Source organism: Actinoplanes sp. NPDC051470, assembly GCF_040682035.1.
Taxonomy (GTDB): domain Bacteria; phylum Actinomycetota; class Actinomycetes; order Mycobacteriales; family Micromonosporaceae; genus Actinoplanes.
This window is the reverse complement of the sequence record NZ_JBFBAA010000016.1, coordinates 171,083-220,682: the sequence shown is the minus strand read 5'-3', so window position 1 is coordinate 220,682 and position 49,600 is coordinate 171,083. Positions and strand designations below refer to the sequence as shown.

46 protein-coding genes and 2 tRNA genes (1 of these 48 only partly in view) are annotated in these 49,600 nt (G+C 69.8%); 26 read left to right on the top strand and 22 right to left on the bottom strand.

Annotation, left to right across the window (positions count from 1 at the left end):
- Positions 1-1,370: 1,370 nt before the first annotated feature.
- Both AB0M54_RS27460 and AB0M54_RS27455 read right to left on the bottom strand, forming a co-directional pair.
- Positions 1,371-2,402: a ParB/RepB/Spo0J family partition protein gene (locus tag AB0M54_RS27460; RefSeq protein WP_364474424.1), complete on the bottom strand. Its 1,032-nt coding sequence runs from the start codon at positions 2,400-2,402 to the stop codon at positions 1,371-1,373.
- A complete protein-coding gene (locus AB0M54_RS27455; RefSeq protein ID WP_364316920.1) occupies positions 2,399-3,403 on the bottom strand; it encodes a ParA family protein in 1,005 nt (334 codons plus the stop codon). The genes AB0M54_RS27460 and AB0M54_RS27455 overlap by 4 nt, the downstream gene beginning before the upstream one ends.
- A 916-nt stretch (positions 3,404-4,319) precedes the next feature.
- On the opposite strand from AB0M54_RS27455, the gene AB0M54_RS27450 reads away from it, so the two are divergent.
- Entirely contained in the window at positions 4,320-5,051 is a 732-nt protein-coding gene (locus tag AB0M54_RS27450) for a hypothetical protein (RefSeq protein WP_364474423.1), read from the top strand.
- Positions 5,052-5,392: 341 nt separating this feature from the next.
- Here AB0M54_RS27450 and rsmG read toward each other — a convergent pair whose 3' ends face one another.
- From rsmG to rpmH, 6 genes are all read right to left on the bottom strand, one after another.
- Positions 5,393-6,121 carry a 16S rRNA (guanine(527)-N(7))-methyltransferase RsmG gene (rsmG, locus tag AB0M54_RS27445; RefSeq protein WP_364474422.1) on the bottom strand — a complete coding sequence of 243 codons (729 nt, stop codon included), beginning with the start codon at positions 6,119-6,121 and terminating at the stop codon, positions 5,393-5,395.
- Positions 6,121-6,687: a R3H domain-containing nucleic acid-binding protein gene (locus AB0M54_RS27440; RefSeq protein ID WP_364312271.1), complete on the bottom strand. Its 567-nt coding sequence runs from the start codon at positions 6,685-6,687 to the stop codon at positions 6,121-6,123. Before AB0M54_RS27440 ends, rsmG begins: the two co-directional genes overlap by 1 nt.
- A gap of 88 nt (positions 6,688-6,775) precedes the next feature.
- A complete protein-coding gene (gene yidC, locus AB0M54_RS27435; protein WP_364474421.1) occupies positions 6,776-7,819 on the bottom strand; it encodes a membrane protein insertase YidC in 1,044 nt (347 codons plus the stop codon).
- Position 7,820: 1 nt separating this feature from the next.
- A complete protein-coding gene (gene yidD / locus AB0M54_RS27430) occupies positions 7,821-8,078 on the bottom strand; it encodes a membrane protein insertion efficiency factor YidD (protein WP_364312265.1) in 258 nt (85 codons plus the stop codon).
- Complete coding sequence (gene rnpA, locus AB0M54_RS27425) at positions 8,075-8,431, bottom strand: ribonuclease P protein component (protein ID WP_364312262.1); 357 nt, start codon at positions 8,429-8,431, stop codon at positions 8,075-8,077. The genes yidD and rnpA overlap by 4 nt, the downstream gene beginning before the upstream one ends.
- Before the next feature lie 36 nt (positions 8,432-8,467).
- Positions 8,468-8,605, bottom strand: coding sequence for a 50S ribosomal protein L34 (rpmH, locus tag AB0M54_RS27420; protein WP_364312259.1), 138 nt, complete (start codon positions 8,603-8,605; stop codon positions 8,468-8,470).
- A 533-nt stretch (positions 8,606-9,138) separates the two neighbouring features.
- On the opposite strand from rpmH, the gene dnaA reads away from it, so the two are divergent.
- The 5 genes from dnaA (at position 9,139) to AB0M54_RS27395 (ending at position 15,836) form a co-directional block, all read left to right on the top strand.
- Positions 9,139-10,839, top strand: a complete 1,701-nt coding sequence (gene dnaA / locus AB0M54_RS27415; protein ID WP_364312256.1) for a chromosomal replication initiator protein DnaA — start codon at positions 9,139-9,141, stop codon at positions 10,837-10,839.
- A 1,289-nt stretch (positions 10,840-12,128) separates the two neighbouring features.
- Complete coding sequence (gene dnaN / locus AB0M54_RS27410) at positions 12,129-13,262, top strand: DNA polymerase III subunit beta (RefSeq protein WP_364312253.1); 1,134 nt, start codon at positions 12,129-12,131, stop codon at positions 13,260-13,262.
- Positions 13,263-13,300: 38 nt separating this feature from the next.
- Positions 13,301-14,173 (top strand): phosphogluconate dehydrogenase (NAD(+)-dependent, decarboxylating), encoded by an 873-nt coding sequence (gene gnd, locus AB0M54_RS27405; RefSeq protein ID WP_364312250.1) that lies wholly within the window; start codon positions 13,301-13,303, stop codon positions 14,171-14,173.
- A gap of 15 nt (positions 14,174-14,188) precedes the next feature.
- Positions 14,189-15,316: a DNA replication/repair protein RecF gene (recF, locus tag AB0M54_RS27400; protein ID WP_364312247.1), complete on the top strand. Its 1,128-nt coding sequence runs from the start codon at positions 14,189-14,191 to the stop codon at positions 15,314-15,316.
- The gene (locus AB0M54_RS27395; protein ID WP_364312244.1) at positions 15,309-15,836 is read left to right on the top strand and encodes a DciA family protein; all 528 of its coding nucleotides are present in this window, start codon (positions 15,309-15,311) and stop codon (positions 15,834-15,836) included. The genes recF and AB0M54_RS27395 overlap by 8 nt, the downstream gene beginning before the upstream one ends.
- Positions 15,837-15,870: 34 nt before the next feature.
- Here AB0M54_RS27395 and AB0M54_RS27390 read toward each other — a convergent pair whose 3' ends face one another.
- Positions 15,871-16,437 carry a hypothetical protein gene (locus AB0M54_RS27390; protein WP_364312242.1) on the bottom strand — a complete coding sequence of 189 codons (567 nt, stop codon included), beginning with the start codon at positions 16,435-16,437 and terminating at the stop codon, positions 15,871-15,873.
- 507 nt (positions 16,438-16,944) lie between these two features.
- On the opposite strand from AB0M54_RS27390, the gene gyrB reads away from it, so the two are divergent.
- The 6 genes from gyrB (at position 16,945) to AB0M54_RS27360 (ending at position 22,885) form a co-directional block, all read left to right on the top strand.
- Positions 16,945-18,897: a DNA topoisomerase (ATP-hydrolyzing) subunit B gene (gene gyrB, locus AB0M54_RS27385; protein WP_364312239.1), complete on the top strand. Its 1,953-nt coding sequence runs from the start codon at positions 16,945-16,947 to the stop codon at positions 18,895-18,897.
- A gap of 203 nt (positions 18,898-19,100) precedes the next feature.
- A complete protein-coding gene (gene gyrA, locus AB0M54_RS27380; protein ID WP_364316918.1) occupies positions 19,101-21,566 on the top strand; it encodes a DNA gyrase subunit A in 2,466 nt (821 codons plus the stop codon).
- Positions 21,566-22,435 carry a DUF3566 domain-containing protein gene (locus AB0M54_RS27375; RefSeq protein WP_364312236.1) on the top strand — a complete coding sequence of 290 codons (870 nt, stop codon included), beginning with the start codon at positions 21,566-21,568 and terminating at the stop codon, positions 22,433-22,435. The genes gyrA and AB0M54_RS27375 overlap by 1 nt, the downstream gene beginning before the upstream one ends.
- Positions 22,436-22,518: 83 nt before the next feature.
- Positions 22,519-22,592 (top strand) — tRNA-Ile (locus AB0M54_RS27370).
- A gap of 45 nt (positions 22,593-22,637) precedes the next feature.
- Positions 22,638-22,766, top strand: coding sequence for a DLW-39 family protein (locus tag AB0M54_RS27365; protein ID WP_364312233.1), 129 nt, complete (start codon positions 22,638-22,640; stop codon positions 22,764-22,766).
- Between the two features lie 46 nt (positions 22,767-22,812).
- Positions 22,813-22,885, top strand: a tRNA-Ala gene (locus AB0M54_RS27360).
- A gap of 715 nt (positions 22,886-23,600) precedes the next feature.
- Here the strand turns inward: AB0M54_RS27360 and AB0M54_RS27355 are convergent.
- Genes AB0M54_RS27355 through AB0M54_RS27345 form a run of 3 tightly spaced genes read right to left on the bottom strand, consistent with a single transcriptional unit; the run spans position 23,601 to position 26,652 of the window.
- Entirely contained in the window at positions 23,601-24,845 is a 1,245-nt protein-coding gene (locus AB0M54_RS27355; protein WP_364312230.1) for a BREX system ATP-binding domain-containing protein, read from the bottom strand.
- The gene (locus tag AB0M54_RS27350) at positions 24,842-25,822 is read right to left on the bottom strand and encodes a BREX system ATP-binding domain-containing protein (RefSeq protein WP_364312227.1); all 981 of its coding nucleotides are present in this window, start codon (positions 25,820-25,822) and stop codon (positions 24,842-24,844) included. Before AB0M54_RS27350 ends, AB0M54_RS27355 begins: the two co-directional genes overlap by 4 nt.
- Positions 25,819-26,652: a hypothetical protein gene (locus AB0M54_RS27345; RefSeq protein ID WP_364312224.1), complete on the bottom strand. Its 834-nt coding sequence runs from the start codon at positions 26,650-26,652 to the stop codon at positions 25,819-25,821. Before AB0M54_RS27345 ends, AB0M54_RS27350 begins: the two co-directional genes overlap by 4 nt.
- An 85-nt stretch (positions 26,653-26,737) precedes the next feature.
- On the opposite strand from AB0M54_RS27345, the gene AB0M54_RS27340 reads away from it, so the two are divergent.
- From AB0M54_RS27340 to AB0M54_RS27325, 4 genes are all read left to right on the top strand, one after another.
- Positions 26,738-28,963 carry a TerB N-terminal domain-containing protein gene (locus AB0M54_RS27340; RefSeq protein ID WP_364474420.1) on the top strand — a complete coding sequence of 742 codons (2,226 nt, stop codon included), beginning with the start codon at positions 26,738-26,740 and terminating at the stop codon, positions 28,961-28,963.
- Positions 28,960-30,282, top strand: a complete 1,323-nt coding sequence (locus AB0M54_RS27335; protein WP_364312219.1) for an ATP-binding protein — start codon at positions 28,960-28,962, stop codon at positions 30,280-30,282. The genes AB0M54_RS27340 and AB0M54_RS27335 overlap by 4 nt, the downstream gene beginning before the upstream one ends.
- A complete protein-coding gene (locus tag AB0M54_RS27330) occupies positions 30,254-32,512 on the top strand; it encodes a DEAD/DEAH box helicase (RefSeq protein WP_364474419.1) in 2,259 nt (752 codons plus the stop codon). Before AB0M54_RS27335 ends, AB0M54_RS27330 begins: the two co-directional genes overlap by 29 nt.
- A 385-nt stretch (positions 32,513-32,897) precedes the next feature.
- The gene (locus tag AB0M54_RS27325) at positions 32,898-33,878 is read left to right on the top strand and encodes a hypothetical protein (protein WP_364474417.1); all 981 of its coding nucleotides are present in this window, start codon (positions 32,898-32,900) and stop codon (positions 33,876-33,878) included.
- Here the strand turns inward: AB0M54_RS27325 and AB0M54_RS27320 are convergent.
- Together AB0M54_RS27320 and AB0M54_RS27315 are read right to left on the bottom strand one after the other, a co-directional pair.
- A complete protein-coding gene (locus AB0M54_RS27320; protein ID WP_364474415.1) occupies positions 33,837-34,436 on the bottom strand; it encodes a hypothetical protein in 600 nt (199 codons plus the stop codon). The genes AB0M54_RS27325 and AB0M54_RS27320 overlap by 42 nt on opposite strands.
- A gap of 33 nt (positions 34,437-34,469) precedes the next feature.
- Positions 34,470-34,916, bottom strand: a complete 447-nt coding sequence (locus AB0M54_RS27315; protein ID WP_364474413.1) for a nuclear transport factor 2 family protein — start codon at positions 34,914-34,916, stop codon at positions 34,470-34,472.
- A gap of 136 nt (positions 34,917-35,052) precedes the next feature.
- On the opposite strand from AB0M54_RS27315, the gene AB0M54_RS27310 reads away from it, so the two are divergent.
- Positions 35,053-35,907 (top strand): aminoglycoside phosphotransferase family protein, encoded by an 855-nt coding sequence (locus AB0M54_RS27310; RefSeq protein ID WP_364312206.1) that lies wholly within the window; start codon positions 35,053-35,055, stop codon positions 35,905-35,907.
- Here the strand turns inward: AB0M54_RS27310 and AB0M54_RS27305 are convergent.
- On the bottom strand, positions 35,904-36,875 hold the full coding sequence (locus tag AB0M54_RS27305; RefSeq protein ID WP_364312204.1) for a YafY family protein: 972 nt from the start codon (positions 36,873-36,875) through the stop codon (positions 35,904-35,906). The two genes, AB0M54_RS27310 and AB0M54_RS27305, sit on opposite strands and share 4 nt — an antisense overlap.
- 42 nt (positions 36,876-36,917) lie before the next feature.
- On the opposite strand from AB0M54_RS27305, the gene AB0M54_RS27300 reads away from it, so the two are divergent.
- The 3 genes from AB0M54_RS27300 to AB0M54_RS27290 are packed head-to-tail and all read left to right on the top strand — an operon-like array spanning position 36,918 to position 38,425.
- Positions 36,918-37,340, top strand: coding sequence for a VOC family protein (locus AB0M54_RS27300; RefSeq protein ID WP_364474411.1), 423 nt, complete (start codon positions 36,918-36,920; stop codon positions 37,338-37,340).
- Between the two features lie 9 nt (positions 37,341-37,349).
- Entirely contained in the window at positions 37,350-37,787 is a 438-nt protein-coding gene (locus AB0M54_RS27295; protein ID WP_364312198.1) for a SufE family protein, read from the top strand.
- 2 nt (positions 37,788-37,789) lie between these two features.
- Positions 37,790-38,425: a DsbA family oxidoreductase gene (locus AB0M54_RS27290; RefSeq protein ID WP_364474409.1), complete on the top strand. Its 636-nt coding sequence runs from the start codon at positions 37,790-37,792 to the stop codon at positions 38,423-38,425.
- A 10-nt stretch (positions 38,426-38,435) separates the two neighbouring features.
- Here the strand turns inward: AB0M54_RS27290 and AB0M54_RS27285 are convergent, their stop codons facing one another.
- The gene (locus tag AB0M54_RS27285; RefSeq protein ID WP_364474430.1) at positions 38,436-38,984 is read right to left on the bottom strand and encodes a YbaK/EbsC family protein; all 549 of its coding nucleotides are present in this window, start codon (positions 38,982-38,984) and stop codon (positions 38,436-38,438) included.
- A gap of 8 nt (positions 38,985-38,992) precedes the next feature.
- Entirely contained in the window at positions 38,993-39,757 is a 765-nt protein-coding gene (locus AB0M54_RS27280) for an NAD(P)H-binding protein (RefSeq protein ID WP_364474408.1), read from the bottom strand.
- Between the two features lie 74 nt (positions 39,758-39,831).
- Between AB0M54_RS27280 and AB0M54_RS27275 the strand changes: the two genes are divergently transcribed.
- Together AB0M54_RS27275 and AB0M54_RS27270 are read left to right on the top strand one after the other, a co-directional pair.
- Positions 39,832-40,248 (top strand): hypothetical protein, encoded by a 417-nt coding sequence (locus AB0M54_RS27275; protein ID WP_364312189.1) that lies wholly within the window; start codon positions 39,832-39,834, stop codon positions 40,246-40,248.
- Positions 40,249-40,258: 10 nt separating this feature from the next.
- Positions 40,259-41,131: a sulfotransferase domain-containing protein gene (locus AB0M54_RS27270; protein ID WP_364474406.1), complete on the top strand. Its 873-nt coding sequence runs from the start codon at positions 40,259-40,261 to the stop codon at positions 41,129-41,131.
- Positions 41,132-41,188: 57 nt separating this feature from the next.
- Here the strand turns inward: AB0M54_RS27270 and AB0M54_RS27265 are convergent, their stop codons facing one another.
- The 3 genes from AB0M54_RS27265 to AB0M54_RS27255 form a co-directional block, all read right to left on the bottom strand.
- Positions 41,189-41,719: a helix-turn-helix domain-containing protein gene (locus AB0M54_RS27265; RefSeq protein WP_364474404.1), complete on the bottom strand. Its 531-nt coding sequence runs from the start codon at positions 41,717-41,719 to the stop codon at positions 41,189-41,191.
- Positions 41,720-41,893: 174 nt separating this feature from the next.
- Positions 41,894-42,574, bottom strand: coding sequence for a glyoxalase superfamily protein (locus AB0M54_RS27260; protein ID WP_364474402.1), 681 nt, complete (start codon positions 42,572-42,574; stop codon positions 41,894-41,896).
- A gap of 80 nt (positions 42,575-42,654) precedes the next feature.
- A complete protein-coding gene (locus AB0M54_RS27255; protein ID WP_364474400.1) occupies positions 42,655-43,560 on the bottom strand; it encodes an EamA family transporter in 906 nt (301 codons plus the stop codon).
- 69 nt (positions 43,561-43,629) lie between these two features.
- On the opposite strand from AB0M54_RS27255, the gene AB0M54_RS27250 reads away from it, so the two are divergent.
- Complete coding sequence (locus tag AB0M54_RS27250; RefSeq protein WP_364474398.1) at positions 43,630-44,481, top strand: LysR family transcriptional regulator; 852 nt, start codon at positions 43,630-43,632, stop codon at positions 44,479-44,481.
- On the opposite strand, the gene AB0M54_RS27245 is transcribed toward AB0M54_RS27250, so the two are convergent.
- The gene (locus AB0M54_RS27245; protein WP_364312178.1) at positions 44,478-44,864 is read right to left on the bottom strand and encodes a CBS domain-containing protein; all 387 of its coding nucleotides are present in this window, start codon (positions 44,862-44,864) and stop codon (positions 44,478-44,480) included. The genes AB0M54_RS27250 and AB0M54_RS27245 overlap by 4 nt on opposite strands.
- A gap of 33 nt (positions 44,865-44,897) precedes the next feature.
- On the bottom strand, positions 44,898-46,625 hold the full coding sequence (locus AB0M54_RS27240; RefSeq protein ID WP_364474396.1) for a proline--tRNA ligase: 1,728 nt from the start codon (positions 46,623-46,625) through the stop codon (positions 44,898-44,900).
- A gap of 102 nt (positions 46,626-46,727) precedes the next feature.
- Between AB0M54_RS27240 and AB0M54_RS27235 the strand changes: the two genes are divergently transcribed.
- The 3 genes in view from AB0M54_RS27235 to AB0M54_RS27225 are tightly spaced (at most 42 nt apart) and all read left to right on the top strand, a layout consistent with a single transcriptional unit that may run on beyond the window.
- Positions 46,728-47,495: an SGNH/GDSL hydrolase family protein gene (locus AB0M54_RS27235; protein WP_364474394.1), complete on the top strand. Its 768-nt coding sequence runs from the start codon at positions 46,728-46,730 to the stop codon at positions 47,493-47,495.
- A gap of 16 nt (positions 47,496-47,511) precedes the next feature.
- Entirely contained in the window at positions 47,512-48,399 is an 888-nt protein-coding gene (locus AB0M54_RS27230; protein WP_364312170.1) for a sulfurtransferase, read from the top strand.
- Between the two features lie 42 nt (positions 48,400-48,441).
- Positions 48,442-49,600 carry the 5' portion of an HSP90 family protein gene (locus AB0M54_RS27225; protein WP_364312167.1) on the top strand. It continues 560 nt past the right edge of the window, so the window shows 1,159 of its 1,719 coding nt (coding positions 1-1,159); it begins with the start codon at positions 48,442-48,444; its stop codon lies beyond the right edge, outside the window.

The following is a 49,600-nucleotide window of genomic DNA, read 5'->3' as shown; positions in this document are numbered from 1 at the left end:
CCGCATAAGTCACCGCTTCAACCAAGACCCATCCCACGCCGCTTCGCGCCGCGGGATGCTGCCGCGTATCTGGTCACGGTCGATTTTCGAGTTAGAGGTTTCGGACAGCGATCGAGACTGCGGCGATCCCGAGGCCACTCCTGTGGGCCGACGCTGGAGCACCAGGCAAGCGATCGCCCCCAACGCGACCGTGCGCCGGACCACGTGACTGGGACGGAGTCTCCCGGACAGCGGCATCGCGCTCTGTCGTGTTCTCAGTGCTGTGGCCTCGATGGGAGGCTCCCCGCGTCACGTTTCACGTGAAACGAGCGGCGTGCCTTCCAAAGCCAACGATCGGCGAACCTCTGAGGCTACAAGTTGGCCGCCGCAACTCAGCAAGAGTCGCGGCGGCCTTGGGTGGCAGGTCCAGCACACTCTGCCGGTTCGACGCGAGGGAATACCAGACCGACTTCAGGGCCGAGGATCGCTAACTCGCCGCCAGACCTCCCAACGAGATGACACGCCCTTTTACGAGCCCTCGTGAAGACTTGACTGCGGCGCGGATACGCGATTCGTCGGGAAAGGGGATCGCTGGCACAAACCACTGGGCGAAGACGCGGCCGGTGCCACGGCAGGCCTCGCGCGGCTCTTGCCCGAACCGTCGCCCCTCCGTCGCCCAGGGCCGGGAGCTGCTCGCCGCGGAGATTGGCGTGAACTCGCGCGGACCTGCTCTGGCTCGGCTTTGGCGTCGATATGGGTCACGCCGCCTCTATGCCGAAGGTGCACTACTACCGCTCGTAAGGCGACCGCCTTCGCCTCGGTCGGTCGCTGCGTTAACCGGCAACCTCGGCCCGCTCGCCGGTCAATCCGAGCTGCCAGTTTGGCGACAACGAGGCCGCCCGATTCGGCGTCGACCGGGAGCAGGCGGGCCAGGCGGATTAGGTCTCACCATGCCACGCCATTTGAGGTCACACCCCGCGAGGTCACCACCAGTCAACGGCCGCTTCTCCAGCGGCCGCCCCTGATCTGTCCGAGCCTGACCTAAGCAATGAGTCGAAGTCACGAAGGAAGCCAAGTCGTGGCGGACGAAATCAGATCTGACCGCCCCTACAACCCAACGGAAAACGAGGTAAATCCGGGTTGAGGTCGATCCAGCCCGGCCGCGGGGCGAAAGCGAAGTGATCTTGGGTTTGAATCACACGGGAGTAGTTCGGCGTCCGACTAGAAATCTCAGGAGAATCAGCCTGGGAGAATTTGTTGAATCTTATAGTTTTAGCCTCGCTCCGCCCCTGGTCAGAGGGTAGGCGGTCGCGCGAGTCGAGACATGAAGAAGGCACGTAATCCACAAGATCACGTGCCTTGCGTTCCCCTCGAGACCGCGGAGGAGAGGTTCAGCTCTCCGGGTTGTCGGAGCCCTCTTCCTCGACGCCGATCATGCCGACGATGCGCTCTAGATCGTCCACCGTCGCGAACTCGATAGTGATCTTGCCCTTGTTCCGTCCTATGTCGACCTTGACCCGCGTGTCGAAGCGGTCGGAGAGGCGTTCGGCCAAGTCGTTCAGGGCGGGGGCGTGAACCTTGGGGCGGCGGGACGGTGCTGCCTTCTTGGCCGGGCTGCCGTCGGCCAGGGCCAGGGACACCAGTTCCTCGGTCGACCGGACGGACAGACCTTCCTCAACGATGCGAAGCGCCAGGGCGTCCTGGGCGTCGCTGTCGTCCAAGCTCAGGAGCGCCCGGGCGTGGCCGGCCGACAGGACGCCGGCTGCGACGCGGCGCTGGACCTTCGCCGGGAGGTTCAGGAGGCGGATGGTGTTCGAGATCTGGGGGCGGCTGCGCCCTATGCGCTTCGCCAGTTCCTCGTGCGTGGCGCCGAACTCCTCCAGCAGCTGCTGGTAGGCGGCCGCCTCTTCCAGAGGGTTGAGGTTGGCGCGGTGGATGTTCTCGAGCAGTGCGTCGCGGAGCATGGCGTCGTCGCGGGTGTCGCGGACGATCGCCGGGATGGTCTCCTTGCCGACCGCTTGGGCGGCACGCCAGCGGCGCTCGCCCATGACCAGTTCGTAGGTGTCGTTGCCGAGGTCGCGGACGACGATCGGCTGCAGGAAGCCGACCTCCTGGATGGAGACCTTCAGTTCCTCGAGTGCGTCCTCGTCGAAGACGTGCCGGGGCTGCTTCGCGTTCGGCTGGATCGACGTGACCGGCAACTCGGCGAACCGGGCGCCCGGCACCGGGGCCAGCTCGCTGGACGGGTCACTCGCCGGCGGCTCGGGTACGGGCTCGGGCTCGGCCGGTGCGGCGAACTGGGTAGGCGCGGGACTCGGCGCCGGGGGAGGACTGGGCTCCTCGGTCGCGACGGCCGCGGCCGGTGCGGTCGGAATCAGAGCGCCCAGGCCCCGGCCGAGGCCTCCCCGTGGACGGTTCTTCATGCGGTGCCTCCGTTACTGACCCCACGCATCGCGATCTCCAGAGCGGCCTCGAAGTAACTGGTGGCACCACGCGAGCCCGGGTCGTACGTCATGACGGACTGGCCGTAGCTCGGCGCCTCCGACACCCGGACGTTGCGCGGGATCACCGCGTGCAGAACCTTGTCGCCGAAGTGGTTCCGTACATCCTGCTCGACCGCGTCCGCCAAACGAGTGCGGCGGTCGTACATCGTCAGCAGGATCGTCGAGACGTCCAGCGTCGGGTTCAGGTGTTGGCGCACCAGGTTGATGTTATTGATCAACTGGTTGAGGCCCTCAAGCGCGTAGTACTCGCACTGAATCGGGATCAGCACTTCCTGAGCGGCGCAGAGTGCGTTCACCGTCAGCAGGCCCAGCGACGGCGGGCAGTCGATGAAGACGTAGTCGAACTTCTCGGGGTGCGCGGAGATGGCCCGGGCGAGGCGGGACTCGCGCGCCACGACGGAGACCAGCTCAATCTCGGCGCCGGCCAGGTCGATGGTGGCGGGCACGCAGAACAGGTTCGGAATGCCCTCGACGGCCTGCGCCACCTCGCTGAGCGGCACGTTGTCGATCAGACAGTCATAGACGTCGGGTACGCCGGCGTGGTGCGGAACGTTGAGTCCGGTGGACGCGTTGCCCTGCGGATCCAGGTCGACCACGAGCACACGGTTGCCATGTAGCGCGAGCGCCACTGCCAGGTTCACCGTCGTCGTGGTCTTGCCGACGCCGCCCTTCTGGTTCGCGACGCAGAGAACCCTCGGATGATCGGGCCGCGGCATCGTGATTTCACCGCTGGGATTGAGGATCTGCACAGCACGCAACGCTTCCATGGCCAGAGGCGGATCGTCCTCATCCCCGCCCGGCGTTTCACGTGAAACATGCTCGTCCGGACGACGGTCACTCTGCTCCATCGGCGGCGCGGTGGTTGCCGCATCGGCCGTTGGCGTAGAGCCAGACACTGGCGCCGACGTTGGTGCCGTCAGCCCACTCCGCGGCTCGGGGGCTGGCGCGTGCGGTTCGTGGCCGTACCCATGGTCGCCGGATTGACCACCACCTTGCCCGCCGGCCTCGTTCCCCGGCGGCGATGACTGCGGTCCGACCGGAGTGCCGTAGACCTGACCGCTGGACCCTTGAGCGCTGGCGTGGCCGGTACCGGTTCGCGGCTGAGACATGCTCGACCCACCGTCGGCATTCCCCTTCAGCGAGAAGCCGATGGTGGCCGATGTCGACCTACCCCAAGATTCCCCGGCGTACGGAGAAGCGGACGCTGAGTTATCTACACCAGCGAACGAGGTGGTTTCACGTGAAACACCGTGTCCGTTCGGTGAAAAACCGTCGAGGCCACTGCCGTACTCATGCACCGTCTTGTCCCTGCCTGCTTGGAATGGGTCGGCACCGCGAGTGCCCACCTCGGCACCGTCGGGCGACGCAAGAGGTGGGGCAAGAGGCGGTGCACCGGGTGCGCCCGCCAACCGGTCCACACTATCGACGCGCGGCCAGCCTACGGCTGCCGGGCGGTGCGTGCCACGCCTGTCCGCCTGATAGGGCGACGTGCCACGAGCCACATTCGTCACTGAAGCGCTGTGAGTGTGACCGGCCGAGTAAGTGTCGTCGGATCGCGTTGACACATCGACCGAGTGATGCATGGGAAGAGTCTGAGCCGGCGCCGCTGACGCCGAGGTTGACCAGGCTAGATCCGAACCATCGTCGCCAGCAAGACCCAAATCCGGACCTGTGGAAAACTGACGGATCCCTTGCAGGACGGGGAATACGCCGGCCTCGGCGGCCCCGCCGGCCAGGTGCGGCGGCCGCGGTGTGTTGTCGGTCTCAAAAACCATGCAGCCGGGTACGAGCGCCAGCCGCGCACCGAAAACCGGCCCAGGTCGAGCGGGCCATCCCGTGTCCGAAAAGGCCCGCCGCGCCCGCCGAGGCCGCGGCGACAACCGCGAACGCCGCGACGCAGCCAGCGAGGCAGGCGACACGTCAGCCGATCCAGGCGCCGCCGCCGGAGTAGGCGACTCGGGCAAGCCAGGCGACGCGTCGGACGGCCTGGTCGACGCCGGCGACGAGATACGCGACCCCGGCAAGCCAGGCGAGGACACCGACTCTGAGACCGGTGAGGACACCGACTCTGGGGAGAAGACCGACGCCGTGGGCGAGGCCGATGCCGATGCCGCGAGCGGAAGTCCAACAGAGGGGGCGAGCGACGGGGACGGCTCTGGTGGTAAGGCCGCCGTCGATGCAGACGACCCAGCCGGCAACGCGGTCCGCGAAGGCAACGCGGCCAACATGGCCGACGCAACTGACAACGCAGGCAACGCCGACTCTAAAGAATCGACAGTGGCAGGGCGCCGCTCACCGGGCGCGACCCCACTCACCCGCCAAGGCGAAGAGCGCAGCCCAGGCGTCGGCGAGAAAGCAGCAGAGGGATTGGCATTCGGCGAGGACGCCAAGGGGCGAGGACGCCGCGGCGACGGCCGAGGCGAGTTCAACGGTCGCGGCAGGTTCGATGTCCGCGGCGAGCTCGATAGACGCGGCGAGTTCGACCGGGCCGCCGGCCCGCGTACCGCCCAAAGGTCGACCCCCACGGCCGGATCAGCGCTAACGGCACCAAGCCAATGCTCTGGCTGAGGAACCCAGAAAGACGAGCCCACCTCAAGAGGAGGCGAAGGCGAACCCGAGGACGAGGGCGAAGGCGAAGGCAAAGACGAGATCGGCGACGAACCCGGCGGAGACGACCGATGCGAGGCAAGGCCATCACCCACGGAGGCTCCAGAATCCGAGATGGCCGAACCCGCCGAGGAAGCCGGCGGCAGAAAGGCTGAGGAAGGCGGCAGGGGAGGGGCCGACGACGAAAACCCAGGCGAGGCCCCCGAAGGTGACGGATCGGAAGAAGGCGACGGGCGTGCGGCCGACCCCGGCAATCGCCCCACTCGCCTGCGTGCGTCGCGCCTGCCGCCACCCATCCGTACCTATCCCTTTCGCGATCTCCTTCGCCCCGACCCCGACGACCGTGACGACCGGGAGGGCCCCACAGCCCGCTCCCGAACTACCTCCACCACAGTCGTAGGCGGCTCGATCACCCCGACCCCGCACCGCAGAACCACCGGCGCCGACCCGCCGAGCCGAGCGACCTCCGCCGCGTGCGAGGTGGCCTCCTCAGCCGCCGTCGACCCCTTCAACGCCAGCACCCGGCCACCAACGGCGGCCAACGGCAGGCACCACCGAACCAGCCGGTCCAGTGGCGCCACCGCCCGCGCGGTGACCACGTCGGCGGGGTCCAGCCGGACCTCTTCCGCCCGGCCCCGGACGACCGTGACGGTCGAGGTGAGGCCGAGGTGGGTCACCGCCTCGGACAGGAAGGCGGTTCGTCGTGCCAGTGGTTCGACCAGGGTGATGCGCAGATCGGGCCGAACCACTGCGAGCACGATACCGGGCAAACCGGCACCAGAGCCCACGTCAACCACCGAAGCGCCGATACCTATCTTTTCGGACATCACGGCGCAGTTGTCGAGGTGGCGCTCCCAGATGCGCGGAGCCTCGCGTGGGCCGATCAGTCCCCGTGTCACGCCTTCCGTCACCAGCAAGGAGGCGTACTCAACGGCCAGCGGGAGCCGCGAGCCGAAGATCGAGGAAGACGAAGGCCCGGGCGAAACGACGCCCGGGCCAAGGTCATCCCCGCTGAGAAGCGGGTCACTCATCAGTCCACCGCACTCACGACAATCCGCCGGTTGGGCTCGACGCCCTCCGACTCGCTCTCCACGCCCGGGATCGCGTTGACGACGTCGTGGACGCACTTGCGCTCGAACGCCGACATCGGCTCCAGGCGCACGGCGTCACCGTGCTCCTTCACCTTCTCGACGGCGTTGCGGGCGACGGCGGCCAGCTCCTTGCGCCGGTTGGCGCGGTAGCCGCCGATGTCGAGCAACAGCCGGCTCGGCGTGCCGGTCGCCCGGAAGATCGCCAGGCGGGTCAGCTCCTGCATCGCTTCCAGCGTGGCGCCGCGCTGGCCGACCAGGGCCTGCAAGCGACCGCCCACGACCTCGACCATCGGACGGCCGGCCGACACCAGCTCGTCGATGTCGCCGTCGTAGTCCAGGATGTCCAGCAGTCCTTCGACGTAGTCGGCAGCGATCTCGCTCTGCCGGAACAGCTCGCTGTCGGAAGCCACGCTCTCCGACTTCTTGGTCTCCTCGGGTGCGGCCTCCGGGGAGTCGGTCTCCGCCGCTTCGGAGACCGATGAATCGGGAGTGCTGGTGTCGGTCACGGTGTCATCTCCGTACTAATCGGTCCGGACCTGGTTCGGTCCGCTGTTCCCACGCCGTAGGAGCCGGGCATGGGGAGGTTTGCGTGGGTCAGCTCCGCGGCTTGTTCGCCGGTCGGGCGCCCTTCTTGGGAACTGTCGGCTTGGCCCCTGGCTTAGGCGCGCGCGATTTCGCGTCGACAACCGGGCTCTGCGGCTCGGGCTCGGTGGGCTTGTTGCGACCGAAGAGACCTCCGCCGGTACGCGCCGGCTGCACCGGACCGCTCGCCTTGTTGCCGTTCTTCTTGGCCGGCGGGCCAGTCTTGGCCGGGCCGGCCTTGCTGCCCGAGTCCGACTTGTTCATCTGTGGCGGCGGGAACTTCCGCAGCACCCACTGCTGCTGACCCAGCGTGAAGAGGTTGTTCGTCACCCAGTAGATGACCACACCGATGGGGAACAGCGAGCCGGAAACCAGAAGCGACAGCGGGATGCCGTACAGCATCAGGCGCTGGATCATCTTCTGCTGCGGGTCTTCGGCCCAGCCGGTCTTGAGGATCATCTGACGGCTGGTGAGGTACGTCGTGGCCATCATGATCAGGACCAGGATGGCGGCGACGACCTTCACGGTCGTGGTGTTGTTGGTGCCGAGGGCGTTCAACTCGGCCGGGGTCGACCCGAACTTGGCGGGCAGCGGCACCGTGAACAGGGCCGCGTGCGTCGCGCTCTCGAACTGCTCGACGGTCCATCCGTACAGCGTCTTGCCCTGGTTCTCGGGCGACAGCCGCCGCAGCACGTGGAAGAGGCCCAGGAAGACCGGCACCTGCAAGAACATTGGAAGGCAACCCATCAGCGGATTGGCCTTCTCCGTCTTGTAGAGCTCCATCATTTCTTTCTGGAGCGTCTCCCGGTCGCCCTTGTGCTTCGCCTGAAGCTCCTTGACCTTGGGCTGGAGAGCCTGCATCGCCCGCTGGGACTTGATCTGCTTCACGAAGACCGGGAACAGCACGACGCGGAGCGTGACCACGAGGAAAATGATCGAGAGGATCCACGCCCAGTTGGTACCCAGGACAGGACCGTCGGGCACGATGAATGACCACAGAGCGTGCCATTTCAGGAGGATCCACGAGATGGCGTAGTAGATCCAGTCGAGACTCAATTCATGCTCCAGTCACATCGGCCGGTCGGTGACGGATGGGTTCGGGCACCGGGTCGTACCCGCCGGGGTGGAACGGATGACAGCGCAGGATCCGCCAGACCGCCAGCGCCGTGCCCCTCAGAACGCCGTGCCGCTCCAGTGCTTCGAGGGCATAAGCGCTGCACGAGGGGTAGAACCGACAGCGGGCCGGCAGAGCCGGGCTCAGGTATCGACGGTACGCGACGATCGGCCAGGCGAGCAGTCGGGCAGGCCCGGTCATCGCCGCCGCCGCGCGGTCCGGGCCGCGGTGAGCGCGGCGTCGAGGTCGGTGCCGAGCGTCTCGGCGGTCGCGGTCGCCGCCGCGGGCAGGGCGCGCACCACGAGCGTCGCGCCGGCCGGGAGGTCGGCCAGCCTCGGGCGTACGAGATGACGCAGCCGCCGCCGCACCCGGTTCCGCACCACCGCGTTCCCGACCGCCTTGGACACGACAAAGCCGGCGCGTGCCGCGGGGGCGAGCGCCGGCTCATCGATCTGAAGGTGGACGACCAGGGTGCCGCGGCCGACTCGGCGGCCACCACGAAACGCTGCGGTGAAGTCGCTGCTCTTCCGCAGTCGCTGCGCTGCGGCCAGCACGGCTACCTGGGCATTCCCGGGCGGGCGAGCTGTCGGCTAGGCCGACAGCTTGCCGCGGCCCTTGGAACGGCGGTTGGCGAGGATCGCGCGGCCGGCCCGGGTGCGCATGCGCAGCCGGAAGCCGTGGGTCTTCGCACGACGGCGGTTGTTCGGCTGGAAGGTGCGCTTGCTCACGTCAGGACTCCGAATCCGTGCACTACAAAGACAAGGGGCATCGCTGCCAGACGACCACTCTAGCAGGGGTGCGGCAAGGCAACCGCCCGACCCTACGCAGGCTGCGGGTGGTGGTCAACGATACCGGCCGTGGCACGCCGCGGATGATCTCCAGGTCGATCTTAGGACGGCACAGATGCACGTCTTTCTGCGCCGGAAGTGAATCTCCGCCTGCCCGGACGCACAGCAGGGTGGGACGCCGGTTGAAGCGGCGGTGGCAGCGCTGTTAGCGTGCCCGTTTGCTGGTCTCCGGCGTCGGGAGCCGAGCGGCTCGGTCCGGGGGCGGAACCGGGCGGTGCGGTGAATCGTTCGGCACGGTGAGCCTGTCAACCCGCGCCAGCGCAGGCTCCAGGGGTGAGCGACTGCCGACGCGCCCACAGCTTGTGGATAACCTGTGGATAGCCGGTGGACGAGAGTTGGGGGATTCGGTCGAGGCAGGGACGGACGGCCGGACAATGCCGCCGGGGGTCGGTGGTGATGGGGGTGGCGCGGCGGTGGCCGATTCAGGCGACCTGAGCGGGGTGTGGGACGCGGCGGTGGCCGAGCTCGCTGACGAGATCGTGTCGGCGCAGCAGCGGGCGTACCTTCGCCTCACTCGCCTGCGGGCGATAGTGGAAGACACCGCTCTACTCTCTGTGCCCGACGCGTTCACCCGTGACGTGATCGAGTCCCGGCTGCGGCCGGCCATCACCGACGCGCTGTCGCGCCGGCTGGGCCGTGCGATACAGGTCGCTGTCACGGTCCGCCCGCCCGAGGACGGCACCGGTATGCCCGGCACCGTCTACGGAACGCCGCCGCCGGTCCAGCCGCCGCCACCGCCGGCTCATTACGCCGAGCCGACCGGTTCGGCCCAGCATTCGTCGCATTCCCAGCCGTACTCGAGGTCTGTTCCGACCGCCCGCGAAGCGCAAGAACCACTCTTCCGGACCGACCCGCCGGTGCCGGTCCTGGCGCCGCAGCCGCCCGCCGCCCTGCCGGCCGCGGCCGTCGAGAAGAAGCTGCCCAACGACACGAGCCGGCGGATGGCGACCGAGCAGGCACAGCTGCGCGACAACCTCGGCTACGTGGACGACCGCCGCGACGACACCTTGCGCATGACGCAGGGCGGCGACTCCGGCCCGATGCGCAACACGTCCGGCGCCGACCGCCGCCCCGGTGGCAACGACGGCAACCGGCTCAACCCGAAGTACATGTTCGAGACGTTCGTCATCGGTTCGTCGAACCGTTTCGCCCACGCCGCCTCCGTCGCGGTCGCCGAGTCGCCCGCGAAGGCGTACAACCCGCTGTTCATCTACGGCAGCTCCGGGCTGGGTAAGACCCACCTGCTGCACGCGATCGGCCACTACGCGACGACGCTGGGTCACGCGCGCTCGGTCCGCTACGTGTCCACAGAGGAATTCACCAACGACTTCATCAACAGCCTGCGCGACGACAAGACGCAGGCCTTCCAGCGGCGCTACCGCGACGTTGACATCCTGCTGATCGACGACATCCAGTTCCTGGAGAACCGCGAGCGCACCCAGGAAGAGTTCTTCCACACGTTCAACACGCTGCACAACGCGAACAAGCAGATCGTGATCAGCTCGGACCGCTCCCCGCGCCAGCTGGCCACCCTCGAGGACCGCATGCGCACCCGCTTCGAGTGGGGCCTGCTCGCCGACATCCAGCCGCCCGACCTCGAGACCCGCATCGCGATCTTGCAGAAGAAGGCCGCGCAGGAGCGCATGTTCGCTCCCGACGACGTGCTCGAGTTCATCGCGTCACGCGTCTCGAACTCCATCCGCGAACTCGAGGGCGCCCTCATCCGGGTGACCGCGTTCGCCAGCCTGACCCGCAGCTCGGTGCAGCTCAGCCTGGCCGAGGAGGTCCTGCGCGACTTCATGCCGGACGGCGCCGGCCCCGAGATCACCGCCGACCAGATCATGGTCTCCACCGCCGACTACTTCGGCGTCAGCCTCGAGGACCTGCGCGGCCACTCCCGCAGCCGCGTCCTGGTCAACGCCCGCCAGGTCGCCATGTACCTCTGCCGCGAACTGACCGACCTCTCCCTCCCCCGAATCGGCCAGGCCTTCGGCGGCCGCGACCACACCACGGTCATGCACGCCGACCGCAAGATCCGCCAACACATGGCCGAGCGCCGCTCGCTCTACAACCAGATCGCCGAGCTGACCAACAGGATCAAACAAAACACCTGATGGGTACGCCCGACTGAGAAGTCCCGCCCTCTCGGCGGCCTCACTGCAACTCCAGACCGTCCCCCGCCATCCGGCCCGGCGGTTGCGACGTCGGTTGCGGCAGTCGGCCCGGTCCGGGCTAATTCAGGAGCACCATGCCGGCGGGGCTGCCACTCACCCTGGTTGCCGCAGGTCGCGCGAATCCCCTCGATGCAGCATGCGGGACTACCGCTCTGCCCTACCACCATCAAGCCGGGTGGTAGGCCAAGACGGCATCGGAAGCCCGAATTGCGCGCCCAGCTACCACCCCACGAAGCGTGGTAGCGCAAGCCAGCTCAACCTCGACCCGGCGGCAACCAGGGTGAGTGGGCAGCCCCGGCGGCATGGTGCTCCTGAAGTAACCGCAACCACGCAACGCGCCGCGCCCGGCGGCAACCAGGGTGAGCGGGCAGCCCGCCGGCATGGTGCTCTCCGAAGTAACCCGGACCCAGCACCCCAGCGCACCCGCGGCATCCACAGCGCCCCAAGCGTCGGCCGCGGCCAACCCCTCACCGCCCGGACGCCGGGAAACGGCCCCGCACCCAGGCCGCCGAGAGGTCAGAACGGCGCCCGTACCAAGAAGGCCGGAAGCAAAACAGCCGTGGCCCCGCCAGGCCACGACCGTGAACCGACTTTGCCCTGGTGAACGTGCCATTGTTATCCACCGTTCGTCCCCAGGGGTTTGTCCCCAGCGGTGGATAACTCCCGCACGAGTTACCCACAGATGTGGACAACTCCTGGGGAAATCGATGTGGACAAGCACTCAGCGTCACATCTTTGTCCACCGCCTGTGGACGGCTGTGGATTTCCTGTTGAAGGTTCTGGGGACGACGAGCCGGTAGCGTCCCGGCGTTATCCCCAGGCCTGGGCACAAACCCGGTGGATATCCGGTGGATAGCCGGTGGACAACGGTGGACAACCGCCGCCGCGGCGGGGACTGTGGACGCGGACCCGGGTTTATACCCCGGTTACCCACAGGCAACACACCGGTGGATAACCTTCTGACCAGCGCAAACGGGAGTTCTCCACAGTGTGCACAGGACCGATGGTTATGACGAGTTATCTCTTCTAAGAAAACAAAAACCAATCACCGGCGTTGGGCTGGGTGTGGACAAGCCGCTTTGCGAGGAGAAGGGCTTCCCAGCACCGAGGCCGGTCGAGCGGTGCCATAGAGTTCTGGTTCCATCCCGAAGTAGCAGGCCCCCAAGTAGCAGCCCCTAGTAGCAGCCAGACAGCAGACGTACGCGTACGAGGAAGTCGCGGAGGACAGCATGAAGTTCCGGGTGGAGCGAGACGCACTCGCCGACGCTGTGGCGTGGACGGCCAAGAGCCTGCCCAGCCGCCCGTCGGTGCCGGTCCTCGCCGGCGTCATGCTGCGAGCCGAAGAGGGCCGGCTGCACGTCTCCGGCTTCGACTACGAGGTCTCCAGCCAGGTCAGCGTCGAGGTGCAGGCCGACGCCGAGGGCGCCGCACTGGTCTCCGGCCGGCTGCTCGCCGAGATCACCAAGGCCCTGCCGGCCAAGCCGGTCGACATCGCCGCGGTCGGCGCCCACCTGGAGCTGGTCTGCGGGAGCGCCCGGTTCACGTTGCCGACGATGCCCGTCGAGGACTACCCGACGCTGCCCGACATGCCGTCCAGCGCGGGCACGGTCGACGCGTCGTCCTTCGCCGCCGCGGTCCAGCAGGTGGCGATCGCCGCGGGGCGTGACGAGACCCTGCCGATGATGACCGGTGTCCGGGTGGAGCTGAACGGCCGCAATCTGGCGATGCTGGCCACCGACCGTTACCGGCTGGCCATGCGCGAGATGGAGTGGAACCCGGACGACCCCGAGATCAGCCTGAACGCCCTGGTCCCGGCGAAGACGCTGAACGACACGGCCAAGACGCTGGGCACCGTGGGCGGCGACGTGACGATCGCCCTGGCCCAGGGCAGCGCCGGCGAGGGCATGATCGGCTTCGCGGGCGGCACCCGGCGCACCACCAGCCGGCTGCTTGACGGCGCCAACTACCCGCCGGTGCGCTCGCTCTTCCCGGCCAGCCACAATGCCGAGGCCCGGGTCTCCGTGGCCTCGCTGATCGAGGTGGTCCGCCGGGTGGCCCTGGTGGCCGAGCGGACCACCCCGGTGCTGCTGAGCTTCGGTGAGGACGGCCTGGTTGTCGAGGCCGGTGGTACGGAAGAGGCGCGGGCCAGCGAGGCGATGGACGCCACCTTCACCGGCGAGCCGCTGACCATCGGGTTCAACCCGCAATACCTCATCGACGGCCTGCAGAACCTGGGTTCGCCGACGGCCCAGCTCGCGTTTGTCGACGCGTTCAAGCCGGCTGTGCTCTCGCCGGCCTCCGACGACGGGGAAATCGTGCCGGGTTACCGCTATCTGATCATGCCGATCCGGGTAACCCGCTGATACTTGGGCTGAGAGAACCACACATCTAGGGGGACACCATGCAGCTCGGCCTTGTCGGTCTCGGCCGAATGGGTGGCAACATGCGGGAGCGGATTCGGGAGGCGGGGCACGAGGTCGTCGGGTACGACCGCAACCCCGACATCGCCGACGTCGCCAGTCTCGCCGAACTGGTCGAGAAGCTTCAGGCGCCGCGGGTGGTCTGGACCATGGTCCCGGCCGGGGCGATCACCGAGGGCACCATCGACCAGCTCGCCGACCTGCTGTCGCCGGGTGACCTGATCATCGACGGCGGCAACTCCAAGTTCACCGACGACAAGCCCCGGGCCGAGCGGCTGGCGCCGAAGGGCATCCACTACATGGACGCCGGCGTCTCCGGCGGCGTCTGGGGACACAAGAACGGCTACGCCCTGATGGTCGGGGGCGAGGCGTCGAGCGTCGAGATGGCGATGCCGATCTTCGAGGCGCTCAAGCCGGCCGGCCCGTACGGTTTTGTGCACGCCGGCCCGACCGGGGCCGGTCACTACGCCAAGATGGTCCACAACGGCATCGAGTACGGCATGATGCAGGCCTTCGCCGAGGGCTACGAGCTGCTGGCGGCGTCGGAGTACGTCGACGACGTCCCCGGCATCATCAAGAGCTGGCGCGAGGGCAGCGTGGTCAAGTCCTGGCTGCTCGACCTGTTCGACCTGGCGCTCGACGGTGACCCCAAGCTGGCCCAGCTCAAGGGCTATGCCGAAGACACCGGCGAGGGCCGCTGGACGGTCGACGAGGCGGTCCGCCTGGCCGTCCCGCTGCATGTCATCGCGTCGTCGTTGTTCGCCCGCTTCGAGTCCCGTCAGCCCGATTCGCCCGCGATGAAGGCCGTCGCCGCGCTGCGCCAGCAGTTCGGTGGTCACGCGGTCGTCAGCTGACGGCGCGTCACAGGTATGCACGTTCGCCGGGTCGAGCTCACCGATTTCCGCAGCTACGAGCGGGTGGCGCTTGAGCTCGAACCCGGCGTGACCGTGCTGGTCGGCCCGAACGGGGTCGGCAAGACCAACCTGGTCGAGGCCCTGGGTTACGTGGCCACCCTGGACAGTCACCGGGTCGCCACCGATGCTCCGCTGGTCCGGGCGGGCGCCGCCGCGGCCGTGATCCGGTGCGCGATCGTCCATGACGGACGCGAGCTGCTGGTCGAGCTGGAAATCGTGCCAGGCAAGGCAAATCGGGCAAGACTCAACCGTTCTCCGGTACGCCGGGCGCGTGAGGTTCTGGGCGCGCTGCGGATGGTGCTGTTCGCCCCGGAAGACCTGGAACTGATCCGCGGCGACCCGTCCGAGCGCCGCCGCTACCTCGACGACCTGCTGGTGGCCCGCCAGCCGCGCTACGCCGGCGTCCGGGCCGACTACGACCGGGTGATCAAACAGCGCAACGCCCTGCTCCGGACGGCCTACCTGACCCGCAAGGTGGGCGGCTCGAAGGGCCAGGATCTGTCCACCCTCGCGGTCTGGGACCACCACCTGGCCCAGCACGGCGCCGAGTTGCTGGCCGGCCGGATCGAGCTGGTCACGGCGTTGTCGCCGCATGTCACGAAGGCGTACGACGCGGTCGCCGCGGGCCGGGCGGCGGCCTCCATCGCGTACGCGTCGAAGCTGGGTGAGGGGTTGTCGCCGGACCGCGCGGCGCTCGAGGAGGCGCTGCTGGCCTCGCTCGCCGAGCGGCGGACGGCCGAGATCGAACGCGGGACCACGCTGGTCGGCCCGCACCGCGACGATCTCACGCTGGCGCTGGGCGAGCTGCCGGCCAAGGGGTACGCCAGCCACGGCGAGTCGTGGTCGTTCGCGCTGGCCCTCCGGCTGGCCGCCTACGACCTGCTGCGGGCCGACGGCATCGAGCCGGTGCTGGTCCTCGACGACGTCTTCGCCGAGTTGGACGGTGGCCGGCGTGATCGGCTGGCCGCCCTGGTGTCGGATGCGGCACAGTTGATCGTCACGTGCGCGGTGCCGGAAGACGTACCGACCGCTCTGTCCGGCGCCCGCTTCGAGATCGCACCCGGGACGGTGACGCATGTCTGACCAGCCCCAGGAGCCGGAGGAGCCGAAGAAGGGCCCCGAGCTGGCCCGTGCCGTCATCGAGGCGGCGTTCGCCAAGCGGCGGGCCGCGCCGAAGAAGCAACGCCGGTACGGCGCGGCCGACCCGGAGCGGCGGCTGCGCGGCTACTCCGGTCCCGGGCCCGACCCGCGCGATCCCCAGCCCTTCGGCGCCATGCTCGACCGGCTGATGCGCCAGCGCGGGTGGGAGAAGCCGAAGGCCGAGGCGACCGTCTTCGGCGCCTGGGAGAAGGTCGTCGGCGAGGACATCGCCAAGCACTGCCGGCCGATCAAGCTGGACGACGGCGTGCTGACCGTGGAGGCCGAGTCGACGGCCTGGGCCACCCAGTTGCGGATGCTGGCCGGGAAGCTGCTCAAGAGCATCGCCGCCGAGGTCGGCCACAACATCGTGACCAGGATGAACATCCACGGTCCGACCGCGCCGTCGTGGTCCAAGGGCCCGCGGCGGGTGCAGGGCCGGGGCCCCCGCGACACCTACGGCTAGGCCGCCCGGAGCCGGGGCGGGAGGACAGCCGGGCTCAGTAGTCGGCGAAGACCGCGAAGCCCCGCTCGGCGCAGCGACGGTAGAAGCCGGCCAGAACGACCAGTTCGGTGCGGGCGAACGTCCAGTGCGGCGCGTTGCCCGACTCGTCGCGCATCGCCTCGAGCCGCGAGTCGAGCCAGCGCATCTGCTGCTCGGCCAGCCGTCCGGCCGAGATCGCCGCCCGCATCACCGCGGCCACGCTGTCGAACGTGACCAGGTCGCCGTAGTCGTGGTGACCCTCCACGAACCGTTCCAGCCCGCCGGCGATCCAGGCGCAGCCGTCCGGGTCGATCACCGGGTCTTCATCCTCGGCGGCGGCCTCAGTGGCGTACAACACACCTTGCAGTCCGAGCAGAAGATCCACCAGTTCGGTGTACGCCGTGGCGCGCACCGTGCCGGTCTTGGCGATGTGCAGCGCCAGGGCGCCGGTGGGCGCCGCGATCTCGGGCCGGTCGGCGATCTCGCCGAAGTCGACGAAGTCGGCGGGCGCGACCGGGTCGTAGTACTGGTTCGTACGCGGCCAGTGGACCGCGACGTTGTCCAGGCCCTTGTCCAGCGCCATCAGGCCCACCTCTCCAACCGTGGCCGTGGTTCCATCGCGGCGAAGATTAAAGCACCGCCGTGTGGCGTCGTGAGGCAGTGTCGCAGCGCGTGGCCGCCGGGCCCGGCAGGCGCGCGCGGGGGATCCCGTCCGTATCATTCGCCGTCGCGATGTGGTCGCGGCCCGTGTGGGGGGACGCGTGGGAGGCAGGGTCGACGGCGCTACGGCAATCTGAGGCACCCGGACGGGGTGCCGAACCCTCTATATCTCGCCTCGGCGGAGTAGAATTCCAGGAGACCGGGATACCGCCCCGCGAGTCGTCGCTGAGAGTTGTCTGACGTCACGCTACGCGGTTTTCCAGCCGATCACGATCCGCGGGTGAACCGCGGCGACCGGCGCGTTCGGTTCCACCGGTGGTCCGCCTCATCCTCGCGGGTTGTCGTCGGTGGCGCCTGCGCGTGGTTCGCCGGGGCCCCGCCAACCACGTGTCGGGGCCGTCGAGGCCGCGGCGCGAGAAAGTGGCCGAGGGTGGCAGAGAACAAGCAGGAGTACGGCGCGGATTCGATCACCGTGCTCGAGGGGCTCGAGGCGGTCCGTAAGCGTCCCGGCATGTACATCGGATCCACCGGCGAGCGCGGCCTTCACCACCTCGTCCAGGAGGTTGTGGACAACGCCGTGGACGAGGCCATGGCCGGGTTCTGCGACACGATCGACGTGGTGCTGATGGCCGACGGCGGTGTCTCGGTCACCGACAACGGCCGTGGCTTCCCGGTCGACCTCCACCCGAAGCTGAAGAAGCCCGGCGTCGAGGTCGCCCTGACCGTCCTGCACGCCGGCGGCAAGTTCGAGGGCATGGCCTACAAGGTCTCCGGCGGTCTGCACGGCGTCGGCGTCTCGGTCGTGAACGCGCTGTCCACCAGGATGTTCGTCGAGATCCACAAGTCCGGCAACGTCTACCGGCAGCACTACAACGCGTCGAAGCCCGGCCCGCTGGAGAAGGGCGAGGAGACCTCGAAGACCGGCTCCACCGTCCAGTTCTGGCCCGACCCGACGATCTTCGAGACCGTCGAGTTCGACTTCCAGACCATCTACCGGCGCCTGCAGGAGATGGCCTTCCTCAACCGGGGCCTGGCCATCAACCTGATCGACAAGCGGCCCGACCAGGTCGACGACGACGGCAAGCCGCGTCAGGTCAACTTCAAGTACGACGACGGCATCGCCGACTTCGTCCGGCACCTGAACGCCACCAAGAGCGCCATCCACAAGACGGTGATCGAGTTCATCTCGGAGGACGAGGCCGCCGGCATGGCGGTCGAGGTCGCCATGCAGTGGAACGAGTCGTACGGCGAGTCGGTCTACACCTTCGCCAACACGATCAACACGCACGAGGGCGGGACACACGAGGAGGGCTTCCGGGCCGCGCTGACCAGCCTGATCAACCGCTACGGGGCCGAGAAGAAGTTCCTCAAGGGCGACGAGAAGCTCTCCGGCGAAGACGTGCGTGAGGGTCTGGCCGCGATCATCTCGGTCAAGCTGACCAACCCGCAGTTCGAGGGTCAGACCAAGACGAAGCTCGGCAACACCGACATGAAGGGCTTCGTCCAGAAGGTCGTCAACGACCAGCTGGCCGACTGGCTGGAGCGCAACCCGGCCGACGCCAAGACGATCATCACCAAGGCGTCCCAGGCGTCCCGCGCCCGGATCGCCGCCCAGCAGGCCCGCAAGCTGGCCCGGCGCAAGTCGCTGCTGGAGTCCGGCTCGATGCCCGGCAAGCTGGCCGACTGCCAGTCGACCGACCCGACGGTGTCCGAGCTGTTCATCGTCGAGGGCGACTCGGCCGGCGGCTCGGCCAAGCAGGGCCGCAACAGCCAGATCCAGGCGATCCTGCCGATCCGCGGCAAGATCCTCAACGTGGAGAAGGCCCGGATCGACCGGGTGCTGAAGAACAACGAGGTCCAGGCGCTGATCACCGCCCTGGGCACCGGCATCCACGAAGAGTTCGACATCGCCAAGCTGCGCTACCACAAAGTGGTGCTGATGGCCGACGCGGATGTCGACGGCCAGCACATCCAGACGCTGCTGCTGACCCTGCTGTTCCGCTTCATGCGGCCGCTGGTCGAGGTCGGCCACGTCTACCTGGCGGCGCCGCCGCTGTACAAGATCAAGTGGAACGCCAAGGGCGACGACGCGCAGTACGCGTACTCGGACCGGGAGCGGGACGGCCTGATCGCGCTGCGCCAGCAGAAGAAGGCCAACGCCAAGCCGAACGACATCCAGCGGTTCAAGGGTCTGGGCGAGATGAACTTCCACGAGCTGTGGGACACCACGATGGACCCGTCGACCCGGACGCTACGCCAGGTGACGCTGGACGACGCGGCGACCGCCGACGAGCTGTTCAGCGTCCTGATGGGCGAAGACGTCGAGGCCCGGCGTTCGTTCATCCAGCGCAACGCCAAAGACGTGCGATTCCTGGACATCTGACATGCGTGAGCGGTGCCGAAACCGGTACCGCTCACCCAGGGTTATGCACAGCTTTGGCGCCAATCCACAGTGTTATCCACAGCGATATGCGTAGTCCAGACCTTAATGTCTGGTTTTACCTTCAGTAAGGGTTAACAGTGACAGACACTCCCGAGACCCCGGACGCCGCCGCCGAACAGCCCCAGGCCGAAACCGGCGCCAACCTGGCGCAGCGGGTCGAGCCGGTCGGGCTCGAGGTCGAGATGCAGCGGTCGTACCTCGACTACGCGATGAGCGTCATCGTGGGTCGCGCGCTGCCCGACGTCCGCGACGGTCTCAAGCCCGTGCACCGCAAGATCCTGTACGCGATGTACGACGCCGGCTTCCGGCCGGACCGCGGGTACGTGAAGTGTGCGCGCGTGGTCGGCGACGTGATGGGCAACTACCACCCGCACGGCGACTCGTCGATCTACGACGCCCTGGTCCGGATGGGCCAGCCGTGGTCGCTGCGCTACCCGCTGATCGACGGCAACGGCAACTTCGGCTCGGCCGGTAACGACCCGCCGGCCGCCATGCGGTACACCGAGTCGAAGCTCGCTCCGCTCGCCATGGAGATGCTGCGGGACATCGACGAGGACACCGTCGACATGCAGGACAACTACGACGGGCGCACCAAGGAACCGACGATCCTGCCCGCCCGGTTCCCGAACCTGCTGGTCAACGGCTCCGAGGGCATCGCGGTCGGGATGGCCACCAAGATCCCGCCGCACAACCTGCGCGAGGTCGCGGCGGCCGTGCAGTGGTACCTGGAGAACCCGGAGGCCGACGAGGCCACGACGCTCGAAGCGGCGCTGGAGTTCGTCAAGGGTCCCGACTTCCCCACCCGGGGTCTGATCGTCGGGCAGCAGGCGATCCAGGACGCCTACCGCACCGGTCGCGGCTCGATCCGGATGCGCGCGGTGGTCGAGGTCGAGGAAGACGCGCGCGGGCGTCCGGCGCTGATCGTGACCGAGCTGCCGTACCAGGTGAATCCGGACAATCTCGCCGAGCGGGTGGCGGAACTCGTCAAGGAGGGCAAGCTCACCGGGATCGCCGACATCCGGGACGAGAGCTCCGGGCGTACCGGCATGAGGTTGATCCTGGTCCTGAAGCGCGACGCGGTTGCCAAGGTCGTGCTGAACAACCTGTACAAGCACACCCAGCTGCAGGAGACCTTCGGCGCGAACATGCTCGCGCTGGTCGACGGCGTGCCGCGGACGCTGAACCTGGCCCAGTTCATCCGTTACTACGTCGACCACCAGATCGAGGTCATCCGCCGGCGCACCGCGTACCGCCTGCGTAAGGCCGAGGAGCGCGCGCACATCCTGCGCGGCCTGGTCAAGGCGCTGGACGCGCTCGACGAGGTGATCGCCCTGATCCGGCGCTCGCCCACCGTCGACGAGGCCCGCGGCGGCCTGATCGCGCTGCTCGACATCGACGAGATCCAGGCCACCGCGATCCTGGACATGCAGCTGCGCCGGCTGGCCGCCCTCGAGCGCCAGAAGATCATCGACGAGCTGGCCAAGATCGAGATCGAGATCGCCGACCTCAAGGACATCCTGGCCAAGCCGGAGCGGCAGCGGGCCATCGTCCGGGAGGAATTGGGGGAGATCGTCGCGAAGTACGGAGATGACCGGAAGACGCAGATCATCCCGTTCGATGGCGAGGTCTCCATGGAGGACCTCATCGCTCGCGAGGACGTTGTGGTGACGATCACACGTACCGGTTACGCGAAGCGCACCAAGGTCGACATGTATCGGTCACAGCACCGTGGTGGCAAGGGTGTGAGCGGCGCCTCGCTGCGGCAGGACGACATCGTCAGCCACTTCTTCGTGATCAGCACACATGCGTGGATTCTGTTCTTCACGAACAAGGGCCGGGTGTACCGGGCGAAGGCCTACGAGCTCCCCGAGGCGAACCGGGTGGCCAAGGGTCAGCACGTCGCCAACCTTCTGGCGTTCCTGCCCGACGAGCACATCGCCCAGGTCATCCAAATCCCGAATTACCAGGTAGAGCCCTACCTTGTGCTCGCCACCAAGAATGGTCTGGTGAAGAAGACCCGGTTGGAGGAATTTGACTCCAACCGCAGCGGTGGCATCATCGCCATCAACCTGCGGGAGGATGACGAGTTGGTGGGCGCCGCGCTGGCCGCGCCGGGGAACGATCTGCTACTGGTGTCGAAGAAGGCACAGGCCATTCGGTTCAACGCCACGGACGAGGCGCTGCGGCCGATGGGGCGGGCGACCTCCGGTGTGATCGGCATGCGCTTCGGTGACAACGACGAACTCCTCGCGATGGAGGTGGTTCGTGATGGCATGGACGTTTTGGTCGCCACCAACGGCGGGTATGCCAAGCGAACGCCGATCGAGGAGTACCCAGTTCAGGGACGGGGTGGCAAGGGTGTGCTGACGGCCAAGATCACGGAGCGCCGTGGCGGCCTGGTCGGTGCGCTCGTGATCGACCCGGAAGATGAGCTGTTTGCCATCACCAGCAATGGTGGTGTCATCCGGACTCCCGTGAAGCCTGTACGGCGTACGCGGGATCGGAACACAATGGGGGTCAAACTGATGGACCTCCCAGAAGGTGTAACCATCGTGGCGCTTGCTCGTAATGCCGACGAGGCGGACGAGCCTGACGAACAGGACAGTTGATGACGGAGACAACGGCGAAGTCGGGGAGCTCGGGGACCTCGACGTCACCGGCTGACCAGGCGTCCGGCAACAAGGGCGCTGATCAGGCCGGACGCGAGGCCGCCGGGCGGGATTCCGCCGGCCGCGCGTCGGTGCCCGCCGACAGCTCGTCGTCCGCCCCGAAGTTCACCCGGGCTCCCGGCATGGCCCCGCCGCCCAGCGACCCGGGCTCCGGCGCCAAGGACGAGGGGATGCGTCCGGGTGGCCCCGGCGCGGCGAAGGGATCCGCGACTGTGCCGATCGTCACTAAGAGTGGTGCGTCCGGTGGGGGAGGCGGCGGCCAGCCCGCCGCACCGACCGGACGGTCCAGCGTCGTGCCCCAGTCGGCGCCGCCGCGTCCCGGCAGCGCCCCGACCTCCGGCAAGCCGGCCGCGCCTCAGGGCGCGGCCGCGGTCGGCGCGGCCCGGGTCTCCGAGACCGTCCGGGCGGCCCGTCAGACGGTCGCCTCCGCGGCCGCCCGCGGCCCGCGCCGGGCCCGGCTGAACCTCAAGCGCATCGACCCCTGGTCGGTCATGAAGTTCTCGTTCGCCGTGTCCGTCGTGCTGTTCATCGTGGTCGTCGTGGCCACCTCGGTGCTCTACCTCGCCCTCGACGCGATGGGCGTGTGGACCACGGTCAACTCCAGCCTCGGCGACCTGGTCAACGCCAGCGGCGGTGCCGCCAACGGCGGCTTCCGGGTCACCGCCTGGGGCGTCATCGGCACCTCGATGCTGGTCGGCGCGGTCAACGTGGTGCTCTTCACCGCGCTGGCCACCCTCGGCGCGTTCATCTACAACGTCTGCGCCGACCTCGTCGGCGGCGTCGAGCTCACCCTCGCCGAGCGCGACTGACGCACCCGACCTCGGGGGCAGCCGAAGTGCTGCCCCCGATTTTGGGTGGCGCGGCGCGATACGCTAACCTTCGGTGTCGTTGCGGGGCTATAGCTCAGTCGGTTAGAGCGCAGAGCTGATAACTCTGAGGTCGATGGTTCGATTCCATCTAGCCCCACCGTCAACTCCCTCTCAGGCAGTCGCAGATCGCAAGGAGACAGCCATGCTGAAGAAGCTCCTGATCGTCGCCGGCGTCGTCGGCGTCGCGGCTCTGGTCTTCAAGCGGGTCAAGGCGTCCAACGACGAGCGTGCCCTGTGGCACGAGGCCACCACGACGCCCGACCTGCGCTGAGGTCAATTCGGACGGTCTTGGCTCGTCGCTGAGGCCGGCCGGCCCGGGGGCCATAGCTCAACTGGCAGAGCACTGCCTTTGCAAGGCAGGGGTTCGGGGTTCGAGTCCCCGTGGCTCCACCCGAAACGGATATCCAAACGGAGGGGTCGCGAACGGGTGGCCCCGCTCCGGGGTTCGGATATCCGCAGGTCAAGGATGCCGTTGCCTGATCGGTGTCCCGGTCGACCGGTTCGTTGCGGCCGGTCGCGTCGATATCCCGATCCCGGATGGTGATCTCTGTGCCTGGCGCAGTGGTCATCGACGGTCGGGTGGGACAGTCCCGGGGTCTGCGCGCCGGTTGGCTGCGGGACTGGATCGGGACGACAGCGCCCAGCGGCAGCTCATCGGTCCCGCCACGGAGCAAGATGTCGCGCGAGGCTGGACTTGCCGGCGACGGCGCAGGCGCAGGCGTTCAGCCCGGGAGTCGCGGTCGGTGCGGGATCACACCCGTGACGCCAGTGGTGCATTCGGTGTGGTGCACTGGGGTGTGCCGAAGAGTCGTGGTCGCCCGGCCGGCGGGGAGGGCGAAGCGCCCGCAGCGTCCCGTGCGTGAGCTGAAAGAACGTGCGCCTACGCAACCGTGAGGCGGGCAGCCGACTCGGCCGCCGTCGCGAATCGCCGGACCACCCGATCCAGGTCGCGGTTCGCGCGGTGTCGCCGGCCGGCTACCGAAACGCGGCGTGGACCGCATCGGCGATGCGTCGGCGGCCGGCCTCAGGGTTCCCGACGAGCCCGGCGGCCGGTACCGTCCGGATACGAGGAACGGGGTCGGCTTTGCTTAGACCGGCTGGCGGGCTAATCAGCGGTTGTGCGTTCCAGGTCCGGGTCTTCGCGGTAGTCGCTCGGCAGGTCGACCATCTCGGTCTCCGGCTGGTACTCGGGGTCGAGCCGCACCAGGTCCCACTCGTTGATCCAGGCTCGCACGTACTGGCGCATCCGGGTGGCGCCGAGGCGCTCGAGGCCGGCCACGTCCGGCGGTTGCCAGTCGAAGGCGGCGCCGTGCAGTTCGCGTACGCGGCCGTACGCATGTTTGAGCTCGAGATCGTCCGGCGGGGTGAGCAGATGCGTCTCCCGGTCGATAATCCGCATGCCGGCCTGTGCCGCAGCGGCCAACGCGGTCGCCTCCGGGGTGTCCTTCGCCCTCAGTTTCGCCGGTATCAGCTCGCGGTCGTTGCGGCCCGTGATGACGGCGGCCTCGAAATCGTCGGTCATCGCGAACACCGCAGCGATGGGAGCCGCGCCGCCGTGCTCGCCGCGCATCCAGCGGGCCAACTCCGCGTAGGACTTCGCCCGCTGCTGCAGCGAGTACCGTCCGATGAGCTCGACCTCGTCGAAGAGAATCACCCAGGCGGGCGAACCGGCGGCGCTGAGCAACCGGGACGCGAACCGCAGGCGTTGCCGGCCCAGCTCGGCCGCTGCTACCGGTGGCAGGGTCGGCCGTTGTTCGCCCAGGTCACGCAGGCGTCGACGCAGTTCGGGTACGGGTATCGGGTCGCCGGACCAGAACCGAAGGATCATGTCGGCGAACACGGCATCCCGGTCGCGGACGTGCGCGAACAACGCGAGGGTGGCCGGAAACCGTTCGTTGAGCTCGGCACCGCTCGACGAGGCCCACCGTAGCAATTCGGCGTACGCCCGGCCGTCGGGGTCCACCGCGGCGGCCGCCTCGATGATCGCCGGGCGTGCCTGGCCGGTCCGCTCCGCGGAGTCGGCGGCGGCGCGGAACACCTTGGCCGGGTCGTGCAGCGGGGTCTCCTTGCTGATGACGACCCGGCTGACCGTGCAGCCGGCGTCGAGCGCGAGCCGGGCCAGGTGCTCGAGCAGGTGACTCTTGCCGGACCCGAATCCGCCGCCGAGCAGGAGGCCACCCGCCGTGCCGCCCGCGGCGGCCTCGCGAAGCGCGACGACTCGGTCCTCGATCGCCGACTGTCCGCTCCCCAGTGCGGCGACGGCGTCGCGGCTGGGAACTCCGGCCCGCAGCGCTTCGATAGCCCGGCGCCGCGACACCCGCGTGGCCAGGTCGTGATCCGTGTCAGTCATGCGGTGCCCTCCTCCGGTCGGCCACCGATCCGGACCAACGTGGCGTACGGGTTGGCCCGCCGCCGGTCGCGAACCTCGTCAATGACCCGCAACTGCAGTGCGGTGTACGCCGGCAGCCCGCGGACATCGTCCTGGATCAGCGTGGTCGGCAGCGTGGCCGCCACGAAGAGCCCGTCGAACTCGTCCGTCGCGTCGATCAACTGACGCACCATCTCGTACGCGTCCAGCGTCGCCGCCTTCGAGTAGTAGTGCCCGTCGCGCAGGCCGGGCGGCGGTCGCCGGACCACGGCGAGCCGATCGAGATCGAGGTGCAGGACCAGGCCACGGCGCCCGGCGAGCCGCAACCACCGGGTCAGCGACACCAGCAGCGGCCGGGCATTGTGCCGGGCCACCTTGGCCTGCAACGACACCCTGCGCAGCGCGGCCGCGGGCAGGCGTTCGCCGCACAGCCAGCCGACAACGGTCTCGCGCTCGTCGAGACTGACGTCGCCGCGGCCGAGACGCTCCTGGCACAGCCGCAGCATGGCGACCCGGAACTCGTGACTGAGCTCGGTGTCCCGTAGCACGATCTGCTCCAGCGCCCGGCGCACGCTGCGATACAACTCCGCGGCGTCCACGTCGTGGTGCCGAGCGATCGCGCCCAGGTCGATGTCGGCGTCGTCGTCGGGCGCCGGGAAGGCGGCACGCTCCAACGCGGACCGCACCACCGCAGCGGCCAGCACCACCCAGTCCAGTTGGCGGGCGATCGCCGTGAAGAGCTGGTCGACCAGGTGGATGCGGGTGTCCGCGGCATCCACGGTGACGACCGCGAACCCCCCGCCGAACTCGTTGAGTCCGCTGGTCAGCTGCGCGCGGGCAGCGTCGTCACCGATGGCCAGCAGTTTGACGGCCGCGCCACCGCCGTCGATGTAACCGGTGAGGTACTCGCGGTTGAGGAAGTCGACGTACTCGCCGGCGCCGATGGCGGTCTCCGTCATGGTTGCTCCGCCTCGGCGACCGTGAACGACACTCCCCAGTACCGTTGCTGCTGGCCACTGGGCGCGACGGTGACCAGGGTGCCCGCTCCCTTGGTGCCGGTGCTCGCCGACCACCGCAGGCTTCGCGGGCTCCTGGGCGTGCTGGTGACCCCGCTGCGATCGAGCAGATACAGGTCTCGGGCGAACTCCTGTTTGCTGTACTGCGCTCGCTGGCCGGGCAACATGGTGAGGACCGCCCAGATGTCGAGCAGCCGCACCACGCCGTCCGGCCGCTTGCCCTCGCCGGCGGCGAGCAGCTCGTACGCGGACCGCAGGCTGTCGAGGAAGGCCTCCGCCTTGAAGCGCACGTCCCGCTCCTGAGCCCGCGCCAGCGCCGCGACCAGGACGGAAGGGCGCAACCGGCGCTCACGTACCTTGTCGATCTCGATGGCGGCATCCGTCGGCAGCACCTTCAACAACGATGGATAGCACAGCAGGAGGCTGTCCTCCTCCACGATGGTCACGCCTTGCGCCTCGGCCGCGGCGAGCAGTTCCTTGACGTACGCGCCGGAGGCCAGGTATTCCTGCTCGTCGAGGTCGAGGCCGCCGCCCAGCGCCTCGGTGTCGGCGGCGAGCGCGGCGGCCGTCGTTCCGGCCGCGGCCAGCGCCTTGCGAAGATCGCGGATCTGTCCGGTACGGGCAGCGGCGAGGGCCTTCTTCAGCTCACGGACGGTCCCGTTCGCCCCACGGAGGGCCGCATCAATGTCCCGCTCGGCCGTACTCAGCATCGCCTCGAACGACGACGCCCCGGGCGACCCCTCGACGTCCGGGGCGGATGTTCCTGTGGTCATCTCATCGATGGATGTTTCAGTCACCGCGTCGTGAACCCCATTCCGATGAAGGCGCCGATGCCGGTCGACGGATACAGTGTGGCCCGTGGTGCAGCCGTCTCACCCCACCTCGACCGAGGGACGTTGGGTGCCGTACGGCCAATGTGTGGACGTCGCCGGACATGCTATCCCCGGCGGCCTTGTCTACGTCGGCGGCCACCTCGACGGCGTGACCGGGCGGACCGAGCCGGCGTTGCTCGATCCTGAGCTGCCGGTCGTGTCGGACGCGCGCGTTCCGACCGTGGATGATCTTGGGTCGCCGCCGGCGTACCACCTGTTAACGCCGTCCGCCCGGGGCGCCTACCTCGGCTGGCATGCGGGCGGTCGCCGCGCCCCCGTGCCGGCCGGCTTCGTGCTGTTGTTCTGTTTCGGACTGGAACGCCGGGTACTGCACGATGCCGGACACCATCCGATCGCGCGCGACGAGTTCCGGATGATCACCGCCGAGGTACTCCGTTTGGGTGACCGGTACGGGCCGGACAACCCCGACCTGGCGAGCCGCCTCGAGAGCCTGCTGGAGCTGCTGGACGTGCTGGCCGCGCCGCGCGGGGCGCCCACCGGCGGGCCCGATCCGACCGGGCCCGCGGCGTTGCGCGTGGCGTTGGCCGGATTCTCCGCCGCCGGCACGCCGGTACCGGCAGAGTGGGCGGAAATGTGGGTGCGGCACCACCCGCTGCTGGTACCACGCAGCGTGCCGGCCCAGTGCCCGGACGAGTTCGGCCGACTGTTCGCGCTGCGCTACCGCCACACGTTCGGGCCGGGGCTGGTACCACCCGACGACCGGCCCGGCCTACGAATCCGATACCAGCCGGCCAACCCTGAGCTGAGCACCACCCTGGTGTGCCGCGAGGACCTGCCCGACGTGCTGGCCGACCCGCGGAGCGGACGGGCGCTCGGTGCGTTGATCGACGAGGTCGCCGGCGCGCTTGATCCGTACCGCCGGATGGTGACGCGGTTTCCGCAGAGCCGGGGTTCGCTCGCCGCGACGGCGTTGCTGCCCGCGGATCTGCTCGATGCGGACCGCGGGCGCTTCGGTGCCCTGCGGGTGTGGACGGAGGCCCGCTTCGACGGGCGCGACCTGGCTGTCGTCGAGGGGGCGGAGTTCGCGGCGTTCTGGTCGACGGCCTCACCTGGTCGGATGGCCCGCGACGAGGCTGCGGCCTTCATCGAGGTGCTCGCGCTGCTCGGGGTGGGAGTCGAGCCGGATGTCCGGTTCGGCGCTCCCGCGCTCGGTCCCGGACCGGTGGTGCTGTTCCGCTCCGGCGCACCGGTGTGGCGACGGCCGGCCGGATCGGCCGGCCGATCCGGTGGTACGCAGGCCGATCGGCCAGGCCCGGGGTTCGCCGCCGCGGCCGCCATCGCCCGGTGCGCGACGGCCGTCGTGGCCGCCGCCGGGCCGATCGCGCCGCACGGCACGGCCTGGGTACGGACGTTGGACACCGTCGCCGTGCTGGCCGCGGCGTGCCGGGTCCCAGCCGTGCAACGGTCGCGCCTCGCGGCCCGGCTGGGCTGGCTGATCGCCACTGGGGTGGAGGTCGACCGGCTGCCCCGACAGGTCACCCGGCTGACCACCGCGGAACGGGAGGTCGCCGGCCGCTGGTTGATCTCGGTGGCCGCGGCGGTCGCACCGGGGTTTCCACCGGCCGCCGTCTCGGCGCTGAGCCGCGTCTACCGGATCCTCGGCCTGGAGCCCGACCTGCTGTTCCGCCGGCTGCACGAGGTCGGTGTGACGAGCTCGCTGCCGTCCGTTGACGGCTACGACGAACCGGTGGTGGTCCGGACGGCCGAGCCGCACAGCGGCGGTTTCGCGCTGCCGTGGTCGGCGGGCGCCGCAACCCCAGGCGCCTCAACCCCGGGCGCGGAGCAGCCCGGCAGCGAGGTGCGGCTGGACCCGGCGGCCATCAGCCGGAAGACCGCCGAAAGCGCGGCGGTGGCCACATTGCTCGCCACGATCTTCGACGCCGACGCCGACGCCGACGCCGACGCCGACGTCGATTCGGCTGCCCTGACCACGCCGGTGAACACGGTCGAGGAGGTGGCGACGATCGTCGGCCTCGACCCGGCACACAGCGGGCTGCTGCGCGCGCTCGCCGAGCGGCCGTCCTGGACGCGGGCGGAGTTCGTGGTGCTCGCCGGCGCCCATGGCGTGCTCCCGGACGGGGCACTGGACGTACTCAACGAGGTGGCGATCGACACCGCCGGGGAACCGGTCGTCTGCGACGGCGCTACCCTCGCGGTAGACGACGACGTACTGCAGGAGTTGCTCCGTTGACGCATTCCACCACGCCGGCGCGGGCCGGCCGGATCCGCCCGCGCGAGCGGGACGCCGTCGTGGCGTCGTTGCGGGCCGGGGTCGTGCCCCGCAGCGGCCAGCACCACATCCAGGTCGGCCGGGCCGCCGAGATCGAGGCCGTGCTACACGACGTGGAACGGGTCGCCGACGGTGGCGCCGCCTGCCGGTTCGTCATCGGCGAGTACGGCTCGGGCAAGACCTTCTTCCTGCATCTGATCCGGTCGATCGCGCTGGAGAAGCGGCTCGTGACCGTCCACGCCGATCTGTCGCCCGACCGACGGCTGCACGCGGCATCCGGGCAGGCCCGCGGGCTGTACGCAGAGCTGATGCACAACGTGGCCACCCGTGCCCGGCCGGACGGCGGTGCGCTGGCCAGCGTGGTCGAACGGTTCGTCACCATGGCGCTGAACGAAGCCAACGCCAACGGTGACCGGCCGGCCGACGTCATCGCCGCGCGGTTGGCGAGTCTGTCCGAGTCGACCGGCGGCTACGACTTCGCCGCCGTGATCGGCGCGTACTGGCGGGGCTACGACGGCGGCGACGAGCGGCTGCGCAACGACGCCGTACGGTGGCTTCGGGGTGAATTCACCAGCCGCGTCGACGCGCGGGCCGCCCTCGGCGTCCGCACGATCGTCGACGACGCGAGCTTCTACGATCATCTCAAGTTGATGGGCCGGTTCGTCCGGTTGGCCGGGTTCAGCGGGCTGCTGGTCGGCATCGACGAGATGGTCAACCTGTACAAGCTGCCCAGCTCCGCGGCCCGCAACGCCAACTACGAGCAGGTGTTGCGCATTCTCAACGACAGCCTGCAGGGCGACGCCCAAGGCCTCGGGTTCCTGTTCGGCGGCACGCCGGAGTTCCTGATGGACACCCGGCGCGGCCTGTTCTCGTACCCCGCGCTGGCCTCCCGGTTGGCTGCGAACAGCTTCACCGCGGACGACCGGATCGACCGGTCCGGCCCGGTGCTGCGGCTGGGCAACCTCACGCCGGAAGACATGTTCGTATTGTTGACCAAGCTGCGGCACGTGTACGCGGGTGGCGACCCCGCTGCCTACCTCGTGCCGGACGAGGCGCTCACCGCGTACATGAAGCATTGCGCGGATCGGATCGGGGACGCTTATTTCCGTACGCCGCGCGAGACCATTCGTGGCTTCCTCGACCTGCTCGCCATGCTTGACCAGCACCCGGACCTGACCTGGACGACGCTGGTCGGGGCAGTCGATCTCACGGTACGGCCCGACCAGGCCGACCTGCCCACGCCGGCCGACGATGACGAACTCACCTCCTTCCGGCTCTGACCCGCCGGCCGGGACGCCGTCACGGGCCTTCGCCCGGTATCACCCCCAGGTTCAGCGCTGGGTCTACGACCAGGGCTGGGCTCGGCTGCGCGACGTCCAGGAGCGCGCCGCGGACGTGGTCATCGACGGCGCCCGCGATGTGATCATCTCGTCGGCCACGGCGAGCGGGAAGACCGAGGCGGCGTTGCTGCCCATCTGCTCGGCGCTCGCAGGGGAGCCCGAGGCCGTCACCGGCCTCGGGGCGCTCTACATCAGCCCGTTGAAAGCCCTGATCAACGACCAGTATGACCGGATTCTGGACCTCTGTGGATGCCTGGACCTCCCCGTGCACCGCTGGCACGGCGACGCCCTCGCGTCGGGAAAAGCTCGTGTCCTGCGTTCCCCCGCCGGGCTCCTGCTGATCACCCCGGAATCATTGGAGGCCCTGTTCGTCCGGCGCGGTGATCGGGTACGGCGGATCTTCGGCGGCCTGCGCTACTTGATCGTTGACGAATTGCACAGCTTCATCGGCACCGAACGGGGTGCGCAACTGCAGTCCCTGCTGCACCGCGTCGATTTGGCATCCGGTCGGCGGGTTCCGCGAATCGCGCTGTCTGCCACCCTCGGCGACCTCGACACGGCGGCGGAATTCCTGCGACCGGGATACGGCACCGAGGTGGCGATGGTGACGTCGGCGGAGCCCGGCGGCGAGATCAGGCTGCAGATCCGCGGTTACCTCGCCCCGATCACCGAACCGCCCGCCAACGCCGAGCCGGCCGATCGGGCGGCGATCGCGGACCACTTGTTCCAGACGATGCGCGCCACCGACAATCTCGTCTTCGCGAACTCCCGTGCCGCGGTGGAAACCTACGCCGACATGATCAGCCGTCGAGCCGCGTACGCCGGCACGCGCGCCGAGTTCCTCGCTCACCACGGCAGCCTGTCCAAGGAGATCCGCGAGCACGTCGAGGAGCGACTCAAGGACCCGGCCATACCGGTGACCGCGATCTGCACGTCGACCTTGGAGCTGGGCATCGATGTCGGTTCGGTGGACTCCGTCGCCCAGGTCGGCGCCCCGCCGACGGTGAACGCCCTGCGCCAGCGTCTCGGCCGCTCAGGCCGCAGGCCCGGTCGGCCGGCGATCCTGCGGATCTATGTCGCGGAGCGCGAGCGAGGCCAGGGCAGCAACCCGACGGACGCGCTACGCGCCGAGCTCTTCCAGAGCGTGGCGATGGTCGAGCTGCTGCTCGCCGGCTGGTACGAGTCCCCGGACGACACGGGTCTGCACATGTCGACGCTCATTCAGCAGGTCCTGTCGATCGCCGCGCAGCATGGCGGCGCGACGGCCGGGCAGCTCTTCGACGTGCTCTGCGCACGCGGGCCCTTCGTCTGGGCGAACCGAGCCGCCTTCGCGACCCTGCTGCGCGACATGGGCCGGCACGATCTGCTCCAGCAGCAGGACGACGGTCGGCTGCTGCCGGGCGGTGCGGGCGACCGCCTGGTCAACCACTACAGCTTCTACGCGTCGTTTCGCACCTCGGAGCACTACCGGCTCGTCGCGGACGGCTACACGCTCGGCTCGCTGCCGGTCGACCGTCCCATCCTGCCCGGTACCATGCTCATCTTCAGCGGAGCGCGGTGGCGGGTGCTGAGCGTCGATGTCGCGTTGCGGGTCATCGAATTGACAGCCGCGGAAGCTGGCCGCCCTCCCGTCTTTCCCGGCACCGGAGGCGAGATCGCCGACGAGGTACGGCGCACCATGCGCCGGCTGTACCGTTCGACCGAGACGCCCCGCTATCTCGACGCGGCCGCCCGGACCATGCTGGCCGAGGGCCGTACGGCGTTCCACGAGACCGGACACGCCACCTCGGGCATCTTCGCGTCCGGGTCGGACGCTGTGCTCTTCCCGTGGCGCGGTGACCGGATCATGAACACGATCGCGGTCGTGCTCGCCGGTCTGGGCCGCCGGGTCGGGCAGGACGGGCTCGCCATCACGGTCGGCGACTGCACACCAGCGGAACTGCGCGACCTGGTCCGTGCGCTCGTCGCCGCGCCCCCGCCCGATCCGGTGTGGTTGGCCGCAACCGTACGGGCCAAGGCCCACGAGAAGTACGACCGGTACCTCAGCGCGGAATTGCTCGACATCGCGTACGCCGCCCGCGCGCTCGATGTGCCAGGTGCCTGGGCCTGCCTTGCCGAGATCTGCGCTCCCCGCCGGCCAACGGTCGAGGTCTCACCCGCCAGGACGTGATGCGGGCCAGTGCAGCCTCGACGTACACACCCAGCTCCGACTTGACCTGATCGCGTGGCACGTGACCACTGAGACCATTATCCTTTCCCGCTGCCTGGGCAGATCCTACGGCTACGACGCGGAGCGGCACCGGCAGCAGCGTCCAGATCCGGTTCCAGGCCCCGGTCATGGCTGACGGTTAATCAAGTCCTGGCCGGCGACGCGGCGATACATTCAGTCCTCCATTCACCGGCTTGCCTGCGCAGCGCAGCGGCAACGGGTCGCCCGCGATTGTCGCCGGTTGGTTCGCATGGTGTTGCCTCCGGCCCACCAATACCGGCCCTCCGCGGTGACCGCCTTCCCGCCGATCGTGACGATGACGCCGGAGCGCTCGTAATCTCGGGCGATGGACGTGATCGCGTGGCTGCTCGACTCCGATCCGGCGGTGCGCTGGCAGGTCCTGCGAGATCTGGTCGCGGCGCCGGCCGATGAGGTGGCTCGGGAGCGTGCCCGGGTTGCCCGCGAGGGGTGGGGCGCGCGACTGCTGCGGTCGCAGGAGCCGGACGGCAGCTGGGGTGGCGGCGCGTACTTCCCGGTGCCGAACCCGGACGAGGGTCACGAGGACCGGCAGCCGTGGACGGCCACCGCGTTCGTTCTGCAGCAGCTCTGCCAGTTCGGGGTGGATCCGGCTGACCCGCGGGTGCACGCGGCCGTGACCCAGGTGGCCCGGAACGTGCGCTGGGAGGCGGACGGGCGGCCGTTCTTCGACGGCGAGGTGGAGCCCTGCATCAACGGGATGACCGTGGTGCTCGGGGTCTGGTTCGGGCATGTCGCGGAGGCCGGCGGAGTGGTCGGGCGGCTGCTCGCCGACCGGCTCGGTGACGGCGGCTGGAACTGCTGGACCTGGACCGGGGCGACGGTGTCGTCGTTCGCCAGCACCCTCGGCGTGCTCGAAGGGCTGCTCGCCTACGAACGGGCGACCGGTGGCTCGGCCGAGATCACGGCGGCCCGGCGCGAGGCCGAGGAGTTCCTGCTCGACCGGCGGTTGTTCCGGCGTCGCAGCACCGGCGAACCGGCGGCGCCGGCCTTCACCCAGTTCTCCTTCCCGGCCCGCTGGCACTACGACGTGCTGCGGGCCCTGGACTACTTCCGGCTCGCCGACCGGTACGACCCGCGGATGGACGAGGCGCTCGACCTGGTCGCGGCCAAGCGGCAGCCGGACGGCACCTGGCTGCTGGAGAACACGCACCCGGGCGCGGTGCCCTTCGTGCTGGAGGACGGCGACGGGCGGCCCAGCCGATGGAACACCCTGCGGGCGCTCCGGGTCCTCGACTGGGCCGGGCGGTCAAGTGCCCAGGCTCACGTGAACCGGGGTGGCCAGATCTGACTCGCCATACTTGACCGCCCCGCGGTGGGTGACCTCGACGCCGTAGAAACCCTTGCCGGTGGGGACGTCGCTGACCACGAACGAGAAGACGCACTCGTCGTAGCCGGACGTCTCGGAGCCGGTCAGGTGGCCCAGGCCGACGATCGCGCCGGCCGCGTCGGTGACGGTCACCGAGGCGCCGTCGGAGATGTCGCTGTAGCCGCCGTCGCCCGCGCAGCCTCCCTCGTACACGAGGAGGTCGTCGTCCTTCAAGGTCATCGTGCCGGTGACGATCATGGTGGTGGGTGCGGCCGACTGGGCCGTGTTGACCGTCGTGCCGGTGACCGTGCCGCTGGGCTCGGGGCGTTTCGCCGTGGCGACCAGGGTTGCCACCACGGCCGTGCCGGCGATCGCCACCGCGCCGATCGCGGCCAGGGCGATGGTGAGGCCCCGGCGGTGCGTCGGCGGCTGGGGCGGCGGGGGAATCGGCGGATACCCGGACTGCGACGGGAAGGCCGGGCCAGGGAACGGCTGCGAGTAGGGGTCGGTCTGGTAACCGCCGCCAGGGGTGTAGGTCACGGCCTCCCACGGTCGGCAGACCGGCGTCGGACCTTACGGGTTGGTTTGGCCGGGGAGACTCGAAAGCGGGTTGGTCTGGCCGGCGGGCGGGTCGATCTGGCCGGGGAGGCCGAAGAGCCGGAACAGCGCGGGGTCGACGAAGGCCACGCAGCGCCGGATCAGGCCGCCGCGCACGTCGAAGACCTGAAGCGAATGCGCCCGGAGTACGCCCGTAGCCGGCTCGGCGGCGTACGCCGCCAGCGCGGGACTGCCGTTGGCGTGCACCAGCCGGAGGCGCCAGCCGGTGCCCCGCATGGCGAAGACGCGCTCGATGAACTCCCGGTAGTGATCGCGACCGGCCAGCCACAGGTCGACCGGCGGCATCTCCAGGGCCACGTCGTCGGCCAGCAGCCGGGTGAGCGCGGGCACGTCGGCCGCCTCGAAGGCCGCCAGGTAGCGCTCGACCACCGCCCGCTCCTCGGGGCCCGCCGGTTCGCGCATGTCCTCGAGCACGGGACCGGCCGTCCGCAGGGCGGCCCGGGCCCGCTGAAGGCTGCTGTTGACCGAGGCCCGGCCGTCCTGACCATCCTGCGCCGGGACCGGCCGGGGCGGTGATGACCTGATCTAGCGTGACGGCATGATCGATGCCCCGCTTCCGGTCAACCTGCGCTGGATGGCCACGGCCGGCGATTCCGAGCGGGCCTGGATCGCCGGCCTGCCCGCGCGGGTCGCCGGGCTGGCCGAACGCTGGTCGCTGCGGCTCGGCCCGGCCTATCAGCCGGGCGGTTCGTCGGCCTGGGTCGCGCCGGTGACCCGCGACGACGGCTCGCGCGCGGTGCTCAAGGTCGGCCTGCGGCACGACGAGGCCCGCGACGAGGCGGCCGGCCTACGGTTCTGGTCCGGGCGCGGGGTGGTCCGGGTTCTGCGGAGCCTGGTGTACGAGGAGACGACGGCTCTGTTGCTCGAGGAATGTCGGCCGGGCACGATGCTGTCGGCGGCGCTGCCTCCGGTGGAACGCGACGACGTGGTGGCCGGGCTCCTCAAGCGCCTGTGGATCACCCCGCCGCCGGGGCATCCGTTCCGCACCCTGGCCGGCATGTGTGAGATGTGGGCGGCCGGGTTCGCTCCGTCCGTACCCCATGATCAGGGTTTGGCGCGAGCCGGCCTCGACCTGTGGCGAACCCTGCCGGCGTCGGCCACCACCAGCGTGCTGCTCTGCACCGACCTGCACCCGGACAACGTGCTGGCCGCCGAACGGGAGCCGTGGCTGGTCGTCGACCCGAAGCCGTACGTGGGCGATCCGGCCTACGACCCGATCCAGCACATGCTGAACTTTCCCGACCGGCTGGCCCGCGACCCGGCCGGCTTCGCCAACCGCATGGCCTCGCTGTGCGACCTGGACGCGTTGCGGGTGCGCCGATACCTGTTCGCGCGCAGCGTCATCGAATCCCAGTGGGACGTCGCATCAATGCTCGCGCCCACTGTGGACTAACCCGCGGCGGCGGAGTAACGGGCGGCCAGGTCGCGGAGGATCGTGCGCAGTTCGGGTGGGTCGTCGACCGTGAAGTCGACGTTCAGGCTGGTCAGGAACTTGACCAGGTCGTGCAGGGAGTTGGTGCCGGTTTCGAACAGGCAGGTGCCGGCGTCGATCTCGGTCAGGAGGCCGGCCGCCGGCGGGAGGGTCTCGGCCATGGTGGCCATGGGTGCGTGCAGACGGACGCGGGCCTGGTGGGGCCAGGCCAGCGAACCGGTGCCCCGGACCACGTGGCGGGCGGCGTCCTCGGGGGGCTCGCGCGGCGTGAAGTGTGGGCCGGTGGGGTGGCGCGGGACGATGCGGTCGGCTCGGAAGGTGCGCCAGGCGGCCCGGTCCAGGTCCCAGGCCAGGAGGTACCAGCGGCGGCCGGTGTAGACCACGCGATGGGGTTCCACGCGACGCACGGTGGGGTCGGGGGAGTCGGTGTGGCCGGAGCGGGCCGGCGGGGTGTAGTCGAAGCGGAGTTGCTGGTGGTCGCGGCAGGCGGCGGCGACGGTGGTCAGGATCTGGGGATCAACCTGGGGGCTGCCGCCGGGGGCGGTCACCATCGCGTGGCGCAGGGCGTCCAGGCGGGGGCGCAGCCGGGACGGCAACGTCTGTTCGAGCTTGGTCAGGGCCCGCAGGGAGGTCTCCTCCAGGCCGGCGACCGTGCCGGCGGCGGCCACCCGGAGGCCCAGCGCCACGGCTATCGCCTCGTCGTCGTCGAGGACCAGGGGTGGCATGGCCGTCCCGGCGGCCAGCCGGTAGCCGCCGGTGATGCCGGTGCTGGAGCTCACCTCGTACCCCATGATCCGCAGTCTTTCGATGTCGTTGCGGATCGTGCGCGTGGTCACGCTCAGTCGGCCGGCCAGGTCGGCGCCGGACCAGTCGCGGCGGATCTGGAGCAGGGTCAGCAGGCGCAGGAGACGGACCGAAGTGTCCAGCACATGCGGAACCATACGTTCCACAAGTGTCTCTAGGCTCGTCCCATGACACTTCGCGGATTCGCCACGCTGAACATCTGGGCCGACGACGTGGCCGCGGCCGAGGCCTGGTACGCCGAATTCCTCGGGACCGAGGCCTACTTCCACCGCAACGGACCGGACGGGAAGCTCGCCTACGCCGAGTTCCGGGTCGGGGACTTCGAGGCCGAGCTGGGCATCATCGACCGGCGGTGGGCCCCGGGCGGCGGCACCGAGCCGGGCGGCGCGGTCATGCACTGGCACGTCGACGACCTGGCGGGCACGGTCGAGCGGCTGATCGCGCTGGGGGCCGAGCAGCACATGCCGATCACGCCGCAGGGCGACCAGGGCTTCGTGACCGCGTCGGTGGTCGACCCGTTCGGCAACGTGCTCGGTGTGATGTACAACCCGCACTACGTCGAGATCACCGGGGCTGCGCGGCCGCAGTAGGGTCGGATCGTGACCGACATGCCGCCGAAGCTCGCCGAGATCGTCGAGGAGTTCGCCTCCGCCCCGCGTGACGTGGTGCTGGAGATGCTGCTCGAGTTCTCCGACGCGGTGCCGGCACTGCCGGCGGGCATGGCGGCGCACGAGGGCATGGAACAGGTCCCGGAATGCCAGACGGCGTTCTTCCTCAAGGCCTCGGTGCGGCCGGACCAGACCGTGGAGGCCTGGTTCGACTGCCCGCCCGAGGCGCCGACGACGCGGGCGTTCGCCGGGATCCTGGCCGAGGGTCTGGTGGGCGCGACCGTCGACGAGATCCTGGCGGTGCCCGACGACCTGTACGCCCAGATGGGCCTGGGCCAGGCGATCAGCCCGCTCCGCATCCGCGGCGGCACGGCGATCCTGGGCCGGTTGAAGCGCCAGGTCCGGGAACAGACGGGAAACCAGGGGTGAGCATGGACATCCAGGTGTGGTCCGACGTGGTGTGCCCGTGGTGCTACATCGGCAAGACCCGGCTCGAGACCGCGCTGCGGGGCGACTCCACGACCACGGTCACCTATCGGGCCTATCAGCTCGACGCGACGCCGGTTCCCCAGCCGGTGCCGCTGGGCGTGGCGCTGTCGCCGAAGTTCGGCGGGCCTGAGCGGGTCCAGGAGGCCTGGGATCACGTACGGGCGTTCGCCGCCGGCGACGGCCTGGAGCTGAACTTCGAGCGGGCCGTGGCGGCGAACACCTTCGACGCCCACCGGCTGATCGCTTGGGCGGCCGAGCAGGGCCGGCAGGCGGCGATGCTGGACGCGTTGCAGATCGCGCACTTCGCCGACGGCGTCGACATCGGGTCGAAGCCGGCGCTGGCCCGGGTCGCCCGGACCATCGGGCTGGATGAGTCGGCGGCGCTCGCCTATCTGGCCTCGACCGATGGCGTGAACGCGGTCCGGGCCGACATCATGGCGGCCCGCGATTTCGGCATCACGAGCGTGCCGACGTTCGTGATCGACAACAAGTACGCGATCCAGGGCGCCCAGGAGGTCCAGGTGCTGAAGGACGCGTTCGCCGAGATCAACCGCCGCGAGGCCGTCGACGCCGGCTGAACCGATCGTTTCACGTGAAACGGGCAAGCCCGTCGATGACCGTGGCGTTGGGCAGGGCGCCGAGGGCCGGGCCGGGGATGGCGATCTTGCTGTGGCGTACGCCCGAGCCGATGATCACGTGGGGCTCGGCGCCGATCCGGGAGTCGACCAGGATCGGCCAGTCCTTGGGCAGGCCGATCGGGGTGATCCCGCCGTACTCCATGCCGGTCAGCCGGACCGCCTCGTCGATCGGGGCGAAGCTGGCCTTGCGGACGTCGAGCTGGCGACGCACCACGCCGTTGACGTCGGCACGGGTGGTGGCCAGCACGAGACAAGCCGCGTACCGGGTGATGCCCTCGCGTTTGCCGGCCACGATGACGCAGTTGGCCGACTCCTCCATGCGGACGCCGTACGCCTCGCAGAACGCCGCCGTGTCGGCCAGCGTCGGATCGATCGGCGCGACCAGGACCTGATCGCCGTCGACCGGCGCCTCGGCGGGCCACACCTCGAGGGCCGCGGCCACCGGCTCGGCCAGCAGGTCGAGCCGGGACAGGGCGGGTTCTAGCGTCAGGCTTCCCATCACGCCCGTCATCCTCGCCCACGACCGGCCTCCGCAGATAGTCGGGACAGATAGTCCTCCCACGTGCGGGTGCCCCGCGGCTCGGCCGAGGTGGTCAGCGCGCCGGCGCGGAGCTCGCGGCCGAAGCGGCCCGGGATGTGGATGGGCCAGGTGGGACGACAGGAACCGCGCTTCCAGGCGGTCGCGAGCTCGTCCAGGGTCAGCCGCCGCGGACCGCCGAACTCGACGATGCCCTGGACCGGCGGCCCGGCGATCAGCTCGGCGATACGACCGGCCACGTCCTCGACCGCGACCGGCTGGAAGACCAGGCGACGGTCGATCAGGGACGGGCCGAGCCTGCTCGACGCCTTCAGGAACGTGTCGATGAGCTGCGGGAACTGCGCCGCCCGGAGCAGCGTGAACGGCACACCGGACAGCCGGGCGACGGACTCCGCCTCGAGCTTCCTCCGGTAGTACGGCAGCGGCACCCGGTCGATGCCGATGATCGACATGTAGAGGAAGTGCCGCACGCCGGCCGTGGCGGCGGCTCGCGCCAGGAGGCGGGTGCCCTCGACGTCGGTGGCCCGGGTCCTGGTGGGCGAGGACGCCAGGTGGACGACCACGTCGGCGCCTCGGACCGCCTCGCTCACGCCCTTACCCGTGGCCAGGTCGGCGGCGACCCACCCGGGCCGGGACCGGCGGCTCATCGGCCGCACGTCGTAGGTCGGGGTCAGCCGCGGCAGCAGGGCCGACCCCAGGTTGCCGCTCGCGCCGGTCACCAGGATTGTCGTCATGAAAACAGGACGCGGCACGCGCCGGGAACGTGACAACCTCAGGCGGCGGGTGATCTTGCCGACTGTCAGTGGGTGTGGAGGAGAGACGTAGCGCGAGGGTAGGCACGGTCAGTGGCCTTGCCCTGCTCAGCGGCGGTACGGCCATCGCGGCCGTGGCCGGCGGCGCGCATTCGATCTTCGCCACGATCCTGCTCGGCATGCTCGCGGTCGGCATGGGCCACGCGCTGATGGAGGAGATCCGGCGGCAGGCGCGCCGCTCGATGGCCGGCTGGGCCGCCCACGACACGGTCAACGCGGTGCTGCTCGCGAGCTGGGCGGCGGGCGCGCTGATCACGACCGTCCTGGCCGTCGCTCCCGGCACGGTCCGGGCCGTTGGGCTCGTGCTGTCCCTCGGGTACGCCCTGAGCTGCGCGTACTTCGTTGTCGAACGTCGTCGCACGGTCACCAGCCTGGCGATAATCGAGAAGACACCGGAGCCGGTCGATCAATAGGGTCGGCCAGATGCGCGATCGCCCTTCCTATAAGTCCGACGACGAGGACAGCAGTCGCTGGGACGGATTCCCGTTCCGGGACGGCGACATCGTGATCAGCACCCGGTCCAAGAGCGGCACCACGTGGATGCAGATGATCTGCGCCCTGCTGATCTTCCGGCGCCCCGACCTGCCGGCCTCGTTACCGATGTTGTCGCCGTGGCTGGACTGGCTGATCGTGCCGCGCGACGAGGTCTTCGCCCGGCTGGACGCCCAGACGCACCGCCGCTTCATCAAGACCCACACTCCGCTGGACGGGATCCCGCTCGACCCGCGGGCGACCTACATCGTGGTGGCGCGGCACCCGCTCGACATGGCGGTGTCCCTCTTCCACCAGGGCGACAACCTCAACCGCGCGCGGATCGCCGAGCTGACCGGCGGCCCGGTCGTGGAGGCCGCCCCGAGGCCGCCGATCAAGCCGTCGCTGCTGCGCTGGATCGAGCGGGACGCCGAGCCGGCCGACGACCTGGACTCGCTCCCGGGCGTCATGTGGCACCTCAGCGACGCGTGGCAACGAGCCGCCCGGCAACCGAACGTCCTGCTGGTGCACTACGCCGACCTCGCCGCCGACCTGGGCGCCGAGATGCGCCGGATCGCGGAACGCCTCGGGTTGCCCGTACCCGATCAGGATCTGGTCGACGCCGCCGGCTTCCAGCGCATGCGGGAGCGGGCCACCGACCTGGCGCCGGACCCGGCCGGGATCATGAAGGACCGGACGGCGTTCTTCCGCCGCGGCGGTTCCGGGTCGGGCCGCGAGCTGCTGACCGACGCGGAGCACGAGCGTTACCTGGCCCGGGCGGCCGAGCTGGCGCCCCCGGACCTGCTGGTCTGGCTCCACCGGTAGCCGCGTTGCGTTCGGGTCCGCCCGATCCATAACCGCCCCAGGCGGGCCGAATCGTCCTCAGACCGATCTGAGTACGCGTTCCAGCTGGTCGGCCCGCATCCGGCGGGCGTGGCCGCGTCGGCTCTCGGCGTACGCGAGAAGAATGGTCCTGCGCTCCACCTCGCTGAGCACGCCCGCGAACGGGGAGGCGCGGCGCAGGCCGACCGCGTGCTCGGAACTGGAGGTGAGCGCGTCGAGGACCGCCTCCACGCCGTCGTCGAGCAGCGCGTCCCAGCGGTCGAGCCACTCCCAGCTCTCGCCGGACGGGTGCAGCCGCCGGAGCCGGCGCAGGTTGATCGCCGCGGCCGCGAGCAGGGCCGGCGGATTGGCGACGACCTTGCCGGCCACCGCGCGGTGCAGCCACAGTGACTCGGTCTCGTCGCGGCTGAGGCCCGGCTGGATCAACGCTTCGACGTCGGCCCGGCGGATGCGGCGCTGGCCACCGACCCGGACGTACGGCAGCAGCCCGCGCAGGCAGAGGTCGACCACATGCGCACGCGACGAACGCAGCATGATGGCCGCTTGCCCGGTCGTCAGGAGATCGCCCACGGGTCGAATAGTGGCGTCTGTCACCCACCTGATGCAACAACCGAACGGCTGATGCTTCTTTCACGCGTGTCGGCCTGCGGTGACCGGACCAGGATCGGCGGGCTCGCCAAGCGATTCGTTCGACCTCAGCCTAAAGCGCTCTGACCAGGGACTTCGTGGGCGTGCGGAGTGATTCTACCGCGACCTTCGATCGATGGTGATGCCAGGCGCCCAGCGTGGCAGGCCGGCCCGCGCCGCCGGGTCGAGCGGCTCGCTGAACCGCAGGTGGTTGCCGAACGGATCGGAGATCGTCATCACCCGCGTCTGCCAGGGCATCTCCTGCACCTCGGGCACCCACACGGCCGGTCCCCAGACCCGGCTGCCCATCGCGCTGTAGCGCAGGCGCAGCTCGTCCCGCAGCTCGTCGAGGCCGTCGATGTTGATCACCACCGTGGCGCCCGCCCCGGGGTCGTACGGCTGCTCGCTCAGCTGGAACGTCGTCGCGCCCCGGATGATCTGGCCGTAGAACGACGTATCGGGCCCGCCGGCCGGCCCGCCGAAGTCGAGCGTGAACCCGAGGAATTCGACGTAGAACTCGAGCGCCCGCTCCTCGGCGAAGATCCGCAGGACCGGGATCGTGCTCGTGGTGGCCCGGCGCGGGTCGGTCACCTCGGGCCCGGACGTCTCCACAGCGGGCACGATGCGCGAGGCGGATGCGGCCGCGATCCGGGCGGCGAGCACGTTCCAGTCGTCGAAACCGAACTGGCGGGCGACGATCTCGAGCGCCGCGCTGTGTGGCAGGTCGGCCTGCGTACGCGCGAGAACCTCGCTGCGCAGCGTCTTGGCCATGGTCTTGGCGTCGCGGAAGGTCCGCATGGCTGATCCCTCTCCACGGCGAACGTCGTGGCCGGTGCTCGCATTGCCGACTGGTTCGCCGAGCGGAGGAAGCGAATCAATCAGGGTGGCGTGGACGCGTTCACCAGACCCCGGGAGGGGCGCGAGCGGCGGGCCGCGTCGGCCCTGGAGCGAGTCTCGGCCCGGCCCGGAAGGCCTGTCAAGACCGACCCGGCGTTGACCGCGATCACCATCGCGATGCCCAGCCACTCGTGCCCGGCGAGCGGCTGGCCGAGGAGGATCAGGCCGGCCAGCCCGGCCAGCACCGGGTGGACGCTCATGAACAGCCCGAAGAAGCGCGCCGGCACGTGCCTCAAAGCGATCAGATCGGCCGTGTACGGCAGGACCGAGCTGAGGATCCCCGCCGCCCCGGCGTAGCACAGCGCGGCCGGCTCCAGGGGCAGCAGCACGATCAGCATCGGCAGGTTGAGCAGCGCCGCCACCGCCGAGCCCAGGGCCGGCGCCGTGATGCCTTCGAGCCGTTGCCCGGCGACCCGATTAAGCAGGATGTACGAGGCCCAGCACCCGGCCGCGAGCAGCCCGAGGCCGATCCCGATCCAGTCGCTGGCCGGGCCGGGCAGCACCAGCACCCACACGCCCAGCCCGGCGAGCAGGGCGACGATCAGATCTCGGCGGGTACGCGACCCGAGCAGCGCCACCGCCAGCGGCCCGAGGACCTCCAGCGTCACGGCCAGGCCCAGCCCGATCCGGTCGACGGCGGTGTAGAGGCTCAGGTTCATGGTCGCGAAGACGACGCCCAGGAGCAGCACCGGCCACCACTGTGACCAGCGCATCCGCCGCAGGTCGGGGCGGGCCAGAGGCAGCAGCAAGACGGCCGCGACCACCTGCCGCACGGCCACCACGCCGGCCGGGCCGATCATCGGGAACGCGTGCGCGCCGATGGCCGCGCCGGTCTGATTGCTCGCCGCGCTGGTCACCATCGTGGCGATGCCACCGGCCGTCTTCATGACCGAAGCATGCGGAGCCCGGCACCGACGACGGAAATGCCTCAGCCGGTCGACCTATACGCTCGGCGTATGGATCTGCGACAGCTCAGGGCGCTGATCGCGGTTGTGGACGAGGGCACGTTCACCGATGCGGCGGCCGTTCTCGGTGTGTCGCAGGCGGCGGTGTCCCGGTCCATCGCGGCGCTGGAGCGTGTTCTGGGCGTACGCCTGCTGAATCGCACGACCCGCCATGTCGCGCTCACCGAGACCGGCCGCAAGGTCCTGGCCCAGGCCCGCCGCGTGCTGGACGAGGTCGCCCACCTGGAGCACATCGTCGCCGCGTCCCGGGCCGAGGTGCGGGTCGGGTACGCCTGGGCCGCGCTCGGCCGGCACACCCGTGGCCTGCAGAAACGCTGGGCCAGCGCCCATCCGGACGTGCCGCTGATCTTCGTGCACGCCAACGAGCCGACGGCCGGCCTGCGCGACGGCACGGCCGACGTGGCGGTGCTGCGTACGCCGCTGAACGACCCGCGCTTCCGTGAGGTCGAGGTCGGCCGCGAGCGCCGGGTGGTCGCGATGGCCACCGAGCACCCGTTGGCCCGGCGCCGCACGCTGCGGCTCACCGACCTGGCCCGATACCCGATCGCGATCGATGAACGGACCGGTACGACCACCCCGGAGATGTGGCCGGCCGACGCCCGGCCGCGGGTGATCCGGCGGACCGGCAGCGTGGACGAGTGGCTGACCACGATCGCCGCGAACCAGGCGGTCGGCGTGACCCCGGAGGCGACCGCGCAGCAGAACCCCCGGCCCGGCGTGGCCTACCGCGCGCTGCGGGGCGCTCCGCCGATCACCGTCCGGCTGGCCTGGCGCGCGGACAGCCCGCCCACCGGCCTGGACGAGCTGATCGCGGCCGTGCGGCGGCTCTACGAAAAACGTTAGGCCGCTGTGGGCAGCAGTGCCAGGTCGCTGAGCGAGACGATGCCGACCACCTTGCGGTCGTTGTCACAGACGATGAGGCGGCGTACGCCACGCTCGCGCATCGCCCGGACCGCCTCCTCGACCGACGCCGACTGCTCCACCATGATCATCTCGCGGGTGGCGATGGTCTCCAGCGTGGTGGTCTTCGGCGGCAGCCCCTCGGCGATCGCGCGCACCACGATGTCGCGGTCGGTGACCAGCCCGGCCATGGTCGGCCCGTGGGTCACCACCACGTCACCGATCGCCTGGTCGCGCATCGCCTGTGCCGCTTCGTCGAGCATCGTGTCACCCGAGAGGTAGATGACCCGTCGCGTCATCACCTCGGCGACCGAAGTCCTGGCCATGTCCGCACCTCCCGCCGCATGAGACCGCCATCGTTACACGGTGGTCAGGGCCGCGACCATGTCCGACATGAGAACCTCGTCACGGCCACCCGTTCGGCGGTCACGCAGTTCGCCGTACCCGTCACCCAGACGGCGTCCGACCACGACGGTGTGCGGGATGCCGATCAGCTCGGCGTCGGTGAACTTCACCCCGGCCGACACACCCGGGCGATCGTCGACCAGCACCCGCAGCCCGGCCGCCACGAGCTCGCCGGCCAGCCGCAACGCGGCCGCCACCTGCCCGTCCTTGCCGGCGGCGACCACGTGCACATCGGCCGGGGCGATCTCGGCCGGCCAGACCAGGCCGCGCTCGTCGTGGTGCTGCTCGGCGACCGCGGCCACCGCCCGGGACACGCCGACGCCGTACGAGCCCATGGTCGGCCGCACCGGCTTGCCGTCCGGCCCGAGCACGTCGAGCTTGAACGCGTCGGTGTAGCGCCGGCCGAGCTGGAAGATGTGCCCGATCTCGATGCCCCGGCGGATGGTGAGCTCCCCCTCGGAACACCGCGGGCAGGGGTCGCCGGCGCGTACCTCGGCCGCCTCGATGGTCCCGTCCGGTGTGAAGTCGCGGCCGGCCACCACCGAGGTGGCGTGCTTGCCGGGCTGGTTGGCGCCGGTCAGCCAGGCCGTGCCGGCCACCACCCGCGGGTCGGCCAGGTAGCGGATCTTGCTGCCCTGCGGCCCGATGTAGCCCTTGACCAGGTCGGGCCGGGACGCGAAGTCGTCGAACAGCTCGGCCGTGGCGGGCGCCAGCGCGGCGTCGAGACGCTTGAGGTCGATCTCGCGGTCGCCGGGCACACCGATCGCCAGCAGTTCCGGCTCGCCGCCCGGGTGGTGCACCGTGACCACGACGTTCTTCAGCGTGTCGGCGGCGGTCCAGTCGGTCCGGCCGTCCAGCGCGCGCTCGTTGGCCAGGGCGACCAGCGAGGCGATGGTCGGGGTGTCCGGGGTGTCGTGCACGGTCAGCGGGCCGGGTGTGCCCTCGGGGGCCGGCGGCGCGGGCGTGACGACGGCCTCGGTGTTCGCCGCGTAGTCGCACTTGGCACACCCGACGAAGGTGTCCTCGCCCACGTCGGCCAGGGCCAGGAACTCCTCCGAGGCCGAGCCGCCCATCGCGCCCGCCATGGCCGATACGATCGTGTGCTCCAGACCCAGCCGGGCGAAGATCTTCTGGTACGCGACGCGCATCACGCCGTACGCGTCGGCCAGGCCCTCGTCGGTGAGGTCGAAGGAGTACGCGTCCTTCATCAGGAACTCGCGCCCGCGCAGCAGGCCGGCCCGGGGGCGGGCCTCGTCCCGGTACTTCGTCTGCACCTGGAACAGGATCATCGGGAAGTCCCGGTAGGAGCTGGTCAGATCTTGCACCAGCAGCGCGAACATCTCCTCGTGGGTGGGTGCGAGCAGGTATTCGGTGTCCCGCCGATCCTTGAGCGTGAAGATCTCGTCGCCGTAGTCGGTCCAGCGGCCGCTCGTCTCGTACGGATCACGCGGCAGCAGCGCCGGGAACGACACCTCCTGGGCGCCGGCCGCGGCCATCTCCTCCCGGACCACCCGGGCCACGTTGTCCAGCACCAGCTTGCCCAGCGGCAGGTAGGTGTAGCCGCCCGGCGCGGCGCGACGGATGTAGCCGGCGCGCAGCAGCAGCCGATGGCTCGGCACCTCCGCCTCGGCCGGGTCCTCGCGCAGGGTCTTGAGCAGCATCGTGGACATCCGCAGGAGCATGGCCGCGAGTGTAGGTAACGGGTGTCAGCAGCGTCACGCTGCTTTTCGCCGTGAACGAGTGCTTAGCTAGATAGCTGTAAAGGACATAGAACGGGGCGGACGATGACCTGGCGCAGCTATGTGGCGATGGGTGACAGCTTCACCGAGGGGATGGACGATCCGTACCCGGATGGCACCTTCCGGGGCTGGGCCGACCTGGTCGCGGCCCGGCTGGCGGTCGAGGCCGGCCCCGATTTCGGGTACGCCAACCTGGCCATCCGCGGCCGGCTGCTGAACGCGGTCATCGCCGAGCAGCTCGAACCGACCCTGGCCATGCGCCCCGACCTGGTCAGCTTCGCCGCCGGCGGCAACGACGCGCTGCGCCGCAAGGCCGATCCGGAAGCGCTGATCGCCCGGCTCGACGGCGTGATCGAGCAGATTCGCGCGACCGGCGCCGACGTCGTCATGTTCCGCTTCGCCGACGTCTCGACCCACCTGCCCGGCCAGCGCATCTACGGCCCTCGGGTGGCCGTGCTCAACCGCGGCGTCGGTGAGATCGCCGACCGGCACGGCGCCCACCTGATCGACCTGTTCGCCGACGACGCCTTCCGCAACAACCCGGTCATGTGGTCGACCGACCGGATCCACCTCTCCCCGGCCGGACACCGCCGGGTGGCCGCCCGGGTGCTGACCGAGCTCGGCGTCGGCGTGGACGAGGAGTGGTTGCTGATCCCGCCGGCCCCCGCCCCGACGCCGTGGCTGCTGGCCCGCGGCGCCGACCTGCGCTGGGCCGGTCAACACCTGGCGCCGTGGATCAAGCGCCGCCTCCAGGGCCGGTCCTCGGGCGATCTGGTCACCGCGAAGCGACCCACCCTCGGTCCGGTCGAATAGGGGATAGGTTCGAGGCATGGCTGTGGAGCTGGACGACAACACCGAACTTCAGGCGTACGCGCACCCCGAGCGCCTGGTCACCACCGAGTGGCTGGCCGCCCATCTGGGCGAGCCCGGCCTGGTCGTGGTCGAGTCCGACGAAGACGTGCTGCTCTACGACACCGGGCACATCCCGGGCGCCGTCAAGGTCGACTGGCACCTCGAGCTCAACGACCAGGTCACCCGCGACTACCTCGACCCGGCGGCGTTCGCCGAGATGTGCGCGGCCAAGGGCATCGGGCGCGGCGACACGATCGTGTTCTACGGCGACAACTTCAACTGGTGGGCGGCGTACGCGCTGTGGGTCTTCAGTCTGTTCGGCCATGCCGACGTGCGGCTGCTCGACGGCGGCCGGCAGAAGTGGGCCGACGAGGGGCGCGAGCTGACCCGCGAGAAGACGGTCCGCGAGCGTGCCGACTACCCGGTGCCGGTTCGTGACGACGCGGCCATCCGCGCCTTCCGGGAAGAGGTGGCCGAGCACAGCACGGCCGGGCGCCCGCTGGTCGACGTGCGGTCGCCGCAGGAATACTCCGGTGAGCTGACCCACATGGCGGCGTACCCGCAGGAGGGCGCCCTGCGCGGCGGTCACATCCCGGGCGCGCTGAGCAAGCCATGGAAGTCGGCGGCCAACGAGGACGGCACGTTCAAGAGCGCCGACGAGCTCACCGCGATCTACCGCGCCGGGCTGGGCCTTTCGCCGTCCGACGACGTGATCGCGTACTGCCGGATCGGTGAGCGGTCCAGCCACACCTGGTTCGTCCTCACCCACCTGCTCGGTTTCCCGCGGGTCCGCAACTACGACGGCTCCTGGACCGAGTGGGGCAACCTGGTCCGCGCGCCCATCGCCAAAGGCGACCAGCCCTAAAACGGGACGCCCAAAACGCGCCGAGATCGCTACCTTCTCTGCGTGCGTAACACGTTTCAGGTCGACCTGCGCGGCATCGTCGATCTGCTCAGCCATCACCTGTACGCGAGCCCTCGCGTCTACGTCCGTGAGCTGCTGCAGAACGCGGTGGACGCGATCACCGCCGTGGGCGCCGACCACGCGGGGCGGGTGCGGATCACCACCACCGACGACCTGATCCGGGTCGTGGACAACGGGATCGGCCTGACCGAGGCGCAGGTCCACGAGCTGCTGGCCACCATCGGCCGCAGCTCGAAGCGGGACGAGCTGGGCTTCGCCCGGCACGAGTTCCTCGGCCAGTTCGGCATCGGCCTGCTCTCCTGCTTCCTGGTCGCCGACGAGATCCGGGTGCACACCCAGCAGGCCGGGCAGCCGGCGGTGCGGTGGATCGGGTTCTCCGACGGGCGTTACGAGGTGCGGCCGGCCGAGGACCGCGAGCCCGGCACCGAGGTCACGCTGCTGCCGCGGCGGGGCACCGACGAGTTCCGCACCCACGACACGGTCGTCCACCTGGCCACGCTCTACGGCTCGCTGCTGCCGGTCGAGGTCACGGTCGACGACCGGCGCACCACGACCGGGACGCTTCCGTGGGCCGGCAGCCGGGCCGACATGCTGCGGTACGGCGCCGAGACGCTCGGGTTCACGCCGTTCGACGTGATCCCGTTGTCCGTACCCGAAGCGGGCCTGTCCGGGGCGGCGTTCGTGCTGCCCACCCCGGCCAACCCGGCGACGCGCGGCGGGCACCGGGTCTACCTCAAGCGGATGCTGCTGGCCGAGTCGGTCGACGAGCTGCTGCCCGAGTGGGCGTTCTTCGTCCGCTGCGTGGTCGACAGCACCGAACTGCGCCCGACCGCCAGCCGCGAGGCCCTGTACGACGACTCGCTGCTGGCCGACACCCGGGACGCGATCGCCGACCAGCTCCGCGGCTGGCTGGTGCGGCTGGCCACAGTGGACCCGGGCCGGCTGGGCGACTTCCTGCGCGTGCACCACCTCGGCGTCAAGGCGCTGGCCCTGCACGACGACGAGATGCTGCGCCTGGTCGAGCAGTGGCTGCCGATGGAGACGAACGCCGGCCGGGCCACGCTGGCCGAGCTGCGCGAGCGGCACGGCGTGGTGCGCTACGTCGACGATGTCGACCAGTTCCGGCAGCTCGCGGCGGTGG

What these genes read in the sequence shown, in the direction of transcription:
- AB0M54_RS27460 (WP_364474424.1), bottom strand. Translation starts at nt 2,402, where the DNA reads ATGAAGAACCGTCCACGGGGAGGCCTCGGCCGGGGCCTGGGCGCTCTG.
- rsmG (WP_364474422.1), bottom strand. Translation starts at nt 6,121, where the DNA reads ATGAGTGACCCGCTTCTCAGCGGGGATGACCTTGGCCCGGGCGTCGTT.
- yidD (WP_364312265.1), bottom strand. Translation starts at nt 8,078, where the DNA reads ATGACCGGGCCTGCCCGACTGCTCGCCTGGCCGATCGTCGCGTACCGT.
- dnaN (WP_364312253.1), top strand. Translation starts at nt 12,129, where the DNA reads ATGAAGTTCCGGGTGGAGCGAGACGCACTCGCCGACGCTGTGGCGTGG.
- gnd (WP_364312250.1), top strand. Translation starts at nt 13,301, where the DNA reads ATGCAGCTCGGCCTTGTCGGTCTCGGCCGAATGGGTGGCAACATGCGG.
- recF (WP_364312247.1), top strand. Translation starts at nt 14,189, where the DNA reads ATGCACGTTCGCCGGGTCGAGCTCACCGATTTCCGCAGCTACGAGCGG.
- AB0M54_RS27395 (WP_364312244.1), top strand. Translation starts at nt 15,309, where the DNA reads ATGTCTGACCAGCCCCAGGAGCCGGAGGAGCCGAAGAAGGGCCCCGAG.
- AB0M54_RS27390 (WP_364312242.1), bottom strand. Translation starts at nt 16,437, where the DNA reads ATGGCGCTGGACAAGGGCCTGGACAACGTCGCGGTCCACTGGCCGCGT.
- AB0M54_RS27375 (WP_364312236.1), top strand. Translation starts at nt 21,566, where the DNA reads ATGACGGAGACAACGGCGAAGTCGGGGAGCTCGGGGACCTCGACGTCA.
- AB0M54_RS27365 (WP_364312233.1), top strand. Translation starts at nt 22,638, where the DNA reads ATGCTGAAGAAGCTCCTGATCGTCGCCGGCGTCGTCGGCGTCGCGGCT.
- AB0M54_RS27355 (WP_364312230.1), bottom strand. Translation starts at nt 24,845, where the DNA reads ATGACTGACACGGATCACGACCTGGCCACGCGGGTGTCGCGGCGCCGG.
- AB0M54_RS27350 (WP_364312227.1), bottom strand. Translation starts at nt 25,822, where the DNA reads ATGACGGAGACCGCCATCGGCGCCGGCGAGTACGTCGACTTCCTCAAC.
- AB0M54_RS27345 (WP_364312224.1), bottom strand. Translation starts at nt 26,652, where the DNA reads ATGACCACAGGAACATCCGCCCCGGACGTCGAGGGGTCGCCCGGGGCG.
- AB0M54_RS27330 (WP_364474419.1), top strand. Translation starts at nt 30,254, where the DNA reads ATGACGAACTCACCTCCTTCCGGCTCTGACCCGCCGGCCGGGACGCCG.
- AB0M54_RS27325 (WP_364474417.1), top strand. Translation starts at nt 32,898, where the DNA reads ATGGACGTGATCGCGTGGCTGCTCGACTCCGATCCGGCGGTGCGCTGG.
- AB0M54_RS27315 (WP_364474413.1), bottom strand. Translation starts at nt 34,916, where the DNA reads ATGCGCGAACCGGCGGGCCCCGAGGAGCGGGCGGTGGTCGAGCGCTAC.
- AB0M54_RS27310 (WP_364312206.1), top strand. Translation starts at nt 35,053, where the DNA reads ATGATCGATGCCCCGCTTCCGGTCAACCTGCGCTGGATGGCCACGGCC.
- AB0M54_RS27300 (WP_364474411.1), top strand. Translation starts at nt 36,918, where the DNA reads ATGACACTTCGCGGATTCGCCACGCTGAACATCTGGGCCGACGACGTG.
- AB0M54_RS27290 (WP_364474409.1), top strand. Translation starts at nt 37,790, where the DNA reads ATGGACATCCAGGTGTGGTCCGACGTGGTGTGCCCGTGGTGCTACATC.
- AB0M54_RS27285 (WP_364474430.1), bottom strand. Translation starts at nt 38,984, where the DNA reads ATGGGAAGCCTGACGCTAGAACCCGCCCTGTCCCGGCTCGACCTGCTG.
- AB0M54_RS27280 (WP_364474408.1), bottom strand. Translation starts at nt 39,757, where the DNA reads ATGACGACAATCCTGGTGACCGGCGCGAGCGGCAACCTGGGGTCGGCC.
- AB0M54_RS27270 (WP_364474406.1), top strand. Translation starts at nt 40,259, where the DNA reads ATGCGCGATCGCCCTTCCTATAAGTCCGACGACGAGGACAGCAGTCGC.
- AB0M54_RS27260 (WP_364474402.1), bottom strand. Translation starts at nt 42,574, where the DNA reads ATGCGGACCTTCCGCGACGCCAAGACCATGGCCAAGACGCTGCGCAGC.
- AB0M54_RS27255 (WP_364474400.1), bottom strand. Translation starts at nt 43,560, where the DNA reads ATGAAGACGGCCGGTGGCATCGCCACGATGGTGACCAGCGCGGCGAGC.
- AB0M54_RS27250 (WP_364474398.1), top strand. Translation starts at nt 43,630, where the DNA reads ATGGATCTGCGACAGCTCAGGGCGCTGATCGCGGTTGTGGACGAGGGC.
- AB0M54_RS27245 (WP_364312178.1), bottom strand. Translation starts at nt 44,864, where the DNA reads ATGGCCAGGACTTCGGTCGCCGAGGTGATGACGCGACGGGTCATCTAC.
- AB0M54_RS27240 (WP_364474396.1), bottom strand. Translation starts at nt 46,625, where the DNA reads ATGCTCCTGCGGATGTCCACGATGCTGCTCAAGACCCTGCGCGAGGAC.
- AB0M54_RS27235 (WP_364474394.1), top strand. Translation starts at nt 46,728, where the DNA reads ATGACCTGGCGCAGCTATGTGGCGATGGGTGACAGCTTCACCGAGGGG.
- AB0M54_RS27230 (WP_364312170.1), top strand. Translation starts at nt 47,512, where the DNA reads ATGGCTGTGGAGCTGGACGACAACACCGAACTTCAGGCGTACGCGCAC.